The sequence below is a fragment of the Mesorhizobium sp. B1-1-6 genome, assembly GCF_006443035.1.
Lineage (GTDB): Bacteria > Pseudomonadota > Alphaproteobacteria > Rhizobiales > Rhizobiaceae > Mesorhizobium.
In genome coordinates, this window is record NZ_VFWR01000019.1 from 54,967 (window position 1) to 107,494 (window position 52,528).

A 52,528-nucleotide genomic window follows, 5' to 3' on the forward strand; every position below is an offset into this window, starting at 1 on the left:
GGCGAGGCGATGCACATGCATCTCGCCATAGATGTCCGACAGCGCGCGGGTCGTGGCGACGCGGTTCTCCAGAGCGAAACCGGCGCCGGATGGTGCCTGAGTACGGTCGCCCAACACCCACCAGCGGCCGTCCGGCCCGCGGCCGAGTTCGAAGGCGCAGAAATGCAGGAAATGGCCGTCGGCCGGACGAGTGCCAACCACGGGCCGCAAATATTCGGGGCTCGCCGCGATCAGTCCGGCCGGCAGGATGCCCTTCTCGACCAGCCGGTTCGGCCCGTATATATCGGCGATGATCTCCTCGAACAGCTCGGCGCGCTGCACCAGGCCGGCGCTGATCGCTGCCCACTCGGCGTCCTCGATGAGCACCGGAACATGCGCCAGCGGCCATTCGCGCTCGTTGGCGCCGGCCTTGTCATAGACGCGGTAATAGACGCCGGCGTCGCGCAGATACTGGTCGGCACGCGCAAAACGCTGGGCGAGTTCTTCGGCGCCGAGATCATCGAGCGCCTCGATGAAATGCTTCCAGGCCGGACGGGGATTGCCCGACGCGTCGACCATCTCGTCGACGACGCCGTCGATCGGCTGGTAGTGCTCCAGCAGGCGATGGATCTGCGCCTTGCCTCGTACCCGCTTGTGATTCCCCTTTGCCATGTCAGATCAGAATCTTGGTGGACGCCGAAGGTCAAGCGTCACCGGGAAATCTTCCGTGGGTTGTTCTTCGCGCAGCACATAGGTCGACGGCGTGTGGCCGCGCGCCTCGAAGCGGGCGAGCCGGCGCGCTTCCGCCTCATTGCCGTTGACCGGAAAAGTGTCGTAGCTGCGCCCGCCCGGATGCGCGACATGATAGACGCAGCCGCCAATCGCCCGACCCGACCAACGGTCGTAGATATCGAACACCAGCGGCGTATTGATCGGCAGTGCCGGATGCAGGCCCGAAGCGGGTTGCCACGCCTTGAAGCGCACGCCCGCCACCGCGACTTCCCTGTTGTCGGTAACCTTCATCGGCACGATGCGGCCGTTGCAGACGACGGCATGGCGCTCCGGATTGAGCCCTTCGGTCTTGACCTGCAACCTTTCGACCGAGGAATCGACGAAGCGCACGGTGCCGCCGATGGCCCCCTGCTCGCCCATGACATGCCACGGCTCCAGGGCCTGCCGCAGTTCCAGCTTGACGCCCGCATATTGGACCTCGCCGCAGAAGGGAAAGCGGAACTCGAGCTGCGCGTCGAACCATTCGGGGCGGAACGTGAAACCGTTGAGCTTGAGGTCGTCGAGAACGTCGAGAAAATCCGCCCAGACATGATGCGGCAGCATGAAGCGGTCGTGCAGCGACGTGCCCCAGCGCACGAAACGGCCGTCGAGCGGGTTCTTCCAGGCACGGGCGATGATCGCCCTGACCAGCAGTTGCTGCGCCAGGCTCATGCGCGCATTGGGCGGCATCTCGAAGCCGCGGAATTCCACCAGGCCCAGCCGTCCGGTCGGTCCATCAGGCGAAAACAGCTTGTCGATGCAGATTTCCGAGCGATGCGTATTCCCGGTGACGTCGGTCAAAAGGTTGCGGAACAGCCGGTCGACCAGCCATGGCAAAGGCACGTTGCCCTGGTCCGGACGCGGCACCTGCGCCATGGCGATTTCAAGCTCGTAGAGCGAATCGTGGCGCGCCTCGTCGAAGCGCGGCGCCTGGCTGGTCGGGCCGATGAACAGGCCGGAGAAGAGATAAGACAGCGAGGGATGCCGCTGCCATTGCAGCACCAGGCTCCTCAAAAGATCGGGGCGGCGCAGAAACGGGCTGTCATTGGGCGTCGCGCCGCCGACCACAACATGGTTGCCGCCGCCGGTGCCGGTGTGGCGGCCGTCGATCATGAATTTATCCGCGCCAAGCCGCGTTTGCCGCGCCTCCTCGTAGATCGCCGTGGTCGTCGCCACGCAGTCCTGCCAGTTGGCAGCCGGGTGGATGTTGACCTCGATGACGCCAGGGTCCGGCGCGACGCGGATGACGTTGAGGCGCGGATCATGCGGCGGGCCGTAGCCCTCGATATGCACTGGCAACCTGATCGCCTTGGCCGCGTTCTCGGCTGCCGCCACCAACTCAAGATAATCCTCCAGCGCCTCGACCGGCGGCATGAACACGCAGAGCCGTCCCTCGCGCGGCTCGACCGAAAGCGCGGTACGCACCGCGCCGCCGATCTCGGTGATCTCCTGCTCGACCCGGTCCTGCTGGGCGGTCGCGGCCGTGAACGATGCCGCCTGCTGGCGGCGTGCCATTTCATCGGCGCCCTGAGGATCGGCCGGAGCCGCCATGGGCAAGATCGCCTCCCGCACGGGCAGCGCACCGCGCGGCTGCGACGGATCGACCGGAACGATATAGGGAAACTGCTCCGGCGGCACGTGAGGCAGCGTGCCGAGCGGCAGGCGGTAGCCGACCGGTGAATCGCCCGGCACCAGAAACAGCCGCCCGCGCCGCGTCGTCCATTTTTCCGAGCGCCAGCGCTGGCCCGACGCCTGGCTGTTCCAGCGCTGCACCGGCAGCACATAGCCCGACGGCTTGGTTAGCCCGCGTTCGAACACCGTCGCCATGCGGCTGCGCTCTTCGGGATCCTCCAGCTTCGAATTGGACGGATCGACATTCTCCGGCAGCTTGCCTTCCTTGAGCAGCCACTCGGCCGGATCCTCATAGGCTTCGCTGACCATGGACGTTTCGATGCCGAGCTCGCCGGCGATCGCGGTCAGCAGGCTCTCGGCCTGCTTCGGACCGATATCGGCTTCGCTTTTCTCCCGCGCGATCAGCGACGGGTCGCTCCACACCGGCTGGCCGTCGGTGCGCCAGTAGAGCGAAAAGGTCCAGCGCGGTAAGCTTTCGCCGGGGTACCATTTGCCTTGGCCATAATGGAGGAAGCCGCCAGGCGCGAAGCGCTCGCGCAGCCTCCGGATCAGCGCATCGGCCTTTTCGCGTTTTGTCGGGCCGACGGCGGCGGTGTTCCACTCGGCGGACTCGAAATCGTCGATCGACACGAAGGTCGGCTCGCCGCCCATGGTCAGCCGTACATCCCCGTCCGCCAGCGCCGCATCGACCTTGTTGCCGAGCGCATCAAGCGCATGCCAGCTTTCATCCGAGAACGGCTTGGTGATGCGCGGATGCTCCGCGATGCGGTCGACCCGCATGTCGAAGCCGAACTCGACATTGGCAAAGCTCGCCATGCCGGAAATGGGCGCTGCATTGCGAAAATGCGGGGTGGCGGCAAGCGGTACATGGCTCTCGCCGGTAAGCAGGCCCGAAGTCGGGTCGAAACCGATCCAGCCAGCGCCGGGAAGATAGACCTCGCACCAGGCGTGCAGGTCAGTGAAATCCACTGATGTACCGGCCGGCCCATCGAGCGCGACGAGGTCGGGCTTGAGCTGGATCAGATAGCCCGAGACAAAGCGCGCGGCGATGCCTAGATTGCGCAGGATCTGCACCAGCAGCCAGCTCGAATCGCGGCACGACCCTTTGGCGGCCGCCAGCGTTTCCTCCGGCGAGAACACGCCGGTCTCCATGCGCACGATATAGGCGATTTCGCGCTGCAGCCGGGCATTGAGGTCGACGAGAAAATTGACCGTGTTTTTCGGGCTGGTATCGATGGTTTTCAGGAACGCCGACAGCAGCGGGCCTGCCGGTTCCGGTGTGCGATAGATGGCGAGGTCGTTGCGTGTCTCTTCCGGATACTCGAACGGGAAATTTTCCGCCGTCTCCTCGACGAAGAAATCGAACGGGTTGTAGACCGTCATGTCGGCGACGAGGTCGACCTCGATCTTGAGTTCGCTCACCGGGTCGGGAAAGACGAAACGGGCGAGGAAATTGCCGTAGGGGTCCTGCTGGAGATTGACGAAGTGGTTCGCCGGCTCGACCTTCAACGAATGGCTGAGCACTTTGGTGCGCGAATGTGGCGCCGGCTGGAGCCTGATCACCTGGGGACCAAGAACCACCGGCCGGTCGTATTTGTAATGGGTCAGGTGATAGACGGCGGCCAGAATTGCCATGGAGCCCCGGAAGATCGGCGTTTAGCTGGCCGAACCCTGACACATCTGGCCGTCATTCTCCAAGCGGATGTTGCGCTGCACCTAACTTAAACGGCTACCGAACCTCAGAAAAACGCTTGGATCCCCGTCTGCGCCCGTCCCAGGATCAGCGCGTGCACGTCATGCGTGCCCTCATAGGTGTTGACCGTCTCCAGATTCTGCGCATGGCGCATCACGTGATAGCCGATCTGGATGCCGTTGCCGCCATGCATGTCGCGCGCCTGGCGGGCGATGTCGAGCGCCTTGCCGCAATTGTTGCGCTTGACGATCGAGATCATCTCCGGCGCCATCTTGCCTTCGTCGAGCAGCCGCCCGACGCGCAACGAGGCCTGCAGCCCGAGCGCGATCTCGGTCTGCATGTCGGCGAGCTTCTTCTGGTAGAGCTGCGTGCTGGCCAGCGGCTTGCCGAACTGCTTGCGGTCGAGGCCATACTGGCGCGCGCGATGCCAGCAATCTTCGGCCGCGCCCATCGAGCCCCAGGAAATGCCGTAGCGAGCCCGGTTGAGGCAGCCGAACGGCCCCTTCAGCCCCGACACGTTGGGCAGCAGAGCATCCTCGCCGACCTCGACGCCTTCCATAACCACCTCGCCGGTGATCGACGCCCGCAGCGACAGCTTGCCGCCGATCTTCGGCGCCGAAAGCCCCTTCATGCCCTTTTCCAGGACGAAGCCACGGATCTCATCCTTGCCGTTCTCGCCCTTCAGCTTCGCCCAGACGACGAACACGTCGGCGACGGGCGCATTGGAGATCCACATCTTGGAGCCGGTAAGCTTGTAACCATTGGCGGTCTTCTCGGCGCGCGTCTTCATGCCGCCGGGGTCGGAGCCGGCATCCGGTTCGGTCAGGCCGAAACAGCCTATCCACTCGCCGCTGGCGAGCTTGGGTAGATACTTCCTGCGCTGTTCGTCCGAGCCATAGGCATAAATGGGATACATCACCAGCGACGACTGCACCGACATCATCGAACGATAGCCGGAATCGACGCGCTCCACTTCGCGGGCGACCAGGCCGTAGGTGACATAGTTGGCGCCGAGGCCGCCGAATTCTTCCGGAATGTTGATGCCGAGCAGGCCGGCCTCGCCCATCTCGCGAAAAATCGCCGTGTCGAAGGTTTCGTTGAGATAGGCCTCCTCGATGCGCGGCGCGAGCTTGTCGGCGGCGAAGGCCGCCGCCCCGTCCCGCACCATGCGCTCGTCTTCCGAAAGCTGGTCCTCGATCAGGAACGGGTCTTCCCAGACGAATGCATTCTTGTCGGCAGCCATGGCGTCTCGATCCTTAAAAACGGGTGAAGCCCGGCTTATCGGCCCACGGCCTGAAAAAATCAAACGAAATTGCTTCACCGATCAATGAGCGTTAGGAATAGATCATGAGCGTCCAACGTCGTCTTTTGCCTAACATCAACGCGCTTGCCGCCTTCGAAGCGGTGGCCCGGCTTGGCAGTTTCACCGCTGCAGCCCAGGAGCTGGATTTAACCCAGGGCGCCGTCAGTCGGCAGATCAGGCTGATCGAGGACCAGTTTGGCCGCCGGCTGTTCGAGCGCGACAGCCGCAATGTCCGGCTGTCGGCGGCGGGCGAAACCTACGCCGAAGTGGTCCGTTCGGCACTTGGCCAATTGCGCGACGCAGCGCTTGGATTGATGAGTAATCGGCATAGCGGCATCCTGAACCTCGCAATCCTGCCGACCTTCGGCACGCGCTGGCTGATGCCGATGATCCCAGACTTCGTCGACAACAATCCCGACATCACCATCAACTTCGTCACCCGCGTCGGCCGCTTCGACTTCGCCAGAGAGCGGCTGGACGCCGCCATCCATTATGGCCTGCCGGACTGGCCCGAGGCAGACTCGACGCTGCTGGTGCGGGAGGTGGTGGCCCCGGTGGTGTCGCCCGAATTTCTCGCCGAGCGCTCCATCGCCACGCCGGCCGACATCGGCCGTCTGCCGCTGCTGCACATGGCGACGCGGCCTGGCGCCTGGACAGAATGGTTTGAGCATCAGGGCCTGAGCGCGCCGACCGGACCGGGTATGCAGTTCGAACAGTTCGGCACCGCCGCCCAGGCCTGCATGGCGGGTCTGGGCGTGGCTCTGCTGCCGCAAATCCTCATCTCAGGCGAGTTGCAGCGCGGCCAGCTGGTGCCCGCGCCCGGCCAGCCTATGCACAGCCGCAGCGCCTATTATCTGGTCGTCCCGCACGACAAGCGCGGCCATCCGCCGGTCGCGAGTTTTCGAGATTGGCTGACGAGCCAGGTTGAAAAGGACCCGGCTGTTCTGGCGTGGTAGCTACTTCCGTTTCAGCGCATCCGCCAACGCCGCGCCGAACGCACCTTGCTGCGCCGGTCGCTCCGGCTGGCGCTGCGGCGCTGGCGAGCGTGGCGCCGGCCTGCCGCCGCCATTGTCGCGCGGGCCGCGCGATGCGCCGCCCTCGCCACCATCCCTGCGCATGGAAAGCGCGATCCGCTTGCGCTTGATGTCGACGTCGACGACCCGCACCTTGACCACGTCGCCGGCCTTGACCACCTCATGCGCGTCCTTGATGAAACGGTCGGCCAGTTGCGAAACGTGCACCAGCCCGTCCTGGTGGACGCCGATGTCGACGAAAGCGCCGAAGGCGGCGACATTGGTGACGGTGCCTTCCAGCAGCATGCCGGGCTTCAGATCCTTGATGTCGTCGATGCCATCGGCGAAGGTTGCCGTCTTGAAGCCGGGGCGCGGATCGCGGCCGGGCTTTTCCAGCTCGGCCAAAATGTCGCGCACCGTCGGCAGGCCGAACCGCTCGTCGACGAAAACGCGCGGATCGAGCGCCTTCAGCGCCGCACTGTCGCCCATCAGCGAACGCACATCGCGTCCGCAGGCGGCGACGATCTTTTTGGCCACGCCGTAGGCTTCCGGATGCACGGCCGAGGCGTCGAGCGGCTCGGAGCCGTTCGGGATGCGCAGGAAGCCGGCGCATTGCTCGAACGCGCGCGGCCCGAGGCGGGAAACCTTGAGCAGGTCCTTGCGGCTGGCGAACGGGCCGGTGGCATCGCGGTGCGCGACGATGGCGTCGGCCAGCGACGCGCCGAGGCCTGACACGCGGGCCAGAAGCGGCGCCGAGGCGGTGTTGAGATCGACGCCAACCGCGTTGACGGCGTCCTCGACCACCGCCTCCAGCGAGCGGCCAAGCCGGTACTGGTCGACATCGTGCTGATACTGGCCGACGCCGATCGATTTCGGCTCGATCTTGACCAGTTCGGCCAGCGGATCCTGCAAGCGGCGCGCGATCGACACCGCACCGCGCAATGATACGTCGAGACCGGGGAATTCCGCCGCCGCCGTCGCCGAAGCCGAATAGACCGAAGCGCCGGCCTCGCTGACGATCACCTTGAGCGGCTTCGGCCCGCCGTCGGAAGGCATGTCGGACAGCATGTCGGCCACCAGCTTCTCGGTTTCGCGGCTGCCGGTGCCATTGCCGATCGAGATCAGCTCGACCTTGTGCAGGCGAACGAGCTTGGCGAGCTCCGCCTGCGTGCCACGCACATCGTTCCTGGGCGGGAACGGATAGACCGTTGTCGTCGCCACCAGCTTGCCGGTGCCGTCGACCACCGCGACCTTGACGCCGGTGCGGATGCCAGGGTCGAGCCCCATCGTCGGCCGCGATCCGGCGGGGGCGGCGAGCAGCAGATCCTTCAAATTGCGGGCGAAGACGTGGATCGCCTCTTCCTCGGCCCGTTCGCGCAGGTCGCGCATCAGATCGAGCGTCAGGTGCAGGGATAGTTTTATGCGCCAGGTCCAGCCTGCGACCTCCATCAGCCAGCGATCGCCCGGCAGGCTGCCGCCGATGGCGTAGGCATTGGCGACCATCCGCTCTACCGGCTTCACCGGTGAAGAGTCGTCGGCATCGACCTCGATGTCGAGCGACAGCACCTCCTCGTTGCGGCCGCGCAGCATCGCCAGCGCGCGGTGACTCGGAACGGTGGCCCAGCGCTCGACATGGTCGAAATAATCGGAGAATTTCGCACCCGCCTCCTGCTTGCCGTCGACCACCCTGGCGCGCATGAAGGCGCGTTCCTTCATGTAGCTTCGCAGCTTGCCGACCAGGTCGGCATTCTCGGCGAACTGCTCCGACACTATGTCGCGCGCGCCCTCAAGTGCCGCCTTGGCGTCGGCCACGTCCTCGGTCAGATAGGCCAGTGCGAGTTCCGCCGGCACCAGCGAACGGTCGGCCAGGATGGCTTCCGCCAGCGGTCCCAGCCCACGCTCCCGGGCGATCTCCGCCCTGGTGCGGCGCTTGGGCTTGTAGGGCAGGTAGATGTCCTCCAGCTCAGCCTTGGTGACGGCGGCGGCGAGCTTGGTTTCAAGCTCGTCGGTCAGCTTGCCCTGCTCCCGGATCGAGCCAAGGATGGTGTCACGCCGCGCGTCGAGCTCGCGCAGATAGGCAAGACGCTCCGACAGCAGGCGCAGTTGCGTGTCGTCGAGCCCGCCCGTCACCTCTTTGCGGTAGCGCGCCACGAACGGCACGGTCGCGCCTTCGTCGAGCAGCCCGATGGCAGCGGCGGCCTGTTCGGGCCGCGCTGTGATCTCGGTCGCGATAATGGCTGCGATGCGCTTGATGTCGGATGCCATGCCGTTCCTGCTCTTCTCGAAAAGAGCGGCGACCATAGGCGCAGATATCCTGCCCGCCAACCTTCGCGGTTTCGCCGGCGACAGAGGTCCACAGGAAAGCGCGCCCTAATGTTGCGGCCGCTCAGACCATCCGGCTCAGCGCTTCGAAGAATGCGACGATCTCGAGATCGAGCGGATCGTCGACCGGCTCGGGCTGCGACGACATCTTGGCGATCACCACTTCCGTCCGGGGGTCGACATAGAGCCACTGGCCATGGATCCCGATGCCGCAATACGCCCCGTTCTCATGTCCTGTCTGGTACCATTTGTTGCGGTAGCGGCCCTTGGGAAACAGCGGCAGCATGGCGCCACGCTGCCAGGCTTCAGAACTGCCGCCGGTTACCGTGGTGTCGCGCACCCAGGCCTCGGGCACGATGCGGCGGCCATTCGCAGTGCCTCCTTGCCGCATCATATCGCCGACGCGCGCCAGATCGCGCGGCGTCACCGAGATGCCGCCGGCAGTGCGCGCCGTGCCCTCCATGTCGACCGCCACCGAAGCTTCGCTGGCGGCGCCCAGCGGCAGCCACAGTTTCTCGCGCATCAGGTCGGCGAAGCGCTGGCCGGACGCCCGTTCGAGCAGCAGGCCAAGCAGGTCGGAATTGGGCGACCGGTAGCGGAAGGTCTGGCCATGCGGCTCGGCGAGACGCTGCAGCGTCAGGAGGAATTCACGCAGGCTTTCCGTGCCGCCGCCGGGGTTCCACAAGGTGGCGCGCCGGTAGCGGGCAAAGGCGCTTTCGGGATCGAGATAGGCTTCTTCGAAATCGAGGCTGACACTCATATCGAGCACATGCCGCACGGTAGCCTCGCCATAGGCCGAATCGCCGGCTTCCGGTATGTAGGCCGTCACCGGCGCTTCCGGATCGAACACGCCCTCGCCTTCCAATATGCCGGCCATGATCGCGGTCACCGACTTGCTGATCGAAAAGATGATGTGGCGGGCGCCGAAATCCATATGCGGCGCAAACCAGTCGCCGACGATCCTGCCGCCTCTCATGACGGTCAGCGCATCCGTGTGCGAGCGGCTGAGAAAAGCCGCGACGGTTTCCGGCGTGCTCGCCACCGCGATCTTTTCGTCGAGCAATCCGCCGAAATCCTCGGCCGGCGCCTCGTTGACCGGCAGGGCGGCGACACGCGCGCTCGGCACCAGCTCGCCGACGTTCTGGAATGACCATCGGTTGAACGGATTTTCCCGCCAGTTGGCGAGCAGCACCTGGTTGCGGCGGAAGCCGTAACGGGTCTCGAACGCGGTCTTGCCGGTCATGGCATTTCCTTCCAGGTCGTGTCTTGTGGGGGTTCAGCTCAGCGCGGCGGCGATGGCATGCACGGCCTTCAGCGTCGCCATGGAATAGGCGACGTTGCTGAAATCCGGCCAGCTCGAAAGCTTGACCACGACCATCCGCGTATTCCAGTCGATGTGGATCATCTGCCCGAACACGCCCCGGCACATCAGCGCCCGCGAATGCGGATTCTCGATCCAGAACTGGTTGCGATAGCTGCCCTCTGGCAGGCTCGGACTAAAGCCCGGCCCGTGGCTGCCGCTGCGCGTCGCCTCGATCCAATCGGCAGGCACGATGCCACCGCCATTGTCGAGGATCAGCTGGCCGAAGCGGGCATAATCGCGCAGCGTCGCGTTGAAGCCGCCATCGGCCAGTGCGTAGCCCGCGCTGTCGACGGTGAAGCAGGCGCTTTCATCGGCGCCGAGCTTTTGCCAGAGTTCTTCCGAAACCAGCTGTGCCAGTCGCTTGCCGGTGACGCGCTCCAGGATGAAGGCGAGCACATCGGTTTCGACCGAGCGGTACTCGAATGCCGCCCCATGTGGCCGAACAATGTCCTTCAAGCCTAGGATCAGCTCGAACATGTGCGCGGGCCAGCGAAAGTCCGGGTCGCTGCCCGGCGGCACCGGCTTCCAGCCGGTGGCGACATCGACCTGGCCGATATCGGAATAGCGATCGGTATATTCCTCGGAAAAGCGCACTCCGCTCGTCATGTCGAGCACGTGCTGGACGCTGGCGCCGGCCCACCCGGTTGCCTTCAGCTCCGGCAGGTAGTCGGCAAGCGGTTTTGTCGGATCGACCAGCCCGCGCCCGGCCAGTATGCCGAACACCGAGCCGGTGACCGATTTGGCCATGGACTGCGACAGATGCAGCGTGCGCTCGTCCATGCCGTTGAAGTAACGCTCATAGGCTATCTTGCGGTCCTTGAGCACCAGGAAACCATCCGTGTAGGTCTCGTCGAGCAGGCCCGCGAGCGTCGAGGCCTTGCCATCGCTGTCCTCGACCGGCAGCCCGTCGAGATCGACCTCGGCGCGTTCGAGGCGGTGACGGTGGCCATTGCCGCGCCAGACTTCGACGGTCGGCAGAATTTCCCTGATGTGCTGGAAAGCCCAGCGGTTCCAGGGCGGCCTGTCCCAGTCGAGCCTTGGTGGCACCATGGCGGGCGGCGAGCCCTGCATGATCGGCGGCCGCGGATCGCTGTTGCGATAGGAGTCCATGAAAGCCATTCCCGGAAACGGAAAAGACCCGGCGGCATGTGCCACCGGGTCCGTTCATGTAGCGATTACTTCTGCAGTTCGGTCCAGATCTTGGTGTAGAGTTCCTGCGTCTCTGGCGCGCACATCTGCTGCAGTTCGCCAAGCGGCTTGGCGTCGGCTGGAATGACGACTTCCGGCGCGTCCTTCATGTCGGCCGGCATGTACTTGTCCGAACCGGCGATGGCATTGGCGTAACGATGGAAGGCCGAGAGGCCGGCCGCGTTTTCCGGATCCATGATGAAGTTCTGGAACAGCTTGGCGTTCTCGACATTCTTGGCCTCTTTCAGGACGACGACGTTGTCGCTCCACAGGCCATAGCCTTCCTTCGGGTAGTTGAAGTGGATGGCCGGGTTGGCGAGGCGCTGACGCAAAGCCGAGCCATTCCAGTCGCTGGTTGCCTTGAAGTCGCCGGCCCCCATCTTCTCAATAGTGTTGTATTCCATGGCGATCCAGTTCGGCTTGGCCGCCACCAGCAGGTCACGTACTTTCTTCAGCACCGTCTTGTCGTTGGTGCATTGCTGGCCGCCGACATACTTGATCGCGGCGAACATCACGTCGCCCATCTCCGGTACGACGTTGACCTTACCCTTCAACTCGTCGGGCGTGTTGAAGATGATGCCCCACGTGTTGGCCGGGCCCTTGTAGGCGTCGGTATTGACGACGACGCCGATCGTGCCCCAGGCCCACGGAACCGTGTATTTGCGGCCCGGATCGAACTCAGGATTGGCCCATTCCGGCGCCACGTTTTTGAAGTTCTCCATCTTGCCCGGATCGGTTTCCTGAACGAGGCCTTCCTTGATCCAGATCGGTACATAGGTCTGCGAAGGCACGGCAATGTCGAAACCGGTGCCGCCCTGGCGCACCTTGGCAAGCGCGGTATCGTTGGAATCGTAGTCGGTGATGGTCACCTTGACGTTGTATTTGGCTTCGAACTTCTTGATCACGTCGGGGCTGGTGTAATTGCCCCAATTGTAGATGTTGAGCACGCCGTCGGCGCGGGCAAGGCCCGTCGAAGCGAGCAACGCCAACCCCATGGCGGACGCTGTTGTCTTCCAGTTCATCGTTTTAACTCCCATTATCGGTTTCAGTCTCGTTTCCTGCTGACAAAGAAAAACAACGTGACGATCGCGACCGAAAGCAGCAGGAAGGCGGTCGATATCGCGTTGATCTCGGGTGTGATGCCGCGGCGGATCTGGCCGAGCATGTAGGTGGGCAGCGTGTCCTGGCCGCCCGACTTGACGAATTCGGTGATGACGACGTCATCGAGCGAGATGACGAAAGCCAGCATCAGGCCGGCGAGGATGCCGGGCCACAAAAGCGGCAGCGTGATGCGGCGGAAGGTCTTCGACGGCGTCGCATAGAGGTCGGCAGCGGCGCGTTCCAGCGTCAGGTCCATATTCTCCAGCCGCGCCCGGATCGGCAGGTAGGCAAACGGGATGCAGAACGCCGTATGCGCGGCGATCAGGTAGCCAAGGCCGGAATAGCCGGTGAAGATCTTGATGCGCGAGAAGAAGATCAGCAGGGCCACGCCGGTGACGATTTCGGGCACCATCAGCGGCTGGTTGATGGCCGCGTATTTGAAGGTCAGCCCGGGATAGGGCGGTGTGCGCGTGGTGGCGAGCGCGGCCATCGTGGCGAAGATGGTGGCAAGGGCCGCCGCTATGGCGCCGATCTGGAAGGAACGCATCGTCGCATCGATGACCTGCGTGTTCTGCCAGGCCGACTGGAACCATTTGAGCGAAAACCCGCCCCATTCCGAGGTCGAGCTCGCCGCGTTGAAGGCGTAGATGACCAGCACGATGATCGGCAGATAGAGCACCACGAAACAGGTCGCCGCGATCGCGGTGAAGCCCGGCTGGTGCTTGATGGAGAAGTTGCTAGCCATGACGCACCCCTGACTTGCCGGCGTTGCGCACATAGGCCAGCAGCGCCACCATGACGATGATCATGACCGTGATCGACAGCGCCGAGCCAAGCGGCCAGTTGCGGCCCTGTCCGAACTGCAATTCGATCAGGTTGGACAGCATCATGTTCTTGCCGCCGCCAAGCACGCTCGGCGTCACATAGGCGCCGAGGGCCGGAATGAAGACAAGGATGGAGCCGGCGATGACGCCGGGTTTGACCAGCGGGAAAATGATCTTGCGCAGCACCTTGAAGCGTGTCGCGTAGAGATCGTAGCCGGCCTCGACCAGCCGGAAATCGAGTTTTTCCATGCTGGCATAGATCGGCAGCACCATCAGCGGCAGGTAGACATAGGCCATGCCGATCAGGATCGCCGTGTCGGTGTAGAGGATCTGCACCGGCGCCGAGACGATGCCGAGCTTCAGAAGGATGGTATTGACGATGCCTTCGTTGCGGATGATCTGCAGAACAGCGAAAGTGCGGATCAGAAGGTTAGTCCAGAACGGGATGGTGATCAGGAACAGCCAGAGATCTCTGGTCTTTTCACTGCGCGTCGCCATGAAATAGGCGGTCGGGAAGCCGAGCGCCAAAGTCGCCAGCGTCGTCACCACCGCGAGCTTGATCGAGCGCAGGAAGATGGTGACGTGGGCGGCCGCCAGCGACAGCGTGTCGTCGAAAATGTCGCGTTCCATGAACACCGACACCCAGGCTTCCGGCGAAAATTGCCACTTCACGTCGCCATAGGCGCCGGGCGTCAGGAACGAATAGACGAGCACGATCAGCAACGGGCCGGTCGCGGCGAGCAGAATGACCAGCAGCGCCGGCGCTGACAGCAGCCAGCGGTCGCGGACGTCGCGCCGCTCCGCTGCCTTGGCGACTTCTTCGGCGGTGGCCATCAGTCCCTCAGCACTTGCGCGGCGTCGTTGCCGATCAGGATGCCGACCTTGTCACCGCGCTCGAAACCGCAGCCGGCGCTGCGCGTGTTCTGCTGGCGCACGGTGAAGGCTTCGCCGCTGTCGAGCTGGACATGGATATGCGTGTCGGTGCCGAAATAGACGATGTTGTCGACCGTGCCCGACAGGTCGCCCTTACTCTTGGTCAGCTTGGCATGCTCCGGCCTCACCACCACGGTGGCGTTGTCCTTCGGCTGGAAACCTTCGGCGACGGTCGCCTCGATGGTGGTGCCGGATTTGAGCGTCGCGCGCGCCTTGCCGTTGCCGGTGCCCGATATGGCCGCGGTGAGAAAGTTGGTCTCGCCGATGAAGTCGGCGACGAAGCGTTCGGCAGGCTTGTCGTAGATATCCCAGGGCGAGCCGACCTGCAGGATCTTGCCCGACGACATCACCGCGATGCGGTCCGACATCGTCAGCGCTTCTTCCTGGTCATGGGTGACGAAGATGAAGGTTATGCCGGTCTCGTGCTGCAGCCGCTTCAACTCGATTTGCATCTCCTTGCGCAGCTTGTAGTCGAGGGCGGAGAGCGGTTCGTCGAGCAGCAGCACCTTCGGTTGCGGCGCGAGCGCCCGGGCCAGCGCCACGCGCTGCTGCTGGCCGCCGGAAATCTGGCCGGTGCGCCGGCCCGCCAGCGCCTCCATCTTGACCAGCTTCAGCATCTCGGCAACGCGCGCCTTGATCTGCGCCTTGGGCTTGCCCAGCATCTCCAGGCCGAAGCCGATATTGTCTGCCACCGTCATGTGAGGGAACAGCGCATAGGACTGGAAGACGGTGTTGACCGGCCGCTTGAAGGGCGGCAATGGCGCGATGTCCTGGCCGTAAAGCAGGATTTCGCCGGCGGTTGGAAAGTCGAAGCCGGCGATCAGCCGCAGCAAGGTGGTCTTGCCGCAGCCGGATGGTCCCAGCAGTGTGAAGAATTCGTTCTCGCGGATGGATACCGAGACTGTGTCGAGGGCAGCGACCTGCCCCTCACCCGATCCGAAAATTTTGCTGACGTTTACTACTTCAATCGCATTCCGATCCGGTTTGTCCGGCACGATTACGCCTCACTGTTGACCCCGCTCTTGCTGGCGGAGCTTTTCCCCTGTTGGATGTGACCACACGGCCGGTGGGTTGGCAAGTCCGGCATTGAATCACAGTTCAGTCGGTCATTTCAGTCCGCCATTTCAGCAGGCAAGCCGCATGCCATGTCAGGCCTGGTAGGTGACTTTGCCGCCGCAGATCGTCGTTACCGGGCGCACCTTGTGCAGGTCGGCCGGTGCCGTTTTTTCGATGTCGGCCGACAAAACCACCAGATCGGCCATATAGCCCGGCTTCAGCGTGCCCTTGCGGTGCTCGGCGAATTCGGCATAGGCGCCCTCGACCGTGTAGGCGGCAAGCGATTCACGCAGCGAGAAGCTCTGGTCCGGATCGGTTGATGCCCATGGTTTGCGCATCACTGCCGCCTGGATGCCCAGGATCGGATCGATCGGCGACACCGGCCAGTCCGACGCGAACACGACATGCGCGCCGGCATTCTTCAGGGTGCGCCAGGCATAGCTCACCGGCCAGCGCGCCGGCCCGATGCGTGACACGGTCGGCTCCAGCGGAAAATCCATGGCGCCGGGCGGATGCGGCGGCTGCATCGAGGCGATGACGCCGAGTTCGGCGAAACGCGGCACATCAGATGCCGCGATGACCTCTATATGTTCGACACGATGCCGGCTGTCGCGCTTGCCGTTGGCCTTTTGCGCCGCCTCGTAGCCGTCGAGCACGGCGCGCACCGCGCCGTCGCCGATCGAATGCACGGCGATCTGCAGGCCGCGCCTGTCGACGGAGACAGCGAGATCGATGAATTGCTGGGGCGTGAACAGGGGTTCGCCCACCCAGTCGGGACGGTCGGCATAGGGCTCGATCATGACGGCCGTCCAGGAATCGAGCACGCCGTCGTAGAACACCTTGACCATGCCCGACGACAGCCACTCGCCATTGTAGCACTCGGCCATCGCCGACGCCTTGTCGAGCATGTCGAGCGTCATGAAATTCTTGTAATGGAAGGGTATTTGCACCCGGCAGGGCAGCCCCTCCTCGGCCTCGATCTCGGCCAGCAGTTCGAGCTGGTAGAGATTGCCGTCCATGTTCTGGATCGAGGTGATGCCGTGGCGCGCGCACCAGGCGAGGCCTCGCCGCATGATGTCGCGGTCGGCGGCGCGTTCTTCCGCCGATGGCATCGGGTTTGGCTCGCCGCCCGTCGCCAGCCCGAGCCGCACCCGGCCCTCCCCGGCAAGATCGAGCACCGGGCCGAAAGCCTCGCCCTCGCGCAATTCGCCATTGGCCAGGCCATCGTCGCCCATGACGATTTCGTTGCCGGGGCCAAGCGTGCGCCCATTCAGGATGCCAGCCAAGTCCAGCGCGTTGGTGTTGGCCCACATCGTATGGTGATCGGGCGCGGCCATGACGAAGGGCCGGTCCGGCAGGATCGCGTCGAGATGGTGCCGCGTCACCCGCTCGTCGCCGAGCACGGTGTAGTCGACGCCCTGTCCGACCAGCATCTTGGCATCGGGGTGCGTCGACGCGTAGTCGCGGATCGCCTTTTGCAGCGCCTCGAAACCGTGGACGCCCGACAACTGGAGATGGGCAAGCTCGGCCGCGCCTGAAAACAGATGCATGTGGGCTTCGATGAAACCCGGGATCACCGAACCGCCCCTGGCGTCGATGACCCTGGTGGCCGGCCCCTTGAACTCTTCGATGGAGGCGTGGCTGCCGAGAGCGACGATGGCGCCATCCTTGACGGCAACGGCTTCGGCGGTCGGATTGTCATCGTCCATGGTCAACACACGACCATTGATGACGATCAGATCCGCCTTGTGACCCGCACCCGTGACCGACATCGCGACTCCGCGCTTTTGACTGAGACCGACAACCACTGCCCACGAGCTGCCGCTCCGCGGGAGGGGCGATGGGGAAAGATGATGCCGGCGCGCTGTCTTCGAAATTCCCCTTGTTATCCCCAAGGCAGCGTGGATAAAAGAATGCGACTAATCATTCGCGTTTGTCAACATGCGGAATTTGCAATGTATTGTGGACAACACTCTGCGCCGATGTTGGGACTGGGCGGGGAACGAGGACGTCAAGCCGTGAAGCGCAGTCTCGATCGCAAAACCAGGATAGCGCTCGAACCGCGCAAGCAGCCGCGCCAACAACGGTCGAGCAAGGTGGTGGACCGGATCCTCGACGCGGCGCTGATCCTGACCCGCGAGCAAGGCACAAGGACGCCGACCACGCTCGCCATAGCGCAGCGCGCGGGCCTGTCGGTTGGTTCGGTCTACCAGTACTTCCCCAACAAGGAAGCCATTCTCCTGGACCTCGCCCGGCGCTGGCTGTCATCCTTTCCCGAAGTGATCGCGAGGCGCATCAGGGTCGACCCGCCCACCAACCGGGAGGAGTTTCGGCGGGAGGTACGCAGGCTTTTCACGGACACCTCCAGGCTTTATCTCGACAATGCCAGCCTGATGCCGGTGATCGAGGCGATTTCAGGCAACGCCGACCTGAGGCCGATCCAGAACGAATATGACGACCAGATCATCGCCCTCTATGCGGCATGGCTGCGGCACGTGAACCCGGCTCTCGAAGACAAGGTCGCCAGCCGGCTCGGCCTGCTGATGATGGAGGTCGGGCACGCCTGCCGTCTTGTCGGCCTGAAAAGGGATCGCCGGACATACGACCTCATCGAGGACGATGTCGAAACCATGTGGCTCGCTCTGGTGACCCCCTATCTCAACCTTGACTGATTTCGCATTCGAGAGGAATTTCATGAAGACTGTCTATTCGCCGCTTCACGCCGGCCACGCCGGCCAGATGGAACTGGTCACATCGGCGATCGTGCCGGGTTTCGAAAAACCCTCGCGCGCCGAGTTCATCAAGGCGCGGATCGAGAGCGAGAAACTCGGAGCGATCATCGCGCCGGCCGAGCATGATCTTGCCGCCGCCAAGCGCATCCACAGGGCCGACTACGTCGATTTCCTGCCGACGGTCTGGCCGCAATGGATCGCCGAGGGCCACACAGGCACAGCCATGCCCTTCACCTGGCCGACACGCGGCCTGCGCGGCGACGTGCCGCCCAAGCGCGTCGACGCCCTGCTCGGCTATTATTCCTTCGACGGCGGCGCCACCTTCGTCGAAGGAACATGGGATGCGATCAAGTCCTCCTACGACGTCGCGCTGACCGCCGCGGGCCTGGTCAAGGCCGGCGAAGCCTCCGCCTTCGCGCTCTGCCGTCCGCCCGGCCACCATGCCGGAGCCGGCTTCATGGGCGGCTATTGCTACATCAACAACGCGGCCGTTGCCGCGCAGTGGTTCCGCGACCAGGGGGCCAGCCGCATCTCGATCCTCGATGTCGACTATCATCACGGCAACGGCACACAGGAGATCTTCTACGACCGCGCCGACGTGCAGGTCCTAAATTTGCACGGCGACCCGATGGTCGAATATCCGTTCTTCCTCGGCCATGCCGACGAGCGTGGCGCCGGCGCGGGCGAAGGTTTCAACATCAACTATCCCATGCCGTTCGGCACCGGCTGGGACGCCTGGAGCGCCTCGCTGGAAGACGCCTGCGCCAGGCTCGCCGCCTACGCGCCAGACGTCGTCATCGTCTCGCTCGGCGTCGACACGTTCGAGAAGGATCCTATCAGCCAGTTCAAGCTGAAGTCGTCGGACTATCCCATGATCGGCCGCCGCATCGCCAGGCTCGGCCTGCCGACGCTGTTCGTCATGGAAGGCGGCTACGCCGTCGAGGAAATCGGCATCAATGCCGTCGGCGTGCTGACCGGCTTCGAGGGCCGGTGACACCGGCTGCCCGAAGCGCGGCAGCTCTCAGGGAAACCACGGAAAAGGGCGGCGTCAGCCGCTCTTTGACATCCTCTAGCCCCTTGGTGGGCGCGACCGAAACAGCCCCGGCCGAGAAGACTGGCTTGCACGGCTCGAACATTTTCACGCACCGAAACGTGCGAAAATCGGCGCCTGAGTCGCAGCTTGAGTCCACTCGATTCGATTTTGTCAAATCGCGTTTGATGTCAGATTCATCTACGGGTAGATTAGACCCGAATCAGCCGGTCCTCGGGGGGCGCGGCGACCACCCAAAGTCTCAAGTGCCGGAATTTTCTGGCGCCAGACGCGGACGGCTTCGCGTTCCCTGAATGGATTCCGTCTGATCGGGCGCGACCCCGCGCTTGTGTGTGTCTCGTAAATGTAACGCGTTTTCAGGTTCGGCGGCTGGCTCTCCAGCATCCGGACATCAGCATCGATTCCGGCCAAAAACAGCAATGAGCAGTCCCGCCGCGCTTCTTCAATCCGACACATTGGGCTCGCGCCTGACGTCGCGCGGCGATCTCACCAGCTTTTTCATGGAGTTGACCGCCGAGATCGGTGCCGACAGCTATATGCTGGTCGCCATCGTCCACGATCAGGACCGCAACGACGCGCGCATCGTCTCGTCCAACTGGATTTTCGACGCCATCGAACTGATCGGCAAGCGGCTGATCGCTGGCCTTGCCCAGGGCGCGCTCACCGTTGCGCCGGGCATGCGTCCAAGGCCGCTGGTGTCGGCGCAGGCACCACAGGCCGAGGGGCTGGTCTCCGGCGAAGAGGCACGTCTGCTCGACGTGCTCGGCCACGCCGAGATCTATTCGCTCAGGCTGAATGTCGGCCGCCAACGCCTGTTCGCGCTGTTCTCGGCGGCAGCCGCCGGCCGGATCGACCAGCCAGCGCTGATGAAGGCGCAGCTGAAGTGCTGCTACGCGCTCTCGCATATTCCGCAACTGATCGCCGCCGCCGCCATGCAGGATCCGCTGTCGGACCGCGAGCGCGAATGCCTGTTCTGGGTCTCGGAAGGCAAGACCACGGACGAGGTTGCCGTCATCCTTGGCGTGTCCTCCAACACCGTCAACAGCTACATCACCCACGCCATCCAGAAATTCGCGGCCAGCAACCGCGCGATGGCCATCGCCACGGCGATCAGGAGCGGCATCATTTGAAACAGGCCGACGTCAAGCAGGCCGCCGAGGCCCTTTTCAACGACCAGCGTAATCCGTTCGGTGCCTTCTCGCTCGGCTCCGAAACGCATCACGCCGTGACCATTCCCGATGCTGTGCGGCGCTGCCGTTGGATCGCCGTCGACATCAATGCCTCGGCCTTCGGCCTGTTCTTCGTCAGCCCGTCGCTCGAGCGGGCGCGGCTGGTGCCGTGCTTCGATTCCGACTATCCCGGCATATCGGTGGCGACCAAGTTCATCTCGGGCGCCAATGGCGAGGAGATCGTGCGCCATAGCAGGATCTCGACCGAACCGCGCTGGTGGACGGATGACGGTGTGGCGGCCATGAGCGAGATGTTCGGCGGCCTTGCTTGGACCGAGCAGATGGCGCCGCTGGCGCCCGGCAGCAGCGGCATCGCCTTTCCCGTCCACGCCGATCGCGGCCAGTGCGGCCTCGTCGTCTTCCTCGGCTCGGAGATCGCCCTGCCGCAGGACGCGCTCTATGAAATCCACGCCCGTTGCTTTTCGCTGTTCGCCGCTGTCGCCCGCATGCGGCCGGGCGATGTCGGCAAGACGCGCGCGATCTCCAAGCGCGAGCTCGAATGCCTGAAGCTGACCGCCAACGGCAATACCAGCGAGGAGATAGCGCGGCTGCTGAAACTGTCGGTGCATACCGCCAACCAGTATCTCACCCAGTCGACCCAGAAGCTCAACGCCGTCAACCGCAACCAGGCGGTCGCCAAGGCGCTGCGGCTCGGCCTGATCGAATAGTTAGAACGCCAGCGGCTCGACCTTGCGGATACGCGCCTGTTCGACCACCGCCTCGAGCAGGGCGGTGTTGTGCTCGGGGTCCTCGCCGGGCTTTTCGAACGACACGTAGTTGACCGCGACCGAGGCGCCTTTTTCGCTCAGCGTCAGCTGGAAATAGACCGTGACGCCGGGCGGCCGAAGCTCGAGATCGAGCACGATGCGCGGGCTGCCGCTCCAGTCGACATGCGCCTCGCCACCATGGCCGAGCCTCAGCGTGCCCGGCTTGAAGAACAGCTCCGCCGCGGAATCGACCAGGTCCGACAGGCAGGCGAAATGCTCCAGCCGGATGAAGGCGATATAATCGGCGACATCGATCAGCCTGAGCTCCGCCACGACTTGCTCGATGGCGCTGGCGACGATGATCTCGCGGGAGTTGGCGTGCGGTTGGCGGTTCATGAAATCTGTCTGCGCTCAGCCTTTTTCGAGTAGACGATCCGCACCAGTTCGGCGACGGCCTGGTAGAATTGCGACGGGATCACACTATCGACCGAAACTTGCTTGTACATGGAGCGGGCGAGCGCCACGTCCTCGAAGATCGGGATGTTGTGCTCGCGCGCGATTTCGCGGATCTTGAGCGCCACCAGATCCTGCCCCTTGGCCAGCACCAGCGGTGCCGAATCCTCGTCGCGCACATATTTAAGCGCGATCGAGAAGTGCGTCGGGTTGGCGATGATCAACGTCGCGCGCGGCACCGCCGTCATCATCCGCTTGCGAGCGCGGTCGCGCGCCAGCGAGCGCAGCCGCGACTTAACGATCGGGTCACCCTCGGACTGCTTGAACTCGTCCTTGACCTCCTGCTTGCTCATGCGCAGGTCCTGCTTCCAGTGGAAGCGCGACCAGACGATGTCGATCGCCGCGATCAGGCCCATGACGAAGACGATCGCCACCAGTATGTCGACCGCGATGCCGCGGATGACGAGGCCGAAGGCGACGGGATTGGTGATCATGCCGGCGAGCAGCTTGCGGTGATCCTCGGACAGCGTGAAGGCGAGCACGACGATGGCGAAGCCCACCTTGCCGAGCGCCTTCAGGAACTCGACCCAGCCCTGCACCCCGAACAGCCTGTTCCAGCCCTTGACGATCGAGATGCGCGACAGCTGCGGCCTGATGCGTTCGCCGACGAACTGCGGCATGTTCTGGAACACCGAGGCACCGATGCCGGCGATGGTCAGGAGCACCAGCAGGCTGAGGATGGCACGGCCCACCTCCAGCATGACGATCTTGTAGAGCGCGATGACGTCGGTCTCGGTGTCCATCGGCCAGGCTTCCGGCTTCTCCAGGAACATCGACAGGAACATGCCGAGATCGACAATGGCATCCTTGGCGTAGAAGACGGTGAACACCAGTATGGCGACGAAGGAGGCCAGGAGCGCGGTCTCCCTCGAATGGGGCAGCTTGCCCTGTTCGATGGTGTCGCGGATCTTCTTTTCCGTCGCTTCTTCGGTTTTGGAATCCTTGTCGACCGCCTCTGCCATGATCCGGCCTTAGGCGGCGGCGTTCTGGGTCGCGGGAAGCTCGAACGCGCCTTCGCGCGCCAGCCGGATTGTCGTCGTCACGATCGTCTTGCGCGCCGCCATGATGTCGGCGAGGGGAACCCCTTCGGATCCTTGTCCGAGTTCGGCTTCGATCATGCGCCGCGAGCGCGCGCCGATCGCCGACAGCGCCGCTTCGGCAAGGATCGCCGAAGTGCCGCGCAGCGCCAGCGTGACCAGTTCGGTCGACAGCCCGTCGAATAGAAGCACGCGCGCTTTCTGGGTAAGCAGCGGCAAATCGTCGAAGGAGAACAGCCGAGCCCGGACGCCGTCGAGATCGGGCGTGCCGGCGGCCTCCAGGTCCTGCATGACCTCCTCGAGCAGCGGCTTGTCCAATTCGTTGAGAACGCTGGCGACGCGCGCCTGTCCGGCCGATGTATCCTTGGTCGCGGTTTCCGCCAGCACGCTGGTGCGCAGCCGATTTTCGACGATCCTGCTGGCGGCGTCGGGAACATTGGCCATCGTCACCATGCGCTTGATGATCTCGCCGCGCGTCGGCTTGCTCAACGTCAACAGCACGCTCGCCGCCGCCTGCGGCGCCAGCTTCGACAGCACCATGGCCGCAGTCTGCGGATGTTCACCGGCCAGGAAAGTACCAAGCCGCACCGGCTCGAGCTTCTCGAGCTCGGGCCAGATCGGCGGCGGACCTTCCGGCGCAACCTCGAATTTCTTGTCACCCATGATCGCGCTCATCTCTTCGGGTGACAGCGATTCATTGAGGATGGTGTCCATCCTGTCGGCGGAATCGAGCAGTCCCGCCCCTTCGGTGAACTCCGCCTCGAACTCGGCGACGATGCGCTCGAGATCGCCTTGCGGAATGGTCCTGAGCAGCCGGGCGCCCTCGATGAGCGCCTTCAATTCCTCCTGCTTGAAGAATTTCAAGAGGCGGCTGGCCGACGGCTTGCCCATCGCCACCAGTATGGCGGCCGCCTTCTGCGGACGCGTCAGGGAAAGGGACGTTGTCATGCCTTTCGCTCCCGCTGCCGCCGGCAAGACCCGCGACGCATCTTCACGCGCCCTTCGTGCCGGCGATGATTTCGGTCAGCCTGATGCCGAAGCGCGACGGGTCGCTTTCGAGCACGGTGATCTCGCCGCGCGCTATTCTGCGGCCGTTGACCACCACGTCGACCGGTTCGCCGATGCGGCGGTTGAGCGCCACCGTGGAGCCCTTCTGCAGCGCCATCAGGTCGGACACCGGCATCTCGGTGCTGCCGAGGATGATCTGGACGTCGACTGGGATGTTCATGATGACGCTCGAATTGGCCGCGGACGCGGCCTTGAACGCGATATCGGGGCGCTGTTCCTCTTCATGCAGAACCCCGCGCAATTCCTCGATGGCGCGGTCGAGCTGCTCGTCCGGCTGGTCGATTTCGGCTTCTGCCTTGGTCTTGGCCATGCATCGTCTCCAAAAGCTCAGGCGTGCCCGGCACCAGCCGGCATGAGCCCGTCGATAAAATCCTGTCCGGCATCATAGGGATGCTTGATCCGGACGGTGTAATTCTGTCCCAGCTTGCCGAACTCGCATACGAACAGCGTCTTGCCGCGCGCGCCGAGACGCGCTTGCGATTGCGCCGTTGCCTCGAATTCGATGATCTGGCCAATTTCGAAATCGGCAAGATCGCCGAGCGTCAGTCGGGCCAGCGGCATGGTCCCCTCGAGCGCTACCGTGGAGCGCATCACTTCTTCCGAAAAGCGCGCGCGCCAGCTGGCGCCCTGATCGTTCTCGCCGCCGGCAGCAGCGCTGTCTCGGCTGGCCAGCACGACACGCTGCGGCATCGTCACCGTGACGGTGCCGCTGTCGGCCGGCGTCGAGATGCCGAAGACGATGCGGATTGCAGCGCCGTCGCGCAACACGTGTCGTTTGGCTTCGCTGCCCGACATCGCCCGCGGCACTGGCAGGCGCAGGTCGAGCGACCGTCGTCCCGATCCGTTCAGTGCCTGCGCGACCTGCTGGAACATCATGGTCGAAACATCGACCTCGATCTGCGACAGATCACGCTCTATCGGCGATGCCGGCATCTCCGGGTCGCCGCCGAACAGCGTGCAAAGCGTGACCGCGATCGCCGGCGCATCGATCACCAGGGTCATGGCATCGGAGGACGTGGCTGACGCAACGATGGTCATGGCAAACGTTTCGCCGGCACGGGAGCGGGCCTCCGCGACGCGGCTGACCTCGACGCCCCTGAGATCGACGGTGACAGGAACTCCAAGCTCACTGGTCAGGCTCTTCTGCAGCAGCGGCGCAGCGCGCTCTGCCATGCCCCGGCCGGTGCCGATGACCTGGGCGGCCTCGCCGCTGTCGCCGACCAGGCGCTCGATGATCAGCGAGCGCGCTTGTGAGGGACTGCCGGGACTGGTCATGACAATGTCGGCACCGATCTGTCGCGCATCGCTCAGGCGGCCCTTTTCTCGGCGGAGCCGGTGTTCATCGTGCTCTGCTCGACGGCGTCGATGGTCGGCCGCTCATAGGACGATATGGTCTTGCGGCCGAACTCGATCGCCACCTGCGGCAGGGCGCCGTTCATGTAGGCGAGCAACGTCTGCTTGACGATGATGTAGAGGCGGTTCTTCTTCTCGCGTACCGTCTTGATCTTGGTGGCGACGGGCCCGACCACCGCGTAAGACAGGAAGATGCCAAGGAAGGTGCCGACGAGGGCGGCACCGATCAGGCCGCCGAGGATTTCCGGCGACTGGTCGAGCGCGCCCATCGCCTTGACCACGCCGAGCACGGCGGCGACGATGCCGAGCGCCGGCAGGCCGTCGCCGACCGCCACCAGCGCGTGGTAGGCTTTCATCTTGTCGGACTTGATGGTCTGGATTTCCTCATCCATCAGCGCCTCGATCTCGTGCGAACGGGCGTTGCCGATGATGATGATACGGCAATAGTCGCAGATGAAATGCGTCAGGTCGTGGTTCTTCAGCACGGTGGGGAATGCCTGGAAGATCGCCGATTCCTCGGGATTGTCGATATGCGCCTCGACCTCGCTGCGCGACTTCGAACGCAGTTCACGCATCAGGCTGTGCAGCACGCCGAGCGTTTCCAGATAATCCTGCTCCTTCGGCACGGCCTGCTTGAAGGCTTCGAGGATGCCCCTGCCGGTGTCCTTGACCGTTTTCATCGGATTGGCGACGAGGAAGGTGCCGAGTGCGGCGCCGCAGATGACCACCGCTTCCCAGGGCTGCATCAGCACATGCAGATGCCCGCCCATGGCCATGAAGCCGCCAAGGACGCAGCCGAGCGTCACCACCAGTCCAATCAGAATGCCCACGAGAGGTCCTTCCGCATTTCAAGTCAGGTGCAAGGGATAGTCCCCGTGCCTTGTGTGAGGCTTGAATCGGAGCGGTATCGAGCCGATCGGCGCGATTCAGTTTCGCGCAAGGAAGTGAGTCTATTGTGCTGGCATAGCTTCGGCCGGAGGCGCGTCCTTGCTCAGTACCTACACCAGCTACCAGTTGATCACCAGGGACATCGACAAGTCGATCGACCGCATCGAAAAGCAGCCGACGGTCGATCGCGACACCAAATATTATCTGGACAACATCACCAAGGTGAAATCGATCGACGATTTCGTCAACAATGACCGTTTGTTCAAATATGCCATGAAGGCCTACGGCCTGGAGGACATGGCTTACGCCAAGGCGTTCATGGTCAAGGCGCTCAAGGAAGGCGTTTCCGACCCCGACAGTTTCGCCAACAAGCTGACCGACAAGCGCTACGCCGAATTTGTCAGCGCCTTCAACTTCGCAGCCAACGGCGCCAATACCACCGTTTACAACAAGTCGCAGCAGCTGGTGACCGGCAACTATGCGCTGCAAGTCCAGATCGGCGCCTCGCAGGCGGGCTTCTCTTACTATCAGAGCGAAACCGCCTATTATGTCACCAACATCTCCAAGGTTAAGTCGATCGACGACCTGATGGGCGACAGCCGCCTGCTGACATACGCGATGGCCGCATTCGGGCTCGACGCCGAAACCGAACCGGCCGCAACGGTCAGGGCGATGCTCGAAGGTGGCGTCAGCGATCCCAACAGTCCCGCCAACAAGCTGACCGACAAGAGTTACGCCAACTTCGTCTCGACGTTCGACTTCGCCCAGTATGGCGATCAGACGACCACGCGCGACAACGTCCAGCAGGCGGTGCCTAAGGGCTACATGGCCGGAGCCGGGCTGACGTTGGTCAAGCCGAGCGCGCAGTACGTCAAGGGCGAGGCCGACTACTACGCGGCAAACGTTTCCAAGGTGAAGTCGATTGACGACCTCATGGCGGACAAGCGCCTGCTTACATTCGCCATGGCGTCCTATGGACTGGATGCGTCAACCGAAACCCCGCGGCAGATCCGCGCCATGCTCGAGGGCGGCGTGAGCGATCCCAACAGCCCTGCAAACAAGCTGACCGATAAACGATACGCCAACTTTGTCACGGCCTTCGATTTTGCCCAATACGGCGATCAGACAACCTCGCGCGACGCAGTGCTGAAAGATACGCCGAAAATCTACACGACAGAGTCGGCGCTTGGCCTGATCAAGCCGAATGCGGACTACATCAAGTCGGAGACCGCATATTACCTGGCCAACATCACGAACGTGAAATCCATCGACGATCTGATGGCCAACAGCCGCTTGTACAATTATGCCCTGTCGGCCTACGCGCTCGATCCGGCGACAGAGAGCAAGGATCTCATCCGCAGCGTCCTGGCCGGTGGCGTCCGCGACCCCGACAGCGTCGCCAACAAGATGACCAACAAAGCCTATGCCGGGCTCGCCTCCGCCTTCAACTTCGAACAATACGGCGAAGCGGCCACCACGACCAATCCGGCACAGCAGCCGACCGTCGACAAATACATGCGCCAGACGCTGGAGGAGGATGCCGGCCAAACAAACGAGGGCGTACGGCTGGCGCTCTATTTCCAGCGCAAGGCGCCTGATATCACCAGCTGGTATAATGTGCTCGCCGACACCGCTCTTGCCAGTGTGGTGCGCACAGTGCTCGGCTTGCCCGATTCCTTCGCCACCGCCGACGTCGACAAGCAGGCGCAGCTGTTCGAGCAGAAGCTCGACATTTCCGATTTCTCCGACCCCGAAAAGCTCGGCAAGTTCCTGACCCGCTTCACCTCCATGTACGAGATCAACCACCCGACCTCGTCAGCCGTGTCGTCGATCAGCGTGCTCTTCGCCAAGCCGGTCACGGCGGGGATCTCCACCGACCTGATGATGGCCATGCAGAAGTTGAAGTTCTGACCATGCGGGACAGTCTCTACGTCGCCCTTTCCTCGCAGATCGCGCTCGAGCGTCGGCTCGACACGATCGCCGACAATGTCGCCAACGCCTCGACCGTCGGCTTTCGCGCCACCGGCGTGAAGTTCGAGGACGTGGTGTCCGGTACCGGGCCGAAATCCGTGTCCTTCGCCTCCTCGGGCAAGACCTACCTTTCCGGCGCCCATGGCTCTCTGACCGAGACCGGCAATCCGTTCGATTTCGCCATACAGGGCGACGCCTGGTTCGCCATCGAGACGCCGGTCGGCACCGTCATGACCCGCGATGGCCGCTTCTCGATGAACGAGAATGGCGAGCTGATGTCGGTCGAGGGCCATCCCGTGCTCGACGCCGGCGGCGCACCGATCCAGCTCGACCCCCGCAACGGCCCGCCCAAGGCCGGAGCCGACGGATCGTTGCGCCAGAACGATCAGCTGGTAGGCTCCATCGGCCTGTACAATTTCGATCCGGGTGAGAATTTCGTGCGCTACGGCAATTCCGGTATCGTGCCGGCGCGCACGCCCGAGCCGGTGACCGATCGCGCCGATATCGGCGTCGCCCAGGGCTTCGTCGAGGAATCCAACGTCAATCCGGTGCTGGAGATGACGCGGCTGATCATGGTCCAGCGCGCTTTCGAGAACACCGCCGCCTTGATGCGGCAGACTGATTCCTCCACCGACGAGGCGATCAAGACGCTCGGCTCGAAGTAACATGTCGCTCGACCAGCCAACCCTGCGCGCACCCGAAAGACTGCCCCAGCCAACGCCGGAAGACCGGCTTGCCGCGCTGGAGCGGATATGGCGGCGCTTCAGCGATGCCGAGGGACTGCTCAAACGCGGCGGCCTCGTCACCGAAGTCACATCGACGCATTACAAGGTGCGCGGCCTTTCGGATTTCGCCAGGCTGGGCGATTTTGTCGAACAGCGCGGCCATGCCGGCACGCGCCGCGGCGAGATCGTCAAGATCAGCCGCGACGAGATTGTCGTGGCCCCCTTCGAACGCAGTGCCGATGCCGGCATAGGCGACGCCGTTTTCCGTCGCGGTCCGCTCGCCGTGGCGCCGCATGCCTCGTGGCGCGGCCGCACGATCGACGCGCTCACCCGGGCGATCGACGGTGGCCCGCCATTGATCAGGGGCGACGGCATGTCCGGGGCCGCCACGCCCGGCGCCATGGCGCGCCAGCGCGTCGGCACCGCCTTCATGACCGGGGTCAAGATCATCGACATTTTCACGCCGCTCTGTTTCGGCCAGCGCATGGGCGTCTTTGCCGGTTCCGGTGTCGGCAAGTCGACGCTGCTGGCCATGCTCGCCGGCGCAGACGCCTTCGACACCGTGGTCGTGGCGCTGATCGGCGAACGCGGCCGCGAGGTCCGCGAATTCCTCGAGGACACGATCGGCGACAGCATGGCCAAGACCGTAGCCGTCGTCGCCACCAGCGACGAAAGCGCCATGATGCGCCGGCGGGCGCCGGACACCGCGATGCGTGTCGCCGAACATTTTCGCGACCAGGGCCACCGCGTGCTTCTGGTGCTGGATTCGATCACCCGCTTTGCCCACGCCCTGCGCGAAGTGGCGACGGGAACGGGTGAGCCGCCGGTCGCGCGCGGCTATCCCGCTTCGGTTTTCACCGAGCTGCCGAAGCTGCTCGAACGCGCCGGGCCGGGAGTGGAAGGGAAAGGATCGATCACCGCGATCATTTCCGTGCTGGTCGACGGCGACGACCACAACGATCCAGTGGCCGATTCCGTGCGCGGCATCCTTGACGGCCATGTCGTGCTCGACCGCGCGATCGCCGAACAGGGCCGCTATCCGCCGGTCAATCCGCTGTCGTCGATATCACGCCTGGCCGGCAAGGCCTGGAGCGTCGAGCAGCGCGCGCTGGTGACGCGGCTGAAGTCGATGATCTCCCGCTTCGAGGACACGCGCGACATCCGCCTGCTCGGCGCCTACCAGGGCGGCGCCGACGTGGAACTCGATATGGCGGTGCGCCAGGTACCCCTGATCTACGAAGCGCTGATGCAATCGCCGAAGGACCGCCCGTCCGCTGATCCGTTCTCCGATCTCGCCCGCCATCTCAAGGGAAAGCAGAATGCCGAACAAGGGGACTGAGCTCCAGCATACCGAGCGTATCCTGCGCGAAATGATCGCTGAGGCGAAAGCCGAAGAAGAGATCGAAGCCAGCCGCAACTCGGCCATGGACGGGCTCTTCGCCGCGCCGCAATGGCCGCAGCCGCCCAAGACCGCGTTTCCCAGGCTGGGCAAGAAGGTCGGCCGGCGCAGCGATTTCGTCATCGCCGCGCTCGGCATCACGCTCGGCCTGATCTGCGCGCTGTTCCCCTGGTATATCTTCTTCAATCAGGAACAGTTCGGCGTCCAGGCAATCAAGTTCGGCGGCACCGGCACCAATTCTGGACGCGAGGGCGGCGGCGTGGTTGCCGAGCGCAGCGCGCCGCTGACGGCCAAGGACGTTCCGAATGCCAATATCGACCTGCTTGCCACCGGAACCGTGCAGGACGATCCCAGCGCCGCCCCGACACCAGATGACCAGCCCTTTCCGGCCGACGTCACCAAATTCCGCATGGTCCACGTCGCCAATGGCCGCGCCATGATCGAGGACGACACCGGGCTGTGGATGGTCCAGCGCGGCTCGATACTGCCGGATTCCAACAAGGTGTCGTCGATCGAGCAACGCAACGGCAAATGGGTGATGGTCACCAGCGCCAACCAGGTGATCGAGCTTTCCAGATAAGTTCGCCGCGCTTGCCGGTTGCGTCCGCCCGCAAGGTCCGCGCAAGACTGGCGGCCTAGTCTTTGGGCACACGCCCGGAGATTCCCATGGACCCCGTTTCTCTTTTCGATCTCGCCGCCAAGCAGGCGCAATGGCTGGCCGTGCGTCAGTCGGCGGTCGCCGGCAACATCGCCAACGCCAACACGCCGGGCTATACGGCAAACGATGTCGAGCCGTTCGAAAAGGTGCTCGACCGCGCGGCGGTGTCGTTGCAGACGACACAGGCCGGACACCTCGGCAGCGCCGCGACCAATGCCGGTTTCGCGATCAAGCCACAGGAAGACGACGGCGTCGTCATGCCGTCAAAAAACACCGTCGTGCTCGAGGACCAGCTTCTCAAGGCCGGTGAGGTGCGCCGCTCCTTCGAGCTCAACACGGCAATCGTCAAGGCATTCCATTCGATGATGATGATGGCGGTGAAGAGCTGACCATGGACGCGCTCACAGCAGCCCTCAAAGTAGCAGCCTCCGGCCTCGGCGCCCAGTCGGAGCGGCTGCGCGTAGTTTCCGAAAACCTCGCCAATGCCCAGTCGACCGGCACCACCCCCGGCTCCGACCCCTATCGCCGCAAGACCATCAGCTTCGTCTCGGAGCTCGACCGGACCACTGGCAGCTCAACGGTCGAAGTGAACTCGATCGACCGCGATCCCAGCGATTTTCCCGTGGAATTCCAGCCCGGCAACGAGGCCGCCGACGACAAGGGCTACGTCAAGATGCCCAACGTCAACGTGCTGATCGAAATGGCCGACATGACCGAGGCCAACCGCTCCTACGAGGCTAACCTGCAAGTCGTGAAGCAGGCGCGCGATCTCATTTCAATGACCATCGACCTGATGAGGAACCAATGATCGTGAACGGCATCGGCGCGCTAAACCTGAAGCCTGGACTTGGCGACACGGCGACTGAGCTGCTTCAGGGCGGCGTTGCGCCCGCGACCGCAGGCAACCTCGGCACCTCCTTCGCCGAGGCGCTGAGCCAGGCGGCCACAAAGACCGTCAACACGTTGCAGAACGCCGAGCAGGTCTCGGTCCAGGCGCTTAAGGGCGACGCCGACACCCGTCAGGTCGTCGATGCCGTGATGAGCGCCCAGCAGGCGCTGCAGACCGCCGTCGCCATCCGCGACAAGGTGGTCTCGGCCTATCTCGAAGTCAGCCGCATGGGCATCTGAGGAGTTCGGCCATGAAAGCACTCGCCATCGCCGCCACCGGCATGAACGCCCAGCAGACCAATCTGGAAGTCATCGCCAACAATATCGCCAACATCAACACCACCGGCTACAAGCGGGCGCGGGCCGAATTCTCCGACCTGCTCTACCAGGTCGACCGCACGCAAGGCGTGCCCAACCGCTCCAACGCTTCGCTGGTGCCGGAGGGCGTCTCGATCGGCCTCGGCGTCAAGACCACCGCCGTGCGCAACGTCCACACCCAGGGCGAACTGACCAGCACCGGCAACAGTTTCGACATGGCGCTCACCGGCAGGGGCTGGTTCCAGATCGAAGGCGCCGACGGCGGCACGCTCTACACCCGCGCCGGCGCCTTCAACACCAACGCCACAGGCCAGCTGGTGACGGTGGACGGCGCCAGCGTCATTCCAGCGATCAACGTCCCGGTCGACGCCGTCGAGGTCATCGTCAACAAGACGGGCCAGGTCTTCGCCCGCATCGATGGCCAGACCGACCTGCAGAATCTCGGCCAGCTCCAGATCGTCAACTTCGCCAACGAAGCGGGACTGGCGCCGCTCGGCGACAATCTGTTCCAGGAAACGACCGCCTCTGGCCCGGCCAATGCCGGCGTGCCCGGCGATCCCGGCTTCGCCACCATCCAGCAAGGCTATCTCGAGGCCTCCAACGTCGACCCGGTCAAGGAAATTACCGAACTGATCTCGGCGCAGCGCGCTTATGAGATGAATTCCAAGGTCATCCAGGCCGCCGACGACATGGCCTCGGTCGTCTCCAAGAACATCAGGTAACGACAATGGCCGGTCCGGTCTCCTGCTCCGCGTTCCGCCGCACCGCGCTCGTCCTTGCGCTGGTGACCGGCGGCATGCCGGCTTTCGCGCAGGACGCGGCCAACCGGTCGGCAACGCAGATCGCCAGCAGCCAGCCTGCCGGCGAGGTCGTGCTGATCCCAAACCGGGTCATTTATCCCGGCGAGACCATCGAGCTCGCGGCCCTCAAGCAGGTGACCCTCATCCCCGGCAAGCACAAGCCCGACGCGGTGGCCACCCTTGCCGAGGAACTCCAGGGCAAGATCGCCAAGCGCACGCTGCTGCCCGGCCGCTACATCCCCGCCGCCGCCATTCGCGACGCCTGGCTGGTCGAGCAGGGCGCAGCCGTGCAGGTCTTCTTCATCGCCGGCGGATTGACGATATCGGCCACCGCCGTGACCTTGCAGCCAGGCTCGGCCGGCGATCTCATCAAGGTTCGCAACAGCGACAGCGGGAAAATTCTCTCCGGCACGGTGATGGCTGACGGAACCATCCAGGTCAGCGCTTCATGATGCGTCCGCTTGCTCTTCTGCTTGCGGCCGCGCTCGGCCTGCAGCCTGCCTTGGCCGACGGCCTCACGCCCAAGGCCAAGCGCGAACTCGCCGCCAGGAATGGCGGCGTCTATGACGATCCTGAATATGATCCGGCCACCACCACGCGCATGTTCCGCGTCTCGCCCGGGCCAAGCTCGCTGCCGCCGGGCCAGGTCGCCTCGCGCATCAAGGACATCGCGCAGCTGCAAAGTTCGCGCGACAACCAGCTCGTCGGCTACGGCCTGGTCATCGGCCTCGCCGGATCGGGCGACAGCCTGCGCAACTCGCCGTTCACCGAACAGTCGATTCGCGCCATGCTGGAGAATCTCGGCATCGCCACCGAAGGCGGCAGAGCGCGCGCCAAGAACGTGGCCGCCGTCATCGTCACCGCCAACATGCCGCCCTACGTGCAGTCGGGCGCGCGCATCGACATCGACGTTTCCTCGATGGGCGACGCTACCTCGCTCGCCGGCGGCACGCTGATCATGACGCCGCTGAAGGCGGCGGACGGCGAAATCTATGCCGTCGGCCAGGGCGCGGTCATCGTTTCGGGCTTCACCGCCCAGGGCCAGGCCGAGCAGTTGACGCAAGGCGTCCCGACCGCGGGCCGCGTGCCGAACGGCGCCATCATCGAGCGTGCCGTGAAGGCCGAGTTCGATGACCAGCCGATACTGACGCTGCAGCTGCGCAATCCCGATTTCTCGACCGCCATTCGCATCGCCGACGCGATCAATGACTACACCAGCCAGCGCTTCGGCATGCGCGTGGCGGCCGAGCGCGATTCCCGCACCGTGCAAATCAGACGGCCGAAAAGCGTATCGGCGGCCCGCTTCTACGCCGAGATCGAGAACCTCGTGGTCGAATCCGATACGCCGGCCCGCGTCGTCATCGATGAGCGCACCGGCACCATAGTCATCGGCAACGACGTCAAGATCTCACGCGTGGCCATCAGCCACGGCACGCTGACGGTGCGCATCACCGAAGCGCCGCGCGTCGTGCAGCCCGAACCATTCTCCAAGGGCGAAACCGCCGTCGAGCCGTTCACCGCCATCGACGCCAGCCGGCCCGACGCGCGCGTCGCCGTGCTCGACGGCCCGGACCTGCAAACCCTTGTTTCCGGCCTCAACCGCCTCGGCGTGAAGCCCGACGGCATCATTGCCATCCTGCAAGGCATCAAGTCGGCCGGCGCCCTGCAAGCCGATCTGGTTCTCCAATAGGCGATGCCGATGATCTTCTTCCCCTCATTCCATCAAGGATGCCGCCCCGCCGCGATCCTGTTCGCGGCCTGCGCTCTGGCGGCCTTTTCCAGCGGCGTGCATGCCGAGGAAGCCGTCCGCCAGGTCCTGCCGGGGGCGCCGCCCGCACCCGCGCCGCAGCTGTTGGCCCGGGAGAAGGCTCCCGACCAAAGCGAGATCGAGCGCTTCTGCTCCAACATAGCCGACGCCGCCCGCGACCGCCGCTACGTGTTGCAGGCGGAGGAGTTGAAACAGCTCCAGGCCGGCATCGACCAACGCATGAAGGCACTGGACGAAAAGCGGGCCGAATACGAGACCTGGCTGAAGCGGCGCGAGGTGTTCCTGGCCCGGGCCGAGGACAGCGTCGTCAAGATCTATGCCGGCATGAAGCCCGACGCGGCGGCCGAGCGCCTGGCCATCGTCAATGCCGATCTCGCCGCGGCCATCCTGATGAAGCTGGATTCGCGCAAGGCCGGCGTCATCCTCAACGAAATGGACCAGAAGGCGGCGGCGACGCTCACCGGCATCATGGCCAGCGCAGCCCGAAGGGTAGATCCGTCATGATCCGCAGAACGCTCATCCTGTGCGCGGTCGCAGCTTTGTCCGGCTGCGGCACCAATCTCAAGGAGATCGGCAGGGAGCCTTCACTGTCGCCGGTCGGTTCCGGCATCGGCAGTGAAGGAGCTTCGCCCTACAGCTATCCTGAGCCGCCTGCCGCGCCGGTCAAGAAATTCTCGCTGTGGGACGATCGCCAGAGCCGGCTGTTCACCGACCCCAGGGCGTTGCGCGAAGGCGACATTCTCACCGTCAGGATCAAGCTCAACGACAAGGCCAACTTCAAGAACCAGAACGACAGGAGCCGCACCGCCTCGCGCAAGCTGGGTTACGACGTCACGCTCGGATGGGAAGACAAGAGCACGAGCGGCAAGGGCGACGCCGGCCTGAGCTCCAGCACCGAAACCAATGCGGACGGCGAGATCAAGCGCTCGGAGAACCTGGAGCTCAACGTCGCTGCCGTCGTCACCGAAGTCCTGCCCAATGGCAATTTGATGATCAGGGGCTCGCAGGAAGTGCGTGTCAATTATGAGCTCAGGGTGCTTACCATCGCCGGCATGGTGCGCCCGTCGGATATCGGCGCGGAGAACACCATCTCCTATGAACGCATCGCCGAGGCGCGCATCTCCTATGGCGGCCGCGGCCGCGTCAGCGAGGTCCAGCAGCCGGCCTACGGCCAGCAGATCCTCGACCAGGTTCTTCCGTTCTAAGGCATTGGAGACCGCAGCACCGTGGCCAGCGTCGAACAGGTTCCGTCTCGCAAGGGTCCTTCCCTTGCCGTCCAGGGCGCCATGCTGCTCCTGGTGACGGCTGCCGCCATCGGCATGGGCTGGCTGTCCGGCGGCTATCTCAAGGGTGTGGGGGCACCGGCATCGGTACCCGTCGCGCCGGAAAACGAGGGCAAGGTGCCCAAGCCCGCCGACGCGCAAGAGCCCGGCACGGGACCGTCACTCGTCGCGCTGGCGCCGATCACCACCAACATCGCCTCGCCCGCCGAGACCTGGATCAGGATGGAAGTGTCGGTGGTCTACGACGCGCCGCAGCCGCCGGCAATGTCGGATGAGATCCATCAGGATCTTCTGGCCTTCGTGCGCACCCTGAAGATGCACCAGATAGAAGGCGCCAGCGGCTATCAGCACCTGAAGGCCGATATCGAGGAGCGCGCCTCGATCCGCAGCCAGGGGCATGCCAAGCAGGTACTCATCAGGACGTTGCTGCTCGAATGAAGAAATTTCTTCTTGCCGCGGCGCTGCTCGGCGCCGCCACATCGATCGCGACGGCCCAGCAACTGGACCTCGGCGGCATCGGCAAGGCCGACGGCACCACCGTCGGCTACATCATCCAGATGTTCGGCCTGCTCACCGTGCTTTCGGTGGCGCCGGGCCTGCTGATCATGGTGACGAGCTTCACCCGTTTCGTCATCGCCTTCTCGATCCTGCGCGCCGGCATCGGCCTGCAGTCGACGCCGGCGAACCTTATCCTCATTTCGCTGTCACTGTTCATGACCTTCTATGTCATGGCGCCGACCTTCGACCAGGCCTGGAATACCGGCGTCAAGCCGCTGATGGACAACCAGATCAGCCAAACCGAGGCCTTCGAGAAGATTTCCGATCCCTTCCGCACCTTCATGCTGCACAATGTGCGCGACAAGGACTTCGACCTGTTCGCCGACCTCGCGCGCGAACGCGGCCAGACCGTTGCGAAGGAAACCGTCGACCTGCGCATCCTGGTGCCCGCCTTCATGATCTCCGAGATCAGGCGCGGCTTCGAGATCGGCTTCCTGATCGTGCTGCCGTTCCTGGTCATCGACCTGATCGTCGCCACCATCACAATGGCGATGGGCATGATGATGCTGCCGCCGACGGTGGTGTCGCTGCCCTTCAAGATCCTGTTCTTCGTCCTGATCGACGGCTGGAACCTGCTCGTCGGCAGCCTGGTGCGCTCCTTCAACTGATCGCGCCCGGCGCCGAACTGCGCCCTCCCGTTTTTTTCGACAATATTTTTCGATTAACCGTCCGGTTTAGTCCTTTGGTAGGGACTTGCCGCCATATTCCCCGCAGATGGCGGGTGATCGGGTCTCAGACAGATCATTGGCATGATGCCGCTCCGTCATACCGGCCAATCCGGTATGTCAAAAAACACCTGTAAAAATAAGGTACGAGTAGACATGGCCAGTATCATGACCAATGCCTCGGCGCTGACCGCGCTGCAGAGCTTGAACGCCACCAACAAGAACCTCGAAACCACCCAGGCCCGCATCTCGACGGGCTATCGCGTTTCCCAGGCTTCGGACAACGCCGCTTACTGGTCGATCGCCACCACGATGCGTTCCGACAACCAGCAGATGTCGACCGTTTCGGACGCGCTCGGCCTCGGCGCCTCGAAGGTCGATACCGCTTACACCGGCATGAACAGCGCGATCGACACCATCAACCAGATCAAGACCAAGCTGACCGCCTCTTACGGCCAGACGGATGCCGACAAGGAAAAGACCCAGACCGAAATCGCCGCCCTTCAGAAGCAGCTGAAGGCCTATGCCGATGGCGCCAGCTTCTCCGGCACCAACATGCTGTCCGTGGACAGCGGCACGGGCACGTCCGTGGCGGACATCAAGATCGTTTCGGCCTTCAACCGTGACGCTTCCGGCGCGGTATCGATCTCGACGATCGACGTCAACGTGGAAAGCACCAAGCTGTACGAGGCGGGTACCACGGCCGGCACCGCGAAGGGCATCCTCGACGCCGCGCGTCTGGGCACCGACGGCAGCGTCACCGCCACGGCGGCTACTCCGGCTGCTGGTGCTACCGTTGCGGCCGGCGACACCTATTCGGTCGCCAGCCTGAAGATCTTCGACTCCGCAACGGGCAAGGGCTTCAGCGACGACCAGATCTCGGGGATGATGAACGTCGTCGACGCCGCGCTCAAGGACATGACGAACGCCGCCACCACGCTCGGCGCCGCCAAGAGCAGCATCGACCTGCAGAAGACGTTCACGCAGAGCCTGATGGACTCCATCGACCGCGGCGTTGGCCAGCTCGTCGATGCCGACATGAACAAGGAATCGACCCGCCTCCAGGCCCTGCAGGTTCAGCAGCAGCTCGGCATCCAGGCGCTGTCGATCGCCAACGGTTCGTCGCAGTCGATCCTGTCGCTCTTCCGCGGCTGATCGCCTTCACCATCCACGAACAGCACCAAGATATCGGGCCGCGCCAAAAGCGCGGCCCGATTGCGTTTGCTCCAGCCCCGCGCAATCCTCGTTCCTTAACTGTCGAAAGCTGACTTTTAACAGGGCGTTAACCATATCGCGCTAGCTATGGTTAACCAATAGCTTACGACAGGTTGTCGAATCGGCCCGACCGGCACGATCGCAGCCGATGGGCAGGCCGACCAGGCCTGTGGGCATGCCGGCTTAGAGAAGGAGCGAGTTTCTTGGCGAGCATCATGACGAACGCTGCGGCGTTGACTGCACTTCAAAGCCTCAACGCCACCAACAAGTCGCTCGAGCAGACACAGGCCCGCGTCTCGACGGGCTATCGCGTCTCCGAGGCCTCCGACAACGCCGCCTACTGGTCGATCGCCACCACCATGCGCTCCGACAACCAGGCGCTCTCGACCGTGCAGGATGCGCTCGGCCTCGGCGCCTCGAAGGTCGACACCGCCTATACCGGCATGAACAATGTGCTGGACACGATCGGCAAGATCAAAACCAAGCTGCTTTCGACCGTCGGCCAGACGGATGCCGCCAAGGCAAAGACGCAGACCGAAATCACGGCGCTTCAGGCGCAGATGAAATCCTTTGCCGACGCCGCCACCTTCTCCGGTTCGAATTTCCTGTCGGTGATCTCCAAGCAGGTGTCGGCCGCCAATGACGGCGTCCAGCCCGACTCCAAGATCGTGTCCTCGTTCAACCGCACCTCGTCCGGCGCCGTCCAACTCGGGACGATTGACATCGATGTCGAGAGCACCAAGCTTTTCGATTCCGGTCTCGCCGGCGAGGTCAAGAACCAGGGCATTCTCGACCGCAAGACATCGGTCTATTCGACCGCGGCCGCGCAGACCCTGTATGACACCGCCTATGCGGCATCGATCGCGGGTGGATCAACGGATATCGCAGCCAACACCGCCGGCCAGACCGCGGCGGGGGCGGTTGCCAAGGTCGACAATATTTCCGCCTACAATCTCGACATCACTGCGGCGGGCGTGACCGACGACATCATCACCCAGATGATCACCAAGATCGACAACGTCATGAGCCAGCTGACCGATTCCGCCACCATCCTCGGTTCGGCCAAGAGCAGCATCGACCTGCAGAAGACCTTCACGCAGAGCCTGATGGACTCCATCGACCGCGGTGTCGGCCAGCTCGTCGACGCCGACATGAACAAGGAATCGACCCGCCTTCAGGCGCTCCAGGTGCAGCAGCAGCTCGGCATCCAGTCGCTGTCGATCGCCAACAGTTCCTCGCAGTCGATCCTGTCGCTGTTCAAGAGCTGACCGCCCACTCGACGTCTTCACCTCAAGGTTGACGGGCCGCGCGCCGAGCGCGGCCCGATTTCATTTTCGCACAAGCTTCGAGGGCTAGTGTTCCAGCGGACAGTCATGCTGGGAGTAGTCGACCGTGCCGGAACAGATCCAGAGCATCATCGCGAATCTCCGCGGGTTTGGCGTGAAGCGCCTGGCCATGCTGGCGGGCATCGCCGCATTGGTGATGAGCGTCATCGGTGTCGCTTCCGTCTATCTCAACCGTCCGGCCTACGACACGCTCTATGTCGGGCTCGACCGCGCCGACGTGAACCAGATCGGCCTCGTGCTGGGCGAGGCCGGCATCGGCTTCGACGTCGGCTCCGACGGAACCTCGGTCCTGGTCCCGGCCGGCACCACCGCGCAGGCGCGCATGCTCTTGGCCGAAAAGGGCCTGCCGACCAGCGCCAATGCCGGCTATGAACTGTTCGACAATGTCGGCTCGCTCGGCCTGACCTCCTTCATGCAGCAGATCACGCGAGTGCGCGCGCTGGAGGGCGAGATATCGCGCACCATCCAGTCGATCGCGGGCGTCAAGGCTGCGCGCGTCCATATCGTCATGTCCGAGCGTGCCAATTTCCGCCGCGATGAGCAGCAGCCCTCCGCGTCGGTCGTCATCCGCTACGCCGGCATCGACGCCGAGAAAAGCGCCATGTCGATCCGCCATCTCGTCGCCGCCGCCGTTCCCGGCCTGTCGGCCGACAAGGTGACGGTGCTCGATTCCAACGGCAATCTGCTGGCGGCGGGAGATGATCCCTCCAACACAAGTGCCGCCCGCACGCTTGGCGTCGAGCAGACCGTCGAGGCGCAGATCGGCGACAACATCCGGCGCGCCCTCAGCCCATATCTCGGCCCGGACAATTTCCGCGCCAGCGTCAAGGCCGACGTCAACACCGATACCCGCCAGACCGAGGAGACGATCTTCGATCCGGAGTCGCGCGTCGAGCGTTCGGTGCAGTCGGTGCGCGCCAACGAGAACAACAACCAGAAGCAGGCCTCGACGCCGGCCAGCGTCGAGCAGAACCTGCCCGAGACGCAGACGACCGCCACCGAGGGTCCGCAATCCTCCTCGCAGAACGACCGCAGGGAAGAGATCACCAACTACGAGATCAACTCCAAGAAGATCGCCACCGTCTCCAACGGCTACAGCGTCACCAAGATGTCCATCGCCGTGGTCGTCAACCAGGATCGGCTGAAGGCGATCCTGGGCAAGGACGCCACGCCCGAACAGATCGCCAAGCGCGTCGCCGACATCCAGAAGATGGTGACCTCTGCCACCGGCTTCGACGACAAGCGCGGCGATGTCATCGACGTCTCGGCGGTCGAGTTCATCGACGGGCTCGACGGCGAGGCGGTCCCGCAGGCCGGAATGCTCGATTCCGTCGGCCAGCATGCCGGCACGCTGATCAATGCCGGCGCCTTCATCGTCGTGGTGTTCCTGGTGGCCTTCTTCGGCCTGCGCCCGATGGCGGCGGCCCTGACAGCAAAGGCGACGCCGTCCATAGCCGGTCCCAATTTCGACGAGGTCCAGCGCTCGCTGCCGACGCCGGAGGGCACGGCTTCCGCCGAAGCCGGCTCGGCCGTCGGCGCCTTGCCGGGCGTGCGGGCCGGCTCCACGCCGCTCGACGACCTGCGCCAGAAGATCAGGCCCGCGCCGCAGGAGCGGCTTGCCCGCATGGTCGACCTCAACGAGGAGCGCACAGCGCAGATCCTGCGCAAATGGGCGGCCCAGGAAGTTGCGGTGTAGTCCATGCCTTCCCTAGCCCTTTTCGATCTCCTGCCGGATTTCGGCCCGCGCCCGCAACGTGTCAGCCAGCCGAGGGCCGCCGCAGAGCACGAGCCGGAAGCAGCCGTGCCTCAAGCCGATATCGGCACGCTGATCGCCGAAGCGGTCGCCCAGGCGGAGGCAGCGCTTGGCGAGCGGCTTGCGGCTGCCCACGAAGCAGCGATGGACGCTGAACGCCGGGCGAATGCCGAGGAAGCGAAGGCCTTTCTCGAGAGCTTCGGCGGCGATGTCGGCGAGGCGGTCTCGCTGCGCATTGATGCCATGGAGGCGCGCGTGACGGACCTCGTCGCCGCCACGGTCGCCCGCATCATCGGCGGCATCGTCAGTGATGACCTGCAAAAGCGCTCGCTTGAAGCGCTTGCCGGTGCGGTCCGCGAAGCGGTCGGCGATGGCGAAGCGGTGCGCATAGTCGTTCGCGGCCCGCTTTCCCTTTTCGAAGCGCTGAAGGCGTCGCTCGGAGCGCGCGCCGCCAATCTCGACTTCATCGAAGCTCCCGGCTTCGATCTCACGGTCTCCATCGACGAAGCGGTGTTCGAGACGCGCATGGCCGAATGGTCGGCAACGCTCTCTCAGGTGTTGGCATGAGCGTCGCCGATGCCGATCAGGCCAGGCACGAGATCATTATCGTGCGTCGCGGCCATGACGACCACGAGGAGGGCCATCACGGTGGCGTCTGGAAGATCGCCTTCGCCGACTTCATGACGGCCATGATGTGCTTCTTCCTGGTCATGTGGCTGATCAACGCCGCCAACGAACAGACCAAGGCGGCGGTCGCCAGCTATTTCAATCCGGTCAAGCTGGTCGACCGCACCTCGAGCCGCAAGGGCCTGGAGGATCTCGGCGACGGTCCGCGCGCCATCGGGCTGACCGCCGACAATCCGGAAGAGGCGGCCACCAAGGCCGGACAGGATGGAGCTGGCGGCGCGGGTTCATCCGATCCCAAAAAGGAAAAGCAGGAGCCGCAGCAGTCGGAGCAGTCCGACGAACACCTGTTCGCCGATCCCTACGCGGTGCTTTCGGAAATCGCCACCAACACCGGCATCATGCAGAACGTCAGCCAGAAGGGCGATGGCGGCGCGCAGAGTGCCGGCCCGGCAACGGGCGCTTCCGGCGGCGCCTCCTATCGCGATCCGTTCGAGCCTGATTTCTGGTCTCAGCAGGTGGCCTCGCCGGGCGCCGAGGCCAGCGCGCAGCGCGCCAGGATCGAAGGTGATCCGGTGAAGCCCGGCGACAAGGCCGCCGAGGCGCAGGTCGCCAAGGTCAAGGCCGTGCCGCCTGCGCCGCCGGTCATCGCGGCGCCTCTGGCAAAGGACGGCAAGCCCGCAACGGCAATCGCCGAGGCCACCGATGCGAAAGCCGGCACCGCCGGACCCGCAGACGCCAAGGTTGCCGCCGCCCAGGAGGCGGCCAAGCCCGATGCCGGCGAAAAGAAGCCGGGCGCGGCCGCGCTCAAGGCTGCGGCCGATGTCAGGCAGCAGCTGGCCGATGCCTTCAAACCTGGCGACAAGTTGCATGATGGGGTTTCCGTCGAAGCCACCGACAAGGGCGTCGTCATTTCGATCACCGACCAGCTCGACTTCGGCATGTTCGAGGTCGGGTCGGCGATGCCGCGCCGCGAACTGGTGCTGGCGATGGAAAAGATCGGCCGCATCGTCAACAGCCAGAAGGGCACGATCAGCATCAACGGCCACACCGACGCGCGGCCGTTCCGCAGCGCCGGCTACGACAATTGGCGGCTGTCGACGGCGCGCGCGCATTCGGCGTACTACATGCTGGTGCGCGGCGGCGTCGACGAGCGCCGCATCACCGAAGTCGCCGGCTTCGCCGACCGCCAGCCGAAGGACCCCGCCGATCCGCTGTCGGCGGTGAACCGCCGCATCGAGATACTGATGGCGACCGGCGGATGAGGCGGGCGGTCTTCACCAGCCGCTTGATGGGCCTTTTGCTGTTGGCCGGCCAGCCTACGGCCGCCCTCGCGCAGGATTCGTTGCAGCCCTATCAGCTGGTGCGCTCGTTACAGCTTATTCAGGACCGTATCGCCGTCGGCGACCACGCCGCGCTGCCGATGCAGTCCAAGCTGCTGGAGATGATCGATACGCGCTTGCGCGAGGCGGACAAGGACGATTTCAAGGATCCGAAGAATTTTCGCGCGCTGCTGGTCTACGGCATGAGCGGCGGCAACCCGGTGACCGTCGAGGCGGCCGTGTCGCGCGCCACCGCCGATGCGCGGGATCTAGCCCTTGCCAGGGGCGTCATCGATTACCTGAACGGCCGCCCCGGCGAGGCCATCGAAGCCTTGAAGCCGGTCGATCCGATGGCGCAGCCCAGCGACCTCGGCGCCTTCCTTGCCCTGGTCAAGGGTTCGCTGCTCGCCAGCGACCAGCCGGCCGCGGCGCTGGTGCTGCTCGACGAGGCGAAATTGCTCGGCCCCGGGACACTGGTCGAGGAGGCGGCATTGCGCCGCTCGGTCGGCATTGCGGTCGCGCAGCGCGACGCGGCGCGCTTTGCGCTTGCCTCCACACAATATGTCGAGCGCTATCTCTATTCGCCCTATGCCAGCCAGTTCGCCGACTCCTTCGTCTCGGGCGTGATTGAGCTGCACATGTCGATCAGCCAGGACAAATTGGCCGATATCACCTCGATGATGGATCCCGAGCGCGAGAAGGTCATTTATCTGCGCATCGCCCGCCGCGCCGCGATCGACGGCCTGAACGAACTGTCCGCCTTCGCCTCGGCGCGGGCCGAGCAAGGCCGCGACGGCAACACCAATCAGGGCGATCCGCGCGCCCTGCTCTACTCAAGCCTGTCCACCGTGACATCGGGTACCATCGAGGACGTGCGCGCCAAGCTGGGCAAGATCGACCGCAGCCGGCTGTCGGACGGCGACCGCGCGCTGCTCGACGCCGCCGAGGCCATCGCCGGCGAAGTGGTGGCGCCGCCCGCTTCCCTTCCGACCGCCAGCCCGGCACCTGCCGAGGTCATGCCATCGCACGAGCCCGAGCCTGCCGCCGCGCAGACGGCCGACGCCGCCGGATTGCCGCCCGTCGAGGGTGCTGTGTCCGAACGGCCGGCCGTCGCGCCATCCGGCGATACAGTGGCAGTTGCGCCGAACGCGCCGGCTCCGGGCGATGCGGCAACTGTCCTGCCGGCATCGGCGCCGGCGGCCGCGGCCAGCACCGACACGTCAGACCCAACCGATGCCGCCATGGTCAAAACCCGTCGACAGCTCGACCTGATCGACCAGATGCTTGGAGCCGCTCCGAAATGACCCCCAGCCTCGGTCCGGCGCTGCCGGGAATCACCACCGCGCGCACGACGGCGGAACAGCCGGCGGCGACCGGAAAAAATGACGACACGGGTTTCGGCAAGATGCTCGACGACAAGGCCGGCCCGGCCCACCCGGACAAGCATCCGGCAGCCGGGGCCGGATCGCGCGATGAGCGCTGGAGCAGGCTTGCCGCCGGTCCTGCCGGGCAGAAGGACGAGCCACTGCCGGCTGGCAAGGCAAGGATCCCATCCAGCGGAATGCCGGCCACGAAAACGGCCAGGGACGACAAGACCGCCGAGCCGGACAAGGACTCCGATGGCGCAGCGGCCGCGACAGGTGCGACGCCGCTCGAAGACCATCTGCCGTTGCTGATCGCGTTGCATGACCTGCGCCATTTCTCGACATCGGCCAGACCGGCCGATACGAACGAAACCGGACAGGAACCGGCGCTCGACGGGCAGCTCCTGCCGAAGGCCTACCGGCCGAAATCCGCCGCCGGGCATGACGATCTCGACCCGATCTCGAAGCCCGAGCGGACATCGCTCGTCGATGGGTCGCTGACCAAGCTCGATGGCCAGACCGTCCACGACGCCGCCGGCACGCCAAAACGCGAAGTGCCGGGCGTGGATCCGAAGCAGACGGCACCGCAGCTGAAATCCATGGCCGATGTTCAGTCCTCGTTGCGGCACGAGCCCGGAAAACAACTGTCGGCGGCAGGGCGCATCGACGTGGTCTCCGAGCGCAGCTTCCCTGCCCCGCCGCAGGCGCCGATGAGCCAGGCCGCCCTCAACGTGATCGGCGCCATAACAGCCGATGGCGGCCCGAAAACGACGCTTTCGACACACTCCGCAACCGCGCAACTGACAGGCCCTGTTGCCGCCGCGACACATGTGTTGAAGATCGAACTTCATCCGGCCGAGCTTGGCATGGTCACCGCCAATCTTCGCCTCTCCGGAGAACAACTTTCGATTGAGTTGAAGCCTCAAACACATGACGCCTACCACCGGCTGTCCTCTGATAGCGATGCCATCGTCAAGTCCCTGCGCGGACTCGGCTTCGAGGTTGACAAGGTCACGATACTACAACCTTCGGTAGCGGTCCCCGCAACGACCCGCACTGATGCGACCGCATCCTTGCAGACGGCGGCGGGCCGCGACCAGTCGTCCTTTCAACCCGGGAATTCCGGCGGCGGCAACAGCGGCGCTGGCGGCCAGCAACCGGGCCAGCAATCCGCCGGAAGACACAATGATGACGCGCAAGCACACGGCCGCCCCGCTTCGCCTTCTCGCGAGCGCGCTGGCGGCGATATCTTTATCTAGTCTTGCGAGCGCCGCCGCTGCCGCCGCCAATGCTTGCGAACCGGAGATCCTGCGCGCCGCCGACCACTATGGCGTGCCGGCCGGCATCCTCTATGCCGTCGGCTTGACCGAGACCGGCAAGAAGGGAAGCTTGCAGCCCAACGCATTGAATATAGAAGGAAAAGCAGTCTTCCCGACAAGCCGCGCCGAAGCTCTTGCCACCTTCGCCAATGCCCGACGCGAGGGCAAGACGCTGATCGATCTCGGCTGCATGCAAATCAATCACCACTACCACGGCGCGCATTTCCGCAGCGTCGAGGACATGCTAGATCCGCGTCAGAACGTCGACTATGCAGCGCGTTTCCTGGCCAGCCTTCATGCCCGTCACGTGACCTGGTCGATGGCCGTCGCCCGCTATCACGCGGGGCCCGACAACGACCCGGCGCAGAAGGTCTATGTCTGCCGCGTGATATCAAACATGGTGGCCACCGGCTTCGGCAAATGGACCGGCAACGCCCGCACGTTCTGCAACCCATGAGCGTATTCTTGCATCTCATGCAATCAGTCGCAAAGTCTCGGCGTTGCGCTTCGACTTGGCCGGGACTTGGAGCACCAAGCATATCTAACCCCATGCTAATGCAACCGATGCGATTCCAGACTCCCAAGAAACTAGTTACAAGAAATGACGGTTGTTCAGGATTCCTGCCAGCGGATACGGCTTTCCCCCACGGGGCAGATGAGCTGATTCGGAGGCGGGGCCGATGATCGTTATCGTTGACGAGCGAGAGCTCGTGACAGACGGATACAATTCACTTTTTGACCGCGAGGGCATCGCCTGCGCGGGCTTCGCTTCCGGCGAATTCGGCGAGTGGGTGAACTCGGCGGCCGATGCCGATCTGCGCTCGGTCCGGGCCTTCCTCATCGGCGACTGCCGCGAAGGCGCGATCTCTCCGCGCCAGATCCGCGACCGCACCGGAGCCCCGGTGATTGCTCTCAGCGAGCAGCATTCGCTGGAGAACACGTTGCGGCTATTCGAGAGCGGTGTCGATGACGTCATCCGCAAGCCGGTCCATATCCGCGAGATCCTGGCTCGCATAACAGCCATCCGCCGCCGCGCCAACGAAGATGCCGCCTTTACCGAGATCGGCGCCATGCGCATCTTCATGGATGGCCGCGACCCTGAAATCAATGGCCAGCCGCTTCCCTTGCCGCGCCGTGAGCGCCGCATTCTCGAATATCTGGCAAGCAATCGCGGCCGCCGCGTCACCAAGACCCAAGTATTCAACGCCATCTACGGCATCTTCGACGAAGAGGTCGAGGAGAACGTGGTGGAAAGCCACATCAGCAAGCTGCGCAAGAAGCTGCGCGAGAAGCTGGGCACCGATCCGATCGATTCCAAGCGCTTCCTCGGCTACCGGCTGGTGTTCTGATGCACCGCCGCGCCAGCCTCGCGCAAGACAGGACGCGTAGCCTCGCTGCCAGTGGCATGGACATTGCGGAGACATTTCGATGAGCCTCTACGGGATGATGCGGACCGGCGTTTCCGGCATGAACGCGCAGGCCAACCGTCTGTCGACGACAGCCGACAACATCGCCAATTCCGATACCACCGGCTACAAGCGGTCCTCCGCCGAATTTTCAACGCTGGTCATGCCCTCGACGGGCGGCGCCTATAATTCCGGCGGCATCACCACCACGATCCGGCAGGCGGTCAGCGATCCCGGCGTGCTCCAATACACTACCTCTGTCTCCGATCTTGCCGTCAGCGGCGACGGCTTCTTTGTCGTCCAGGACCCGAGCGGCACGCCTTTCCTGACCCGCGCCGGCGCCTTCGTTCCCGATGGACAGGGCAGGCTGGTCAACTCGGCCGGCTTCCAGCTGATGGCCTACAGCTACGAAAATGGCGTGCCGGCGGCGACGGTGAACGGTTTTGAAGGACTGGTCCCGGTCGTCATCTCCGACCAGGGAATGACCGCGACCCCGAGCACCGAGGGTCTCTACAGCGGCAACCTGCCCGCAGGCGCGACGCCGGTCGCGGCCGGCAACCTGCCCACCACCAACGCCGCAGGCGCGCAGTACACCTCGAAATCCTCGATGGTCGCCTATGACAATCTCGGCAACAAGAAGCTGCTCGACGTCTATTTCACCAACACCGGCGCCGGCACCTGGCAGGTGTCGGTCTTCGACCAGTCGAAGGCGACCGCCGGAACGTCATTCCCCTACACCGGCGGCGCGCTTGGCTCGGCCAACCTGACCTTCGACACGACCACGGGCAAGCTCACCGGCGCCGTCGACAGCGTCTCGCTCACCGTGCCCAACGGCAGCACCTTTTCACTGGATCTGTCGGCATTGACCCAGCTCGGCACCGGCTTCACGGTTTCGGACGCCCAGGTCAACGGCAACGCGCCGAGCACCATCGACAAGGTGCAGATCAGCAAGGACGGCACCATCTACGCCCAGTACAAGGACGGCTCCACCAAGCCGCTCTACAAGATCCCGCTGGCCGATGTGCAGAGTCCCGACCAGCTCACCGCGCTGCCCGGCAATGTGTACTCGCAAGGCACAGAATCCGGCGCGGTCCGCGTCGGCTTTGCCAATGAAGGCAAGCTTGGCTCCATCATCTCCGGCGCGCTCGAGAATTCGAACGTCGATATCGCCGAGGAACTGACCAACATGATCGCGGCGCAGCGCAGCTACACCGCCAATTCGAAAGTCTTCCAGACGGGTTCCGACCTGATGGACGTCCTTGTTAACCTGAAGAGATAAAACCGGGCAACGCCCGTGAAAGACCCGCATGTCGCTTTCCACCGCATTGAGCATCGCCCAATCGGCGCTTATGAACACCGCTCGGCAGACCAGCGTTGTCTCGCGCAACGTCGCCGACGCTTCCAATCCGGACTATACGCGCCGCATCGCCGTCGTCACCAGCACGGCGCCGGGCGCGCGCTCGGTTGATATCCAGCGCGTAGCCAACGACCTGCTCTTCCGCCAGAATCTCAGCGCCCTGTCGGCGTACAGCGGCCAAAACGCACTCTATAGCGGCCTGGATCAGCTGGATGTTTCGGTCAATGGCGTTGACAATGCGTCCTCTCCCTCGACCGCGATCGGCAATTTGCAGCAGGCGCTGCAGCTCTATGCCACCTCGCCCTCGAACCAGAATCTCGGCTCCAGCGTCATCGACGCAGCTAAGCAGGTCGTGCGTTCCCTGAACGAAGGCTCCAGGGCCATTCAGGACTTTCGCACCCAGACCGACGGCCAGATCGCCACCGCGGTAGACGATCTTAACTCGCTGCTCAGCCAGTTCCAGGATGCCAACCAGGCTGTCATATCAGGCACGCGCTCCGGCACCGACGTGTCCGATGCGCTGGACCAGCGCGACGCGCTTTTGAAGAAGATCTCGGACTATGTTCCGGTCTCCACCTTCACGCGCGGCGACAATGACATGGTCATCACCACGGGTGACGGCACGACACTGTTCGAAACCATCCCGCGAACGGTCAGCTTCGCCCCATCCTCCGGCTACAGCGCCGGTACCGTCGGCAATGCCCTCTACATCGATAATGTGCCGATCTCGGCGGGAACCGGCGGCAACACCAGCGCCAGCGGCAAGCTTGCCGGTTTGCTGCAATTGCGCGATGGCGTAGCCTCGACCATGCAGAGCCAGCTCGACGAGACCGCGCGCGGCCTGATCACGGCCTTCGCCGAGACCGCGCCGTCAATGCCCAACGCCGCCGGGCTGTTCACCTGGTCGGGCGCGCCGGCGGTGCCGGCCGCTGGCACGCTGGTCAATGGCCTTGCCGGCACGATCAGCGTCAATGCCGCCATGGATCCAAGTGTCGGCGGCAATCCGGCACTGCTGCGCGACGGCGGCGCCAACGGCGCGGCCTATGTCGTCAACACTGGCGGCGCCTCTTATTCCAGCCTTCTGGTCGCCTATGGCGACCGGCTCGATCAGCCGATGACATTCGACCCCGCCGCCGGGATTTCGGCGACGTCGAGCGTTGCCGATTATGCCGCCAATTCGATCGGTTGGCTCCAGGGCGTGCGCCAGCAGGCGTCGACCGCAGCCGACGCCAAGCAAGCCCTGGCGTCGCGCAGCGCCGAGGCGCTGTCCAACGCGACCGGCGTCAATGTCGACCAGGAAATGTCACTGCTTCTCGATCTCGAACATACCTATCAGGCATCGGCCCGAATGATGAAAACCGTCGACGACATGTTGGCGGCTCTGCTCAGCGCGGTGGGATAATCCATGACCTCAGTCTCTTCGGCCGCCCTCTCGAACGCCATGCGTTATCAGCAGATGCGCATGCAGGCCGAACTCGTCAAAGCCACGAAGGAGTCCTCGACCGGCAGGGTCGCCGATGTCGGCCTGGCACTGGGCGGACGCACCGCCCAGTCCGTAACCTTCTCGCGCGATCTCGACCGGCTCAATGTCATTATCGATTCCAACGGCCTGGTGGCCGCCCGGCTCTCCTCGACGCAGACCTCGCTCGGCCAGCTCTCCAGCGTCGCGCAGACCTTGCTGTCGAGCCTGACCACCTCAACGTCGGGCGATTCTTCCGCCAACCTCACCCAGTCGGCCGGCAAGACGGCCGTCCAGCAGCTCGCCTCGATCCTCAACACCAGCGTCAACGGCGAGTATCTGTTTGCCGGCACCAACACCGACGTCAAGCCGATCAACGATTTCACAGCGGCCGGATCACCCGCCAAGGCTGCCTTCGACGCCTCCTTCGTCGCCAATTTCGGTTTCACGCCGGATGACCCCGCCGCGGCAAACATCACTGCGGCCCAGATGGACGATTTCATCACCAACGACGTCGAGCCGCAGTTCTTCGGTTCGGGCTGGCAGGCCAACTGGTCGAACGCCACCGACCAGCAGATCGTCAGCCGCATCGCGCTCAACGAAACCACCGCGACCTCGACCAGCGCCAACAGCGACGGCATCAAGAAGCTCGCCATGGCGGCGGCCATGGTCTCCAGCCTGATGTCGACCAACATCAGCCAGGCGGCGAAGGACACCATCGTCGGCCGCTCGCAGTCGCTGGTTGGCGAAGCGCTCAGCGGCATCGGCCAGGTTCAGTCCGAAACCGGTATCGTCCAGAAGCGCGTGTCCGACGCCGTCGACCGCATGAAGACGCAGGTCGACCTGTTCGAGCGCCACATCCTCGATCTCGAAGCGGTCGACCCGGCCGAAGCCGCGACCCGCGTCGCCGACCTGACGCAGCACATCGAGACCTCCTTCGCATTGACGGCGCGGCTCCAGCAGCTCAGCCTGTTGAATTACCTGACCTGACAACTCTGAACCGGAACGGTAGAGCCAACGATGTACCAATTCTCCTACGCCGACATCCAGAGCACCTCTGTCGCCGATGCGAAGGACCGTGAACGGGAGCTGTTGACCCGCTCGATCGACATGCTGGCGGCGGCCGCCGCCCTTGGCCCCGCTTCGATGGAGGCAGTGGAGGCGCTGCATTTCACCAACCGCGTCTGGACCGCCTTTGTCGAGGATCTCGGCTCCAACGACAACGCGCTTCCCAAGGAACTGCGCGCCAACCTGATTTCGATCGGCCTTTGGCTGCTGCGCGAGGCGGAAGACATCCGCCAGGGCCGCACCCAGAATTTCGAGGGACTGATCGAGGTATCCCAGATCATCCGCGACGGCATTCAATGACCAACACGCTGAAGATATCGCTGAAGCCGAACGAGAAGATCTACATCAACGGTGCCGTCATCCGCGTCGACCGCAAGGTCACCGTCGAACTGATGAACGACGTGCAGTTCCTGCTCGAAAGCCATGTGATCCAGGCCGATGACGCCTCGACGCCGCTCAAGCAGCTGTATTTCATCCTCCAGGTGATGCTCATGAATCCGGCCGGCGCCGGCGAGGCGCGCGAAATGTTCCGCCGCTCCCTGCCGCTGCTGCTTGCAAGTTTCGAGGACGCCGAGATCGGCAGTGCGTTGAAACAGATCGACCGCATGGTCGGCGAGGATCACATCTACGAGGCGCTAAAGGCGATCCGGTCGCTCTATCCGCTCGAACGCCGCGCGCTTGGCGGCAATGACGACGTTCCGGGCGCCTCGCGTCCGCTGGCTGTGGGAGCACGCTGATGACCGTGGACATGACGACGACGATACCGGTTGGCGCCAATCAGGCCAGCCAGCAGACCTCCAAGACCGCTGTCGACTACCAGTCCTTCCTGAAGCTTCTGATCGCCGAGATGAAGAACCAGGATCCGACCAAGCCGATGGATTCGACACAGTACGTCGCCCAGCTCGCCACCTTCTCGCAGGTCGAGCAGTCTGTGCAGACCAATACCAAGCTGGACCAGATCATGCAGTCCTCGGCGCTGTCGCAGGCCGATGCGCTGATCGGGCGCTCGATAACCTCCGCCGACGGCAACACGACGGGCACCGTCGCGTCCGTGCGCCTTGCCAGCAGCGGCCTTATCGCCGTGCTGGACAACGGCACCGAGATCGCGGTCGGCCCCGGCGTCTCGGTCAAGGCGGCAAGCTGACGGCTCCGGCAGGCCGATCCCATGAACGAGGCCGACGCACTCGACATCGTCCAGTACGCGGTGTGGACGGTGCTGACCGCATCCGCGCCGGTGGTGCTGGTCGCCATGGCGGTGGGTATCGGCATCGCCTTGATCCAGGCCCTGACGCAGGTCCAGGAGATCACCTTGACATTCGTGCCGAAGATCGTCGCCATCATGCTCGTGGCGGCGCTGACCGGTCCCTTCATCGGCAGCCAGATATCGGCCTTCACCAACGTCGTCTTCGAGCGCATTGAAAACGGGTTCTAGAGCATTTCCTATTTTGGGAGAATCGTAGGATTCCCAAAACCGGATGTTTGTGATTCAAGATGCTGGCTGGATTG

The 52,528-nt window shown here is 64.1% G+C and carries 52 protein-coding genes (1 of these 52 cut by a window edge); 35 read left to right on the forward strand and 17 right to left on the reverse strand.

All coding sequences use genetic code 11. The annotated features are described in order from the left end of the window. The 3 genes from FJ979_RS28535 to FJ979_RS28545 all read right to left on the reverse strand — a co-directional run. Nucleotides 1-651, reverse strand: the start of a protein-coding gene (locus tag FJ979_RS28535) for a circularly permuted type 2 ATP-grasp protein (protein ID WP_140522302.1). Its footprint begins 1,761 nt before the window's first position; only the first 651 of its 2,412 coding nucleotides appear in the window; its start codon is at nucleotides 649-651; the stop codon falls past the left edge of the window. Nucleotides 652-657: 6 nt separating this feature from the next. Then, nucleotides 658-4,017 carry a transglutaminase family protein gene (locus FJ979_RS28540; RefSeq protein WP_140584391.1) on the reverse strand — a complete coding sequence of 1,120 codons (3,360 nt, stop codon included), beginning with the start codon at nucleotides 4,015-4,017 and terminating at the stop codon, nucleotides 658-660. 104 nt (nucleotides 4,018-4,121) lie between these two features. Then, nucleotides 4,122-5,318, reverse strand: a complete 1,197-nt coding sequence (locus FJ979_RS28545) for an acyl-CoA dehydrogenase (protein ID WP_140496189.1) — start codon at nucleotides 5,316-5,318, stop codon at nucleotides 4,122-4,124. A gap of 104 nt (nucleotides 5,319-5,422) precedes the next feature. On the opposite strand from FJ979_RS28545, the gene FJ979_RS28550 reads away from it, so the two are divergent. Continuing rightward, nucleotides 5,423-6,334: a LysR family transcriptional regulator gene (locus tag FJ979_RS28550; RefSeq protein WP_140496190.1), complete on the forward strand. Its 912-nt coding sequence runs from the start codon at nucleotides 5,423-5,425 to the stop codon at nucleotides 6,332-6,334. Here the strand turns inward: FJ979_RS28550 and FJ979_RS28555 are convergent, their stop codons facing one another. The 8 genes from FJ979_RS28555 to FJ979_RS28590 all read right to left on the reverse strand — a co-directional run bounded on the left by FJ979_RS28555 (nucleotide 6,335) and on the right by FJ979_RS28590 (nucleotide 16,950). After that, nucleotides 6,335-8,656 carry a Tex family protein gene (locus FJ979_RS28555; protein WP_140584407.1) on the reverse strand — a complete coding sequence of 774 codons (2,322 nt, stop codon included), beginning with the start codon at nucleotides 8,654-8,656 and terminating at the stop codon, nucleotides 6,335-6,337. Nucleotides 8,657-8,777: 121 nt separating this feature from the next. Beyond that, nucleotides 8,778-9,956 (reverse strand): serine hydrolase, encoded by a 1,179-nt coding sequence (locus FJ979_RS28560; RefSeq protein WP_140584392.1) that lies wholly within the window; start codon nucleotides 9,954-9,956, stop codon nucleotides 8,778-8,780. Between the two features lie 33 nt (nucleotides 9,957-9,989). Next, nucleotides 9,990-11,186 (reverse strand): serine hydrolase, encoded by a 1,197-nt coding sequence (locus FJ979_RS28565; protein WP_140584393.1) that lies wholly within the window; start codon nucleotides 11,184-11,186, stop codon nucleotides 9,990-9,992. A 65-nt stretch (nucleotides 11,187-11,251) separates the two neighbouring features. Then, a complete protein-coding gene (locus FJ979_RS28570) occupies nucleotides 11,252-12,286 on the reverse strand; it encodes an extracellular solute-binding protein (protein WP_140496193.1) in 1,035 nt (344 codons plus the stop codon). Between the two features lie 23 nt (nucleotides 12,287-12,309). Next, nucleotides 12,310-13,110 (reverse strand): ABC transporter permease, encoded by an 801-nt coding sequence (locus FJ979_RS28575; RefSeq protein WP_140584394.1) that lies wholly within the window; start codon nucleotides 13,108-13,110, stop codon nucleotides 12,310-12,312. Continuing rightward, nucleotides 13,103-14,023, reverse strand: a complete 921-nt coding sequence (locus FJ979_RS28580) for an ABC transporter permease (protein ID WP_140496195.1) — start codon at nucleotides 14,021-14,023, stop codon at nucleotides 13,103-13,105. Before FJ979_RS28580 ends, FJ979_RS28575 begins: the two co-directional genes overlap by 8 nt. Continuing rightward, nucleotides 14,023-15,117 carry an ABC transporter ATP-binding protein gene (locus FJ979_RS28585; protein WP_140549686.1) on the reverse strand — a complete coding sequence of 365 codons (1,095 nt, stop codon included), beginning with the start codon at nucleotides 15,115-15,117 and terminating at the stop codon, nucleotides 14,023-14,025. Before FJ979_RS28585 ends, FJ979_RS28580 begins: the two co-directional genes overlap by 1 nt. 153 nt (nucleotides 15,118-15,270) lie before the next feature. After that, a complete protein-coding gene (locus tag FJ979_RS28590) occupies nucleotides 15,271-16,950 on the reverse strand; it encodes an amidohydrolase (RefSeq protein ID WP_140584395.1) in 1,680 nt (559 codons plus the stop codon). Nucleotides 16,951-17,196: 246 nt separating this feature from the next. Here FJ979_RS28590 and FJ979_RS28595 point away from each other — a divergent pair, with 246 nt between their 5' ends. The 4 genes from FJ979_RS28595 to FJ979_RS28610 all read left to right on the forward strand — a co-directional run bounded on the left by FJ979_RS28595 (nucleotide 17,197) and on the right by FJ979_RS28610 (nucleotide 20,858). Next, the gene (locus FJ979_RS28595) at nucleotides 17,197-17,850 is read left to right on the forward strand and encodes a TetR/AcrR family transcriptional regulator (RefSeq protein ID WP_140560339.1); all 654 of its coding nucleotides are present in this window, start codon (nucleotides 17,197-17,199) and stop codon (nucleotides 17,848-17,850) included. A gap of 22 nt (nucleotides 17,851-17,872) precedes the next feature. Continuing rightward, nucleotides 17,873-18,904, forward strand: coding sequence for a histone deacetylase family protein (locus FJ979_RS28600; RefSeq protein ID WP_140566261.1), 1,032 nt, complete (start codon nucleotides 17,873-17,875; stop codon nucleotides 18,902-18,904). A 476-nt stretch (nucleotides 18,905-19,380) separates the two neighbouring features. Beyond that, the gene (locus FJ979_RS28605) at nucleotides 19,381-20,091 is read left to right on the forward strand and encodes a helix-turn-helix transcriptional regulator (protein ID WP_140496200.1); all 711 of its coding nucleotides are present in this window, start codon (nucleotides 19,381-19,383) and stop codon (nucleotides 20,089-20,091) included. Then, nucleotides 20,088-20,858 carry a helix-turn-helix transcriptional regulator gene (locus tag FJ979_RS28610; RefSeq protein WP_140513628.1) on the forward strand — a complete coding sequence of 257 codons (771 nt, stop codon included), beginning with the start codon at nucleotides 20,088-20,090 and terminating at the stop codon, nucleotides 20,856-20,858. Before FJ979_RS28605 ends, FJ979_RS28610 begins: the two co-directional genes overlap by 4 nt. Here the strand turns inward: FJ979_RS28610 and FJ979_RS28615 are convergent, their stop codons facing one another. The 6 genes from FJ979_RS28615 to motA are packed head-to-tail and all read right to left on the reverse strand — an operon-like array spanning nucleotide 20,859 to nucleotide 25,698. Beyond that, nucleotides 20,859-21,293: a hypothetical protein gene (locus FJ979_RS28615; protein ID WP_140496202.1), complete on the reverse strand. Its 435-nt coding sequence runs from the start codon at nucleotides 21,291-21,293 to the stop codon at nucleotides 20,859-20,861. It lies immediately after the preceding gene. Next, nucleotides 21,290-22,372, reverse strand: coding sequence for a flagellar biosynthesis protein FlhB (gene flhB / locus FJ979_RS28620; RefSeq protein ID WP_140522313.1), 1,083 nt, complete (start codon nucleotides 22,370-22,372; stop codon nucleotides 21,290-21,292). Before flhB ends, FJ979_RS28615 begins: the two co-directional genes overlap by 4 nt. Before the next feature lie 9 nt (nucleotides 22,373-22,381). Further along, on the reverse strand, nucleotides 22,382-23,395 hold the full coding sequence (locus FJ979_RS28625) for a flagellar motor switch protein FliG (RefSeq protein ID WP_140513630.1): 1,014 nt from the start codon (nucleotides 23,393-23,395) through the stop codon (nucleotides 22,382-22,384). A gap of 43 nt (nucleotides 23,396-23,438) precedes the next feature. Continuing rightward, nucleotides 23,439-23,825: a flagellar motor switch protein FliN gene (fliN, locus tag FJ979_RS28630; protein WP_140496205.1), complete on the reverse strand. Its 387-nt coding sequence runs from the start codon at nucleotides 23,823-23,825 to the stop codon at nucleotides 23,439-23,441. A 17-nt stretch (nucleotides 23,826-23,842) separates the two neighbouring features. Further along, entirely contained in the window at nucleotides 23,843-24,790 is a 948-nt protein-coding gene (locus FJ979_RS28635) for a FliM/FliN family flagellar motor switch protein (RefSeq protein WP_140584396.1), read from the reverse strand. A 32-nt stretch (nucleotides 24,791-24,822) separates the two neighbouring features. Beyond that, entirely contained in the window at nucleotides 24,823-25,698 is an 876-nt protein-coding gene (gene motA, locus FJ979_RS28640; protein WP_140496207.1) for a flagellar motor stator protein MotA, read from the reverse strand. 157 nt (nucleotides 25,699-25,855) lie between these two features. Between motA and FJ979_RS28645 the strand changes: the two genes are divergently transcribed. The 30 genes from FJ979_RS28645 (at nucleotide 25,856) to fliQ (ending at nucleotide 52,454) form a co-directional block, all read left to right on the forward strand. Beyond that, nucleotides 25,856-27,667 (forward strand): DUF1217 domain-containing protein, encoded by a 1,812-nt coding sequence (locus tag FJ979_RS28645; RefSeq protein WP_140584397.1) that lies wholly within the window; start codon nucleotides 25,856-25,858, stop codon nucleotides 27,665-27,667. A 2-nt stretch (nucleotides 27,668-27,669) separates the two neighbouring features. After that, nucleotides 27,670-28,392 carry a flagellar basal-body rod protein FlgF gene (gene flgF, locus FJ979_RS28650; RefSeq protein WP_140513633.1) on the forward strand — a complete coding sequence of 241 codons (723 nt, stop codon included), beginning with the start codon at nucleotides 27,670-27,672 and terminating at the stop codon, nucleotides 28,390-28,392. A 1-nt stretch (nucleotide 28,393) separates the two neighbouring features. After that, the gene (gene fliI / locus FJ979_RS28655) at nucleotides 28,394-29,791 is read left to right on the forward strand and encodes a flagellar protein export ATPase FliI (protein ID WP_140584398.1); all 1,398 of its coding nucleotides are present in this window, start codon (nucleotides 28,394-28,396) and stop codon (nucleotides 29,789-29,791) included. Continuing rightward, the gene (locus FJ979_RS28660; RefSeq protein ID WP_140584399.1) at nucleotides 29,772-30,431 is read left to right on the forward strand and encodes a hypothetical protein; all 660 of its coding nucleotides are present in this window, start codon (nucleotides 29,772-29,774) and stop codon (nucleotides 30,429-30,431) included. Before fliI ends, FJ979_RS28660 begins: the two co-directional genes overlap by 20 nt. 86 nt (nucleotides 30,432-30,517) lie before the next feature. After that, nucleotides 30,518-30,898, forward strand: coding sequence for a flagellar basal body rod protein FlgB (flgB, locus tag FJ979_RS28665; RefSeq protein ID WP_140584400.1), 381 nt, complete (start codon nucleotides 30,518-30,520; stop codon nucleotides 30,896-30,898). A gap of 2 nt (nucleotides 30,899-30,900) precedes the next feature. Then, nucleotides 30,901-31,317: a flagellar basal body rod protein FlgC gene (flgC, locus tag FJ979_RS28670; protein ID WP_140496213.1), complete on the forward strand. Its 417-nt coding sequence runs from the start codon at nucleotides 30,901-30,903 to the stop codon at nucleotides 31,315-31,317. Next, complete coding sequence (locus FJ979_RS28675) at nucleotides 31,314-31,637, forward strand: flagellar hook-basal body complex protein FliE (protein ID WP_181168599.1); 324 nt, start codon at nucleotides 31,314-31,316, stop codon at nucleotides 31,635-31,637. Before flgC ends, FJ979_RS28675 begins: the two co-directional genes overlap by 4 nt. Before the next feature lie 11 nt (nucleotides 31,638-31,648). Beyond that, the gene (gene flgG, locus FJ979_RS28680) at nucleotides 31,649-32,437 is read left to right on the forward strand and encodes a flagellar basal-body rod protein FlgG (RefSeq protein WP_140513636.1); all 789 of its coding nucleotides are present in this window, start codon (nucleotides 31,649-31,651) and stop codon (nucleotides 32,435-32,437) included. Nucleotides 32,438-32,442: 5 nt separating this feature from the next. Then, a complete protein-coding gene (flgA, locus tag FJ979_RS28685; protein ID WP_140496215.1) occupies nucleotides 32,443-32,967 on the forward strand; it encodes a flagellar basal body P-ring formation chaperone FlgA in 525 nt (174 codons plus the stop codon). Next, complete coding sequence (locus FJ979_RS28690; protein ID WP_140522322.1) at nucleotides 32,964-34,205, forward strand: flagellar basal body P-ring protein FlgI; 1,242 nt, start codon at nucleotides 32,964-32,966, stop codon at nucleotides 34,203-34,205. Before flgA ends, FJ979_RS28690 begins: the two co-directional genes overlap by 4 nt. Nucleotides 34,206-34,208: 3 nt before the next feature. Next, on the forward strand, nucleotides 34,209-34,787 hold the full coding sequence (locus FJ979_RS28695; RefSeq protein ID WP_181167714.1) for a MotE family protein: 579 nt from the start codon (nucleotides 34,209-34,211) through the stop codon (nucleotides 34,785-34,787). Beyond that, nucleotides 34,784-35,488: a flagellar basal body L-ring protein FlgH gene (gene flgH / locus FJ979_RS28700; protein WP_140513639.1), complete on the forward strand. Its 705-nt coding sequence runs from the start codon at nucleotides 34,784-34,786 to the stop codon at nucleotides 35,486-35,488. The genes FJ979_RS28695 and flgH overlap by 4 nt, the downstream gene beginning before the upstream one ends. 21 nt (nucleotides 35,489-35,509) lie before the next feature. Continuing rightward, nucleotides 35,510-36,004, forward strand: coding sequence for a flagellar basal body-associated FliL family protein (locus FJ979_RS28705; protein WP_140496219.1), 495 nt, complete (start codon nucleotides 35,510-35,512; stop codon nucleotides 36,002-36,004). Beyond that, nucleotides 36,001-36,732 carry a flagellar type III secretion system pore protein FliP gene (gene fliP, locus FJ979_RS28710; RefSeq protein ID WP_140513640.1) on the forward strand — a complete coding sequence of 244 codons (732 nt, stop codon included), beginning with the start codon at nucleotides 36,001-36,003 and terminating at the stop codon, nucleotides 36,730-36,732. Before FJ979_RS28705 ends, fliP begins: the two co-directional genes overlap by 4 nt. A 213-nt stretch (nucleotides 36,733-36,945) precedes the next feature. After that, complete coding sequence (locus FJ979_RS28715; RefSeq protein WP_140496221.1) at nucleotides 36,946-37,944, forward strand: flagellin; 999 nt, start codon at nucleotides 36,946-36,948, stop codon at nucleotides 37,942-37,944. Nucleotides 37,945-38,207: 263 nt separating this feature from the next. Beyond that, nucleotides 38,208-39,272 (forward strand): flagellin, encoded by a 1,065-nt coding sequence (locus tag FJ979_RS28720; RefSeq protein ID WP_140496222.1) that lies wholly within the window; start codon nucleotides 38,208-38,210, stop codon nucleotides 39,270-39,272. Between the two features lie 124 nt (nucleotides 39,273-39,396). After that, nucleotides 39,397-41,046, forward strand: a complete 1,650-nt coding sequence (gene fliF, locus FJ979_RS28725) for a flagellar basal-body MS-ring/collar protein FliF (RefSeq protein WP_140513642.1) — start codon at nucleotides 39,397-39,399, stop codon at nucleotides 41,044-41,046. A gap of 3 nt (nucleotides 41,047-41,049) precedes the next feature. Then, nucleotides 41,050-41,670: a hypothetical protein gene (locus FJ979_RS28730; protein ID WP_140513643.1), complete on the forward strand. Its 621-nt coding sequence runs from the start codon at nucleotides 41,050-41,052 to the stop codon at nucleotides 41,668-41,670. Continuing rightward, nucleotides 41,667-42,992: a MotB family protein gene (locus FJ979_RS28735; protein WP_140513644.1), complete on the forward strand. Its 1,326-nt coding sequence runs from the start codon at nucleotides 41,667-41,669 to the stop codon at nucleotides 42,990-42,992. Before FJ979_RS28730 ends, FJ979_RS28735 begins: the two co-directional genes overlap by 4 nt. Beyond that, the gene (locus FJ979_RS28740; protein ID WP_140584401.1) at nucleotides 42,989-44,353 is read left to right on the forward strand and encodes a chemotaxis protein MotC; all 1,365 of its coding nucleotides are present in this window, start codon (nucleotides 42,989-42,991) and stop codon (nucleotides 44,351-44,353) included. The genes FJ979_RS28735 and FJ979_RS28740 overlap by 4 nt, the downstream gene beginning before the upstream one ends. Beyond that, the gene (locus tag FJ979_RS28745) at nucleotides 44,350-45,672 is read left to right on the forward strand and encodes a flagellar hook-length control protein FliK (protein ID WP_140584402.1); all 1,323 of its coding nucleotides are present in this window, start codon (nucleotides 44,350-44,352) and stop codon (nucleotides 45,670-45,672) included. The genes FJ979_RS28740 and FJ979_RS28745 overlap by 4 nt, the downstream gene beginning before the upstream one ends. Continuing rightward, on the forward strand, nucleotides 45,602-46,189 hold the full coding sequence (locus FJ979_RS28750; protein WP_181165242.1) for a lytic transglycosylase domain-containing protein: 588 nt from the start codon (nucleotides 45,602-45,604) through the stop codon (nucleotides 46,187-46,189). The genes FJ979_RS28745 and FJ979_RS28750 overlap by 71 nt, the downstream gene beginning before the upstream one ends. Before the next feature lie 223 nt (nucleotides 46,190-46,412). After that, entirely contained in the window at nucleotides 46,413-47,081 is a 669-nt protein-coding gene (locus FJ979_RS28755; protein ID WP_140496228.1) for a response regulator transcription factor, read from the forward strand. Between the two features lie 79 nt (nucleotides 47,082-47,160). Then, on the forward strand, nucleotides 47,161-48,417 hold the full coding sequence (locus FJ979_RS28760) for a flagellar hook protein FlgE (protein WP_140522332.1): 1,257 nt from the start codon (nucleotides 47,161-47,163) through the stop codon (nucleotides 48,415-48,417). A gap of 28 nt (nucleotides 48,418-48,445) precedes the next feature. Continuing rightward, a complete protein-coding gene (gene flgK / locus FJ979_RS28765) occupies nucleotides 48,446-49,897 on the forward strand; it encodes a flagellar hook-associated protein FlgK (RefSeq protein ID WP_140560324.1) in 1,452 nt (483 codons plus the stop codon). A gap of 3 nt (nucleotides 49,898-49,900) precedes the next feature. Next, a complete protein-coding gene (locus FJ979_RS28770; protein ID WP_140496231.1) occupies nucleotides 49,901-50,944 on the forward strand; it encodes a flagellar hook-associated family protein in 1,044 nt (347 codons plus the stop codon). A 30-nt stretch (nucleotides 50,945-50,974) separates the two neighbouring features. Further along, entirely contained in the window at nucleotides 50,975-51,322 is a 348-nt protein-coding gene (gene flaF, locus FJ979_RS28775; RefSeq protein ID WP_140496232.1) for a flagellar biosynthesis regulator FlaF, read from the forward strand. Beyond that, nucleotides 51,319-51,759, forward strand: coding sequence for a flagellar biosynthesis repressor FlbT (flbT, locus tag FJ979_RS28780; protein WP_140496233.1), 441 nt, complete (start codon nucleotides 51,319-51,321; stop codon nucleotides 51,757-51,759). Before flaF ends, flbT begins: the two co-directional genes overlap by 4 nt. Then, on the forward strand, nucleotides 51,759-52,166 hold the full coding sequence (gene flgD / locus FJ979_RS28785) for a flagellar hook assembly protein FlgD (RefSeq protein WP_140584403.1): 408 nt from the start codon (nucleotides 51,759-51,761) through the stop codon (nucleotides 52,164-52,166). Before flbT ends, flgD begins: the two co-directional genes overlap by 1 nt. Nucleotides 52,167-52,187: 21 nt before the next feature. Then, entirely contained in the window at nucleotides 52,188-52,454 is a 267-nt protein-coding gene (gene fliQ, locus FJ979_RS28790) for a flagellar biosynthesis protein FliQ (RefSeq protein ID WP_140496235.1), read from the forward strand. The last annotated feature ends 74 nt before the right edge of the window (nucleotides 52,455-52,528 follow it).

Excerpts from the sequence above, each read along its gene's own strand:
- flgF (WP_140513633.1), top strand. The coding sequence starts at position 27,670 with ATGCGGGACAGTCTCTACGTCGCCCTTTCCTCGCAGATCGCGCTCGAG.
- FJ979_RS28580 (WP_140496195.1), bottom strand. The coding sequence starts at position 14,023 with ATGGCCACCGCCGAAGAAGTCGCCAAGGCAGCGGAGCGGCGCGACGTC.
- FJ979_RS28695 (WP_181167714.1), top strand. The coding sequence starts at position 34,209 with ATGCCGATGATCTTCTTCCCCTCATTCCATCAAGGATGCCGCCCCGCC.
- flgA (WP_140496215.1), top strand. The coding sequence starts at position 32,443 with ATGGCCGGTCCGGTCTCCTGCTCCGCGTTCCGCCGCACCGCGCTCGTC.
- FJ979_RS28565 (WP_140584393.1), bottom strand. The coding sequence starts at position 11,186 with ATGGACTCCTATCGCAACAGCGATCCGCGGCCGCCGATCATGCAGGGC.
- FJ979_RS28660 (WP_140584399.1), top strand. The coding sequence starts at position 29,772 with ATGCCGAACAAGGGGACTGAGCTCCAGCATACCGAGCGTATCCTGCGC.
- FJ979_RS28715 (WP_140496221.1), top strand. The coding sequence starts at position 36,946 with ATGGCCAGTATCATGACCAATGCCTCGGCGCTGACCGCGCTGCAGAGC.
- flgG (WP_140513636.1), top strand. The coding sequence starts at position 31,649 with ATGAAAGCACTCGCCATCGCCGCCACCGGCATGAACGCCCAGCAGACC.
- FJ979_RS28740 (WP_140584401.1), top strand. The coding sequence starts at position 42,989 with ATGAGGCGGGCGGTCTTCACCAGCCGCTTGATGGGCCTTTTGCTGTTG.
- flaF (WP_140496232.1), top strand. The coding sequence starts at position 50,975 with ATGTACCAATTCTCCTACGCCGACATCCAGAGCACCTCTGTCGCCGAT.
- FJ979_RS28750 (WP_181165242.1), top strand. The coding sequence starts at position 45,602 with ATGACGCGCAAGCACACGGCCGCCCCGCTTCGCCTTCTCGCGAGCGCG.
- FJ979_RS28575 (WP_140584394.1), bottom strand. The coding sequence starts at position 13,110 with ATGGCTAGCAACTTCTCCATCAAGCACCAGCCGGGCTTCACCGCGATC.
- FJ979_RS28590 (WP_140584395.1), bottom strand. The coding sequence starts at position 16,950 with ATGTCGGTCACGGGTGCGGGTCACAAGGCGGATCTGATCGTCATCAAT.
- flgB (WP_140584400.1), top strand. The coding sequence starts at position 30,518 with ATGGACCCCGTTTCTCTTTTCGATCTCGCCGCCAAGCAGGCGCAATGG.
- FJ979_RS28755 (WP_140496228.1), top strand. The coding sequence starts at position 46,413 with ATGATCGTTATCGTTGACGAGCGAGAGCTCGTGACAGACGGATACAAT.
- FJ979_RS28625 (WP_140513630.1), bottom strand. The coding sequence starts at position 23,395 with ATGACAACGTCCCTTTCCCTGACGCGTCCGCAGAAGGCGGCCGCCATA.
- FJ979_RS28550 (WP_140496190.1), top strand. The coding sequence starts at position 5,423 with ATGAGCGTCCAACGTCGTCTTTTGCCTAACATCAACGCGCTTGCCGCC.
- flhB (WP_140522313.1), bottom strand. The coding sequence starts at position 22,372 with ATGGCAGAGGCGGTCGACAAGGATTCCAAAACCGAAGAAGCGACGGAA.
- fliP (WP_140513640.1), top strand. The coding sequence starts at position 36,001 with ATGAAGAAATTTCTTCTTGCCGCGGCGCTGCTCGGCGCCGCCACATCG.
- FJ979_RS28770 (WP_140496231.1), top strand. The coding sequence starts at position 49,901 with ATGACCTCAGTCTCTTCGGCCGCCCTCTCGAACGCCATGCGTTATCAG.
- FJ979_RS28605 (WP_140496200.1), top strand. The coding sequence starts at position 19,381 with ATGAGCAGTCCCGCCGCGCTTCTTCAATCCGACACATTGGGCTCGCGC.
- flgK (WP_140560324.1), top strand. The coding sequence starts at position 48,446 with ATGTCGCTTTCCACCGCATTGAGCATCGCCCAATCGGCGCTTATGAAC.
- flbT (WP_140496233.1), top strand. The coding sequence starts at position 51,319 with ATGACCAACACGCTGAAGATATCGCTGAAGCCGAACGAGAAGATCTAC.
- flgH (WP_140513639.1), top strand. The coding sequence starts at position 34,784 with ATGATCCGCAGAACGCTCATCCTGTGCGCGGTCGCAGCTTTGTCCGGC.
- FJ979_RS28635 (WP_140584396.1), bottom strand. The coding sequence starts at position 24,790 with ATGACCAGTCCCGGCAGTCCCTCACAAGCGCGCTCGCTGATCATCGAG.
- flgC (WP_140496213.1), top strand. The coding sequence starts at position 30,901 with ATGGACGCGCTCACAGCAGCCCTCAAAGTAGCAGCCTCCGGCCTCGGC.
- fliQ (WP_140496235.1), top strand. The coding sequence starts at position 52,188 with ATGAACGAGGCCGACGCACTCGACATCGTCCAGTACGCGGTGTGGACG.
- flgD (WP_140584403.1), top strand. The coding sequence starts at position 51,759 with ATGACCGTGGACATGACGACGACGATACCGGTTGGCGCCAATCAGGCC.
- FJ979_RS28730 (WP_140513643.1), top strand. The coding sequence starts at position 41,050 with ATGCCTTCCCTAGCCCTTTTCGATCTCCTGCCGGATTTCGGCCCGCGC.
- FJ979_RS28545 (WP_140496189.1), bottom strand. The coding sequence starts at position 5,318 with ATGGCTGCCGACAAGAATGCATTCGTCTGGGAAGACCCGTTCCTGATC.
- fliI (WP_140584398.1), top strand. The coding sequence starts at position 28,394 with ATGTCGCTCGACCAGCCAACCCTGCGCGCACCCGAAAGACTGCCCCAG.
- FJ979_RS28600 (WP_140566261.1), top strand. The coding sequence starts at position 17,873 with ATGAAGACTGTCTATTCGCCGCTTCACGCCGGCCACGCCGGCCAGATG.
- FJ979_RS28615 (WP_140496202.1), bottom strand. The coding sequence starts at position 21,293 with ATGAACCGCCAACCGCACGCCAACTCCCGCGAGATCATCGTCGCCAGC.
- FJ979_RS28555 (WP_140584407.1), bottom strand. The coding sequence starts at position 8,656 with ATGGCATCCGACATCAAGCGCATCGCAGCCATTATCGCGACCGAGATC.
- FJ979_RS28745 (WP_140584402.1), top strand. The coding sequence starts at position 44,350 with ATGACCCCCAGCCTCGGTCCGGCGCTGCCGGGAATCACCACCGCGCGC.
- FJ979_RS28735 (WP_140513644.1), top strand. The coding sequence starts at position 41,667 with ATGAGCGTCGCCGATGCCGATCAGGCCAGGCACGAGATCATTATCGTG.
- FJ979_RS28570 (WP_140496193.1), bottom strand. The coding sequence starts at position 12,286 with ATGAACTGGAAGACAACAGCGTCCGCCATGGGGTTGGCGTTGCTCGCT.
- FJ979_RS28675 (WP_181168599.1), top strand. The coding sequence starts at position 31,314 with ATGATCGTGAACGGCATCGGCGCGCTAAACCTGAAGCCTGGACTTGGC.
- FJ979_RS28760 (WP_140522332.1), top strand. The coding sequence starts at position 47,161 with ATGAGCCTCTACGGGATGATGCGGACCGGCGTTTCCGGCATGAACGCG.
- FJ979_RS28560 (WP_140584392.1), bottom strand. The coding sequence starts at position 9,956 with ATGACCGGCAAGACCGCGTTCGAGACCCGTTACGGCTTCCGCCGCAAC.
- FJ979_RS28540 (WP_140584391.1), bottom strand. The coding sequence starts at position 4,017 with ATGGCAATTCTGGCCGCCGTCTATCACCTGACCCATTACAAATACGAC.
- FJ979_RS28690 (WP_140522322.1), top strand. The coding sequence starts at position 32,964 with ATGATGCGTCCGCTTGCTCTTCTGCTTGCGGCCGCGCTCGGCCTGCAG.
- fliN (WP_140496205.1), bottom strand. The coding sequence starts at position 23,825 with ATGGCCAAGACCAAGGCAGAAGCCGAAATCGACCAGCCGGACGAGCAG.